This is a genomic window from Roseateles cavernae (genome assembly GCF_040187885.1).
In the GTDB taxonomy this organism is placed as follows: Bacteria; Pseudomonadota; Gammaproteobacteria; order Burkholderiales; family Burkholderiaceae_C; genus Roseateles_E; species Roseateles_E cavernae.
In genome coordinates this window covers 56,953-114,323 of sequence record NZ_JBDPLH010000007.1, presented here as the reverse complement: position 1 = coordinate 114,323, position 57,371 = coordinate 56,953, and the positions used below count along the sequence as shown (strand labels likewise).

Sequence of the window (57,371 nt, the reverse complement as noted above, 5' to 3'; positions counted from 1 at the left end):
GGTTGGCGGGGCTCATTTGCTGACCTTGGCGCGCTTGGGGCTGAGTAGGTTCAATATTGCCGACTTCGATGATTTCGAGGTCCACAATTTCAACCGCCAAGTTGGCGCCACGATGTCGACCTTGGGGCGTCCCAAGGCGCAAGTACTCGCCGAAATGGTCAAGGACATCAATCCCGAGGCCGATGTGCGGGTGTATCCGGCCGGCGTCACGGCCGAGAATATTGGCGAGTTCCTGGCCGATGTCGATGTCTATGTGGATGGCATCGATGTTTTTGCCATCGAGGCACGGCGCAGCCTGTTCCAGCTGTGTCACGAGCGCAAGATCCCGGCGCTGACGGCGGCACCGCTGGGTATGGGTGTTTCCTTGCTGTATTTCAAGCCGGGAGGGCTGAGTTTCGAGAATTACTTCCGGCTCGAAGGGCATACCAAGCAGGAGCAATACGCGCGATTCATCGCCGGGCTGTCCCCGGCCATGCTGCAGCGCTCTTATCTGGTGGTGCCCGAGGCGGTGAATTTCGTCGAGAAGCGCGGGCCGTCGACCATGATGGCCTGCGACCTTTGTGCCGGCATGATGGGGACTTCGGTGTTGAAGGTCTTGCTGGGGCGCGGTGCTCTGCGCGCGGCGCCCTGGTCGCTGCAGTTTGATGGATATCGCCAGAAGCTGAGCTTTGCCTGGCGCCCCCTCGGCAATGCAAATCCGTTGCAGCAATTGCTGCTGAGCTTTATCCGCCCGGTGTTGCGAGGGCGCAGCAAGTAAGCCGGACTGCTGGCGGCGCCCGGCCCGATCGGCTCCTGTGGCGGTCAGTTCGGCGGTGCACGCCCCTACTCGGGGGATAGCCTTGTCGCTGGGGCTGAGGTGCAATCGCGGCCTGTGAACCGGGTGGTCGGTGAGGCAGGTGCCAAGGGTGTCAAATAGTGGGCATCCGCCAAGGCGGCTTGGTCCGTATCCCCAGGTTTGTTTGCCTTACTGCTGTGGCATGATCCATTGCGCTGGGGCCTCGCAGGCATCGGTATTCAGTCCGAACATGTCATGCCCTTGGATGCTGTACGGGTCCACACAAGACCAACTGATTTTTGAGAGGACTTGCCTTGAATACTCGCATTGCTTCCACGTCGCGCGGACTCGGTCTGGCTTTGCTGGTGGCGGCCGGTGGCCTGTTTGCCGGTTGCGCCAGCAACAGCTCCAAGTATCCGGCAGCGCCGATTTCTGCGGCGACCCAGGACTACAGCTACATCGTCGGTGCCGGTGACAATCTCAATATCATTGTCTGGCGCAACCCTGAATTGTCGATGTCGGTGCCGGTGCGTCCCGATGGCAAGATCTCCACGCCGCTGGTGGATGAAATGGTGGCGCAGGGCAAGAATTCGGTGGAAATCGCGCGCGATATCGAAAAGCAACTCGGCCGCTATGTGCGTGATCCGGTGGTGACGGTGATCGTGACAGGTTTTGTCGGCCCGTTCAGCGAACAGATCCGCGTACTCGGCGAGGCTGCGAAGCCGCAATTCCTGGCCTACAAGCAAAAGATGACCCTGCTGGACGTGATGATCGCGGTCGGGGGGTTGACCGACTTTGCTGCCGGCAATCAGGCCACGATTTTGCGCTCATCCGAAGGCAACAAACAGTACTCGGTTCGCTTGACCGACCTGATCAAGCGTGGCGAGGTGTCGGCCAATGTGGAAATGCGGCCCGGCGACATCCTGATCATTCCGCAGAGCCTGTTCTGAAGCCAGACCGGGTTTCGAGCCCCCTGGTGGCCTGAGTTCAGGGGTTTCTTGTCTTTTGCCAGCGTGCCTTGCTTGTCTGCAGGCGAATCTAGATGGATTTATTGATAGCCCAGATCCTTTCCATTGCGCGCAGCATGTGGAAGTACCGCTGGCCCGGCGTCCTGGTGGCCTGGGTGACCGGGGCCGTCTGCGCGACGGTCGTATTCATGATGCCTGATCGCTACCAGGCCAGTGCCCGCATCTATGTGGACACGCAGTCGATTCTGAAGCCGCTGATGTCGGGGCTGGCGGTGCAGCCCAATGTCGAGCAGCAGGTCGTGATGCTCAGTCGTACCTTGATCAGCCGGCCGAATGTCGAGAAGCTGGTTCGCATGGCTGATCTCGACCTGAAGAATCAATCCAAGGCCCAGCAGGAAGCCACGATCGAGACCGTGACCAAGTCGCTGTCGATCGGCAGCACGGCCCGCGACAACCTCTATACCCTGTCTTACAGGGACGAGGACCCCGAGACCGCCAAGCGGGTGGTGCAGTCGCTGGTGTCCATCTTCGTCGAGTCCAGCCTGGGCGCCACCCGCAAGGACACCGCGACCGCCGCGACCTTCATCAACGAGCAGATCAAGAATTACGAGGCCAAGCTTGAAGAGGCCGAAGGACGTCTGAAAGAGTTCCGCTTACGCAATCTGCAGACCATGTCCAGCGACGGCCGCGATTCGGCCTCGCGCCTGACCGAGATGAGCGCCCAACTCGAGCGGGCCAAGCTGGAGTTGCGCGAGGCAGAGAATGCCCGTGATGCGACCAAGCAGCAGATCGATGGCGAGCGCTCGCGCGGCGCCAACACGACGACGCAGAGCCTGCTGCAGGAGTCGGCCCTCAATGTGGCGACGCCGGAAATCGATTCCCGCCTGGAGGTGCAGCGTCGCAATCTGGACTCTCTGCTGCAGCGCTACACGGACCAGCACCCCGACATCATCAGCACGCGCAAGCTGATCGCTGATCTTGAGGAGCAGAAGAAGCTGGAGATGGCGAGTCTGCGCAAGGCGGCGATGGCCGCCCCCCCGGGGATTGGTGCGGGATCGAGCCTGGTGCAGCAAGAGCTTGGTCGCATGCTGGCCACGACCGAGGTTCAGGTCGCCTCCTTGCGTGCCCGTGTCTCCGAGTATTCCAGCCGTTACGGACAGGCGCTGGCCGCGCTGAAGACCGCGCCGCAGTTGGAGGCCGAGGCCGCACAGCTGAACCGCGATTACGCGATTCACAAGAAGAACTATGAGGATTTGGTGTCCAGGCGCGAATCGGCGGCGATGTCCGGTGAACTCGATGTGGCATCGGGTGTCGCGGACTTTCGCTTGATCGACCCACCACGGGCCTCTTCCAAGCCGGTGGCTCCGAATCGCTTGCTGTTGCTCGGCGGTGCCTTGGCTGTGGCGCTGGCGGCCGGCTTGTTCACCGCTTTTGCCGCGAGCCAGCTGCGCCCCGTGTTCCACGATGGCAATCAGCTGCGCCTGCGCACCGAGTTGCCAGTGCTGGGCGTGGTGTCGCGGCTGGCAACCGATGTCGAGCGCCGCAGGGAGCGTATTGACCTGCTTCGCTTCGGTGCCGCGTCGGGTGGTTTGGTGGGTGTTTTTGCCCTCGGTTTGGTGGTCATGGCGCTGCTGATCAGCAGACAGGCGGGTTGAATGAGTAGTCTCATCGAACAGGCGGCGCAGCGCCTAGAGCAACTGCGCAATGCCGGCGTCATGTTGCCCGGCGATACGCTGAACAAGGGTGCCGAGCCCCAGCCTTCGCCGCAGCCGCGTGTCGCGACGAGTCCGGCGGGCGTCGAAGAGTCGACGCATCTGCAGCAGTCCAAGAAGGTTGATCTGGATCTCAATGCCTTGGCCGCACAGGGTCTGCTCACGCCCAACGCGCCCCGCACCCATATCGCCGACCAGTACCGCGTCATCAAGCGACCGCTGATCAAAAATGCGATGGGCAAGGGTGCGACCACGCTGAATCACGCCAATCTGATCATGGTGACCAGCGCCTTGGCCGGCGAGGGCAAGAGCTTCACCTCGCTGAATCTGGCGATGAGCATTGCCGCCGAGATGGACAACACGGTCATGCTGGTCGATGCCGACGTGGCACGCCCCTCGGTCCTGCGCATGCTCGGTCTGCCGCAAGGCCCGGGGCTGCTGGACGTGCTGGAAGACCAGGTCGATATGGCCAGTGTCTTGCTCCGCACCAATGTCGACAAGCTGACCATCTTGCCCAGTGGCACGCCGCATGCGCGGGCGACCGAGCTGCTCGCGAGCGACGCGATGAGTCAGTTGCTTGAGGACATGGCCAAGCGTTACCCGGACCGCATCATCATCTTTGATTCGCCGCCCCTGTTGCTGACCACCGAATCGCGCGTGCTGGCCTCCCATATGGGGCAGATCGTCGTTGTGGTGCATGCCGACAAGACGCCGCAAAGCGCGGTTCAGCAGGCCGTTGCAACCATCGAGTCCTGCCCGGTCAAGATGCTGTTGCTGAACCAGGCGCGCTCCAATGCGGCCGGCAGCTATGGCTACGGGTATGGCTACGGGTATGGCTATGGCTACGGGCACGACAATGCAATTCAGAAGGCTTGAGTCCGGGCTTAGCAAGCGTCGTGCGGCATGCGTGGCCCAATGCGTCTTTGTTCCGGTGCTGTTGCTCGGCGCTCTGCAGGCAACGGCGCAAAGCGCGGCGCCCGCATCCAAGTTGCTGGTGCAGCCTCGCATCAGCCTCTCCAGCACGCTGACGGACAATCTGCGGCTTCGAGATGAGGGCAAGGATGCCGCCCTGATCACGACCATCTCACCCGGCCTCAGTATCAGCAGCGGTACGGGGCGTGTGCGTGGTTCGCTGGACTATTCGCTCAACGGCGTGATCTACACCAAGAGCGAAGCCTCGGGCCAGGTGCAGAACAATCTGGCGGCGAAGCTCAGCGTCGAGGCGATCGACAATTGGTTCTATATCGATGCCCAGGCCAGTGTCGGCCAGCAAGCCGTGTCCGCCTTCGGTACTCAATCCACCGACCCCACACTGCGCAGCGGCAACAGCTCCGAGGTCGCCAGACTCAATGTCTCGCCCTATATCCGGGGCCAGTTGGCGGGCATCGCCGGCTACCAGGTGAGCGCCAATCTGCTGGAGAGCCGAGCCAAGGATTCATTGGCCGGCGATTCCAGCAGTCGCTCACTGTCCATGCAGCTCAATGGTTTGAGTGCGGGCAGTCTGCTGAACTGGTCGGCCTCGTTGAGCGATCAGCTCTCGCAGGCGCGCGGCGGGCGTGAGGTGGAAACCCAGTCCGCGACAGCCACCCTGGTGGTCAGGCCCGATGTCGACTGGAACTTCGGCGTGACCGGCGGTGCCGAGCGTCAGAACTTCGAGAGTCTGGCCAAGCAAAGCAGCACCATCTACGGCGTCAACGCGGGCTGGACACCGACTGTGCGCACCAAGCTGGCGGCGGACTGGACTCACCGCCGCTATGGCAACTCACACAGCCTGACCTTCGAGCACCGCATGGCCCGCTCGGTCTGGCGCCTCACCGACTCCCAGTCGGTGAACACCGGCGGCTTGCAGGGGCAGGCCAATGTGCTGAGCAACTACGAGCTGTTCTACATCCAGTTCTCCTCCATCGAGCCCGATCCCGTGCGGCGTGATCTGCTTGTCCGCAGCTTTCTGCGCAATCTGGGTCTCGATCCGAACGCACTGCCGACCGGTGGCTTTCTGGGCGGTGGGGCCAGCCTGACCCGCAGCCAGGCCTTGTCGCTGTCCGTTCAAGGCGGGCCCAGGACCACGCTGACCATGACATTGAGCCAGACCAAGAGCCGCAATCTCGACCAGGACTCGCCGGCCAATGGCGACCTGTCCCAGACCGGCCTCGTGAATCAGCGCATGATGTCGATGAGCCTGGCTCATCGCCTGACGCCGGATTCCTCGGCCAATGTGCTGTTTTCCCAGCAACGTAGCCGGGGTGCAGCAAGTGGGCAGCAAACCGATATGAAGTCTCTGACCGCCAACTGGAACGGCAAACTTGGCGTGCGCACCACTGTCCAGTTCGGCCTGCGCCACACCCGTTTCGACAGTCCGTCTCAGCCTTACCGCGAGAGTGCGGCAACCGCCACCCTTGTCCAGCAGTTCTAGCCCATGTATGAAGCTTTTTTCGGGCTGAGCAGCAAGCCGTTCCAACTCAGCCCCGACCCCAATTTCTACTTCGGTAGCAAGCAGCACCGGCGCGCCAAGGCCTATCTGGACTATGGCGTGCTGCGCAATGACGGCTTCATCGTCATCACCGGCGAGATCGGTGCCGGCAAGACCACCTTGCTGCGCGGCCTGCTGGACAGCCTGAACCGCAGCAATGTCGTGATCGGCAATCTGGTCACGACCCAGCTCGATGCCGAGGACACCTTGCGCATGGTCGGTGCGGCCTTTGGCGTGCGGGTCAAGGACCTACCCAAGTCCGAGCTGCTGATGACCCTGGAGGCCTTCTTCGTCAATCAGACCAGCCAGGGCAAGCGCTGCCTGCTGATCGTCGACGAGGCGCAGAATCTGACAGCGCGGGCCGTCGAAGAGCTGCGCATGCTGTCCAACTTCCAGTTCGGCAATCAGTCTTTGCTGCAGACCTTCCTGGTCGGCCAGCCCGAGTTCCGCAACATCCTGCAGCGCCCTGAGATGGAGCAGTTCCGCCAGCGTGTCGCGGCCACCTGCCATATCGGACCGCTCGACGAGGATGAGACCCAGCGCTATATCGAGCACCGCCTCAAGTGCGCCGGCAGCAGCGGCAAACCCAGCTTCGAGCTCGACGTCTTCCCGCTGATCTACAAGTCCAGCCAGGGCATACCGCGGCGTATCAACTCGCTGTGCGATCGCCTGTTGCTGCTGGGTTTCATGGGTGGCAAGACCCACCTGCAGGTCGCCGATGTCGACGAGGTGCTGCGCGATCTGGCCCAGGAAAGCGAGACACCGCTGAAGGCCATCCATGGTGTCGCCGCCGGAGCGCCGCTGGATGTGGACCTGAGCCGGCTCAAGCTGGGCGATCTCAGTGGCCTGTCCGGCGAGATCGCGGCGCTGAATCAGGACCAGCAGTCCGAGCGACTGCAGCGCCTGGAGAGCAGCCTGATCAGGCTGGAGCGCATCAATCTGCAGACCCTGGGTCTGCTACAGAAACTGGTGGAGGCGGTGCGCCCCGCCGGCGCAGCCGCGGCAGCGGCCCCCAGCGCACCGACCGCCGTGCCGACCGAGACCAAGCAATGACAGACGCAGTGACACTGGCCCCCGTGATGTGCGTGGTGGGCGCGCGGCCCAACTTCATGAAGATGGCGCCCATCCTGCGCGCGCTGGCCGCTCATCAGCCACCGATTCCGGCCCTGCTGGTGCATACCGGCCAGCATTACGACACCGATATGAGCAAGAAGCTCTTTGTCGACCTGGGCCTGCCGCAGCCGGACCTGAATCTCGAGGTCGGCTCCGGCAGCCACGCGCTGCAGACCGCCGAGGTGATGCGCCGTTTCGAGCCGGCGCTGGATGAGCACAAGCCTTCCTGTGTGCTGGTGGTCGGCGATGTCAATTCGACCCTGGCCTGCACGCTGGTGGCGGTCAAGAAGGGGGTGCCGGTGGCTCATGTCGAGGCCGGCCTGCGCAGCTATGACCGCAAGATGCCCGAGGAGATCAACCGCCTGCTGACCGATCAGGTGGCCGACCGCCTCTACACCACCGAGCGCAGCGCCGCCGACAATCTGGCGCGCGAGGGCATCGCGCTGGAGCGGGTCTGCTTCGCCGGCAATGTGATGATCGACTCGTTGGAGGCCAGCCGGCCGCTGGCGCGCGCGCCGGCGCAGACCCTGCGCGACCATGGCTTGGATCCGGCGCTGGTGTCCGGGGCTTACGGCGTCGTCACGCTGCACCGCCCGTCGAATGTCGATGAGGCCGCGACCCTGAAGCACTTGCTGGGCCTGCTGGCCCAGGTCGCGCAAGACCTGCCCCTGGTGTTTGCGCTGCACCCGCGCACCCGCAGCAATATCGAGCGCTTCGGCCTGCAGTCCATGCTGGATCCGGCCCGCGTGGCCTTGCTGCCGCCCCAGGGCTATCTGGAGATGCTGGGCCTGATGGCCGGCGCCGCCATCGTGTTGACCGACTCCGGCGGCCTGCAGGAAGAGACCACGGCGCTGGGCGTGCCCTGCCTGACCCTGCGCGAGAACACCGAGCGTCCGATCACGGTGGAGCAAGGCACCAACACCCTGATCGGGCTGGACGGCGAGGCCTTGCTGCGTGGCGTGGCCGAAGTGCTGGCCGGCCAGGGCAAGCGCGGCCGTGTGCCCGAATACTGGGACGGCCATGCCGCCGAGCGCATCGCCGCCGATTTGTGGCAATGGCTCAAACCTTGACGAGAGCAGCCCTATGTTGATGCCCAGCCGCCAGCCGCGCAATGCGATGACGATAGACGTGGAAGACTACTTCCAGGTCTCGGCCTTCGCGCCCTACATCGCCCGCAGCGACTGGGACGCGCGCGAATGCCGGGTCGAGCGCAATGTCGAGCGCATCCTGGCCTTGCTGGAGGCCAGCGACACCCATGCCACCTTCTTCACGCTGGGTTGGGTGGCGCAGCGCTATCCGGCGCTGGTGCGTCGCATCGTCGCCGGCGGTCATGAACTGGCCAGCCACGGCTACGGCCACGAGCGTGCCAGCGATCTGAGCCCGCAGGCCTTCCGCAGCGATATCACGCGCGCCAAGGCCCTGCTCGAAGACATCGGCGGCAGCCCGGTGCTGGGCTACCGCGCGCCGAGCTTCTCGATCGGCAAGGGCAATCTCTGGGCCTTCGATGAGTTGCTGGCCGCCGGCTATCGCTACAGCTCCAGCGTCTACCCGATCCAGCACGACCACTACGGCATGCCCGACTCGCCGCGCTTTGCCTATCCGGTGCGCGAGGGCTTGCTGGAGGTGCCGGTGACGACCCTGCGCCTGGGCGGCAAGAACCTGCCCTCCAGCGGTGGTGGCTATTTCCGGCTGCTGCCTTATGCGCTGTCGCGCTGGCTGATAGCCCAGGTCAACCGGGTCGACCAGCAGTCGGCGGTGTTCTATTTCCATCCCTGGGAGATCGATGTTGACCAGCCGCGCGTGGCCGGCATCGACGCCAAGACGCGCTTTCGGCACTACGTCAACATTCCCCGCACCGAGGCCCGCATCGCGCGGCTGCTGCAGGACTTTGCCTGGGGCCGGATGGACGAGATCTTTCTGGGTCAGACCGCGGCGATCCATCGATGAGCGCCGCAGTCACCGTCCGACGCCTGCAGGCGGGCGATGGCCCGGCCGTGTCGGCCTGGGATGCCTTCGTGCTGGCCTGCCCGCAGGCAAGCTTCTTCCACCGCGCCGGCTGGCAGCGCCTGGTCGGCGAGGTCTTCGGCCACCGCTGCTTCTTTCTCTATGCCGAGCGCGACGGCCGTATCGAGGGCGTGCTGCCGCTGGCCCAGGTCAAGAGCCTGCTGTTCGGCCATGCGCTGGTGAGCCTGCCCTTTGGCGTCTATGGCGGCGTGGCCGCCGAGACCGAAGCTGCGGCCCAGGCGCTGGAGGACGAGGCCCAGCGCATTGCCAAGGAACTCGGCGCCGATCATCTGGAGCTGCGCCATGTGCAGCCCCGCCACAGCGACTGGCCGCGCCAGGATCTCTATGTGACATTCCGCAAGGAGATCCTGCCCGAGGAGGAGGCCAATATGCTGGCCATCCCGCGCAAGCAGCGCGCGATGGTGCGCAAAGGCATCAAGAACGGGCTGCAAAGCCATCTCGATGCCGACGCCGGCCGCTTCTTTGCGCTGTATGCCGACAATGTGCACCGCCATGGCACGCCGGCCATGCCCAGGCGCTATTTCGAGGCCTTGCTGCGCGAGTTCGGGAGCGACTGCGAGGTGCTGACGGTCACCGATGCCCAGGGCACCCCCCTCAGTTCGGTGGTGAGCTTTTATTTCCGTGACGAAGTGCTGCCCTACTATGCCGGCGATGCCGAGGCGGCGCGCGAACTGGCCGCCAATGACTTCAAATACTGGGAACTGATGCGGCTGGCCTGTGCACGTGGACTGAAGGTCTTCGACTACGGCCGCAGCAAGCAGGGCACCGGTTCCTACGCCTTCAAGAAGAACTGGGGCTTCGAGCCGACGCCGCTGACCTACGAATACTGCCTCTACAAGCGCGACACCGTGCCTCAGAACAACCCGTCCAACGCCAAGTACCAGCTCCTGATCAAGACCTGGCGCCGCATGCCCTTGGCCTGGGCGAACTGGTTGGGTCCTTTCATCGTTCGCAATCTTGGCTGAGGAGGCGACGATGTCCGTGCTGCACCGGTCGGGATTCGCATGAGCAGCGTGGCTCCGCAGCTGTCCGCCCCATCGCTGCCGCAGGCCTGGCGCTGGGCGCTGCCGCTGTTCGGGCTGCTGCTCCTGCTCGTGCTGCTGCTGTTTCGCGAGACCGGTCTGGCGATGGTGGGCATCTGGCAGCGCTCGGACACATTCGCCCATGCCTTTGTCGTGCCGCCGATTTCGCTGTGGCTGATCTGGCGCCAGCGCGAGGCCCTGGCCCGGCTTGTCCCGCAGCCGAGCTGCTGGTTTGCCATCCCCTTTCTGGCGGCCGCTCTGGCCTGGCTGCTGGGCGATCTGGTCGCGGTCAATGCGCTGACCCAGCTGGCCCTGGTCGCCATGCTGGTGCTCAGCGTGCCCCTGGTGCTGGGTCACCGGGTCGCCTGGCAGATCGCCTTTCCGCTGGCTTTCCTGTTCTTTGCCGTACCGATCGGCGAGTTCATGATGCCCGCGCTGATGGAGGCGACGGCCGACTTCACCGTGGCCGCACTGCGCGCGAGCGGTGTGCCGGTCTACCGCGAAGGCCTGCAATTCGTGATCCCCTCGGGCAACTGGTCGGTGGTCGAGGCCTGCAGCGGCCTGCGCTATCTGATGGCTTCGGGCATGGTGGGCACCTTGTTCGCCTACCTGAACTACAACTCGCTGCGCCGGCGTCTGGTCTTCATTGCCTTCGCCTTTGCCTTGCCGCTGCTGGCGAACTGGCTGCGCGCCTACATCATCGTGATGCTGGGCCATCTGTCCGACAACGCGATCGCCACCGGCGCCGACCATCTGGTCTATGGCTGGGTGTTCTTCGGCATCATCATGCTGGCCATGTTCATGATAGGCGCGCGCTGGGCCGAGCCGCTGGCGTCCGTCGCGCTGCCGACGGTGCCGGCCCGGCCGGGCTCACAAGCCGTCTGGATGGGCGCGCTGCTGGCTCTGCTGATTGCGCTGCTGCCGCTGGCGGCATTGACGCTGCTGCCCGGCGGCAGCGCCGGGCGCGCGCCGGCGCTGACAGCGCCCAAGCTGCAGGCCTGGGCCGAAACCCCAACCGGCCAGACCGGCCTGCCGGACTGGACACCGCTCTACCGCAAGCCGACGGCCGAGCTGCAGGCAGCCTATATCGGGCAGATGCAGCAGCCGGTCGGGCTGCATATCGCCTACTACCGCGGCCAGACCTATGACAGCAAGCTGGTCAGCTCCCTGAATCAGCTGGTGCGATCCGAGGACAAGCAATGGACGCGCATGGGCGACCAGGGCCAGACCTTGAGCCTGGACGGCCAGGACCTGCGGCTGCGCGGCACCGAGCTGCGCTCGGCCGGCACCCGGCTGCTGGTCTGGCAGTTCTACTGGATCGACGGCCGCCTGACGGCCAGTGATGTACGGGCCAAGCTGTATGGCGCCTGGCAGCGCCTGAGCGGGCGCGGCGATGACGCTGCGGCGGTCATCGTCTACACGGTCAAAGACACGGACAATGCGGCATCGGCGCAAGCGCTGCTGCAGAACTTTTTGCAGCAGAACTGGGGCGCCATCGAGGCGCAGCTGCAGCAAGCTAAAAAAGACGCGGCGCGCTGACAGCCGCCGCATAGGCATCTGGGATGAACAAGGAACAAGCGATGAGCTCGACGGTAGCGGTGATCGGCCTGGGTTATGTGGGCCTGCCCCTGGTGGTGGAATTCGGCAAGCATATGCGCACCATCGGTTTCGATATTGCGCAGGCCAAGGTCGAGTCCTGCCAGCGCGGTGTCGATCCTTCGCGCGAACTCAGCGACGAACAGGTGCGCGAGGCCACCCACGCGGTCTACACCGCCGACCCGGCCTTGCTGGCCGAGGCCGACATCATCATCGTCGCCGTGCCGACACCGGTGGACGAAGCCCATATCCCCGACTTCCGCCCGCTGATCGGCTCCAGCACCAGCGTCGGCCGCCATATGAAGAAGGGCGTGACCGTGGTCTATGAGAGCACCGTCTACCCCGGCGCCACCGAGGAGGTCTGCATCCCGGTGCTGGAGCGCGAGTCGGGCCTGAAGTGGAAAGAGGACTTCTTCGTCGGCTACAGCCCCGAGCGCATCAACCCGGGTGACAAGGAACACACGCTGACCAAGATCCTGAAGATCGTCTCCGGCGACACGCCGGCCACGCTGGACAAGGTCGCCAAGCTCTACGAGACCATCATCATCCCGGGCGTGCACCGGGCCTCCAGCATCAAGGCGGCCGAAGCCGCCAAGGTGATCGAGAACACCCAGCGCGACCTGAACATCGCGCTGATGAACGAGCTGGCCATCATCTTCGACAAGCTGGGCATCGACACCAGCGAGGTGCTGGAAGCCGCCGGCACCAAGTGGAACTTCCTGAAGTTCAAGCCGGGCCTGGTCGGCGGCCACTGCATCGGCGTCGACCCCTACTACCTGACGCACAAGGCCGACATGATCGGCTACCACCCCCAGGTCATCCTGGCGGGCCGGCGCATCAACGACAGCATGGGCAAGTTCATCGCCGAGCAGACCATCAAGCACATGATCGCCAGCGGCAGCTATATCAAGGGCGCCCGGGTCAATGTGCTGGGCCTGACCTTCAAGGAGAACTGCGGCGATCTGCGCAACTCCAAGGTGATCGACATCATCAACGAGCTGAAGACCTATGGGGTCGAGGTCTTCGTGACCGACCCGCAGGCCGAGGCCGAGGAGGCGATGCATGAGTATGGCGTGCGCCTGCTGCCCTGGGACGAGCTGCCGCGCGCCGACGCCATCGTCGCGGCGGTCGCGCACAAGGAGTATGCCGCGCTGGGCGTTGACGACCTCGGCAAGAAGCTGGTCAAGAACGGTGCCTTCATCGATGTCAAGGCGGCCTTCGATGCACCGGCCCTGATCGAGGCCGGCTACAAGGTCTGGCGTCTGTGAACGATGAGTGATGATCGCCGCCCGCTGATCCTGCACGTCGTGTATCGCTTCGATACCGGCGGGCTTGAGAACGGGGTGGTGAATCTGATCAACGAGATGGACCCGCGGGCTTACCGCCATGCGGTGCTGGCGCTGACCGAGGTGACCGAGTTCCGGCAACGGGTGCGCCGCAGCGATGTGCAGTTCATCGCGCTGCACAAGCCGCCGGGCCATGGCTTCTGGCTCTACCCCAAGCTCTACCGTCTGCTGCGCGAGCTCAGGCCGGCCGTCGTGCACACCCGCAATCTGGCCGCGCTGGAGGTGGTGGTGCCGGCCTGGGCGGCCGGCGTGCCGGTGCGTGTGCATGGCGAGCATGGCCGCGATGTCGGCGACCTGGACGGCACGCACCGCGGCTACCAGCGGCTGCGCCGTCTCTATGGCCTGTTCGTACACCGCTTCGTCGCGCTGTCGCGCGATCTGGCCGGCTATCTGCATGGCAAGGTCGGCCTGCCCGAAGCGTCGATTCGCCAGATCTACAACGGCGTCGACATCCGGCGCTTCCAGCCGGCCGCGCAGCGCGAGGCGCTGGCCGGCTGCGCCTTCGGCGCGCCCGAGCATTTCATCATCGGCACCGTGGGCCGCATGCAGACCGTCAAGGACCAGACGAATCTGGCCCGCGCCTTTGCGCTGGCCTTGCAGCAGCGCCCCGATCTGCGGCCCCGGCTGCGCCTGGTGATGGCCGGCGAGGGCCCGCTGCGCGAGCAGGTGCTGCAACTGCTGGCCGAGGCCGGCGTGGCCGAGCTGGCCTGGCTGCCCGGCGAGCGCGGTGATGTGGCCGGCTGGATGCGTGCGCTGGACTGCTTTGTCTTGCCCTCGCTGGCCGAAGGCGTTTCCAACACCATTCTGGAAGCGATGGCCTGCGGTCTGCCGGTCATCGCGACCGCGGTGGGCGGCAATGTGGAACTGGTGGAGGAGGGCCGCAGCGGCTTTCTGGTGCCGCCCTCCGACCCCCAGTCCATGGCCGCGCGCATCATCGAGCTGGCCGATGACGGCGAGCGGGCGCGCCGGCTGGGCGCGGCGGGCCGGCGGGCGGTCGAGCAGCGCTTTGCGATGCCGGTGATGGTGGCGGGCTACCAAGGCCTTTACGACGAGCTGCTGGCTGCCCGGGCGCCCGAGCGGATTCAATTGATCAAGAGCTGACGACCATGTGCGGAATCACCGGTATTTTTGACACCCGCAGCGCACGCGAGATCGATCCCGCGCGGCTGCAGCGCATGAACGACTCGCAATGGCATCGCGGCCCCGACGAGGGCTCGCTGCATACCGAGCCGGGTCTGGGCTTCGGTCACCGCCGCCTGTCCATCATCGACATCGCGACCGGCCAGCAGCCCTTGTTCAACGCCGACCGCTCGGTGGTCATCGTCTTCAACGGCGAGATCTACAACTACCAGAGCCTGATGAGCGAGCTGCAGGGCCTGGGCTACCAGTTCCACACCAAGAGCGATACCGAGGTCATCGTCCATGCCTGGGAGGCCTGGGGCGAGGCCTGCGTGCAGCGCCTGCGCGGCATGTTCGCGTTCACGATCTGGGACCGCAACAAGCAGACCCTGTTCATCGCGCGTGACCGCCTGGGCGTCAAGCCCATGTATTACGCGCTGCTGGACGACGGCCATCTGCTGTTCGGCTCCGAGCTGAAGTCGCTGCTGGCCTATGACGATGGCCAGGGCGGCATGAAGCGTGAGCTGGACCCGCTGGCGGTCGAGGAGTATTTCGCGCTGGGCTATGTGGCCGAGCCGCGCTGCATCTTCAAGCAGGCCAGAAAGCTCTCGCCGGGCCACAGCCTGTGCCTGCGCCGGGGCGAGCCGCTGCCCGAGCCCAAGGAGTTCTGGGACGTGCGCTTCACGCTCGACAACCCGATGAGCGTCGAGGACGCCAGCGCCGAGCTGCAGGCGCGGCTCAAGGAGTCGGTGCGGCTGCGCATGATTGCCGAGGTGCCTCTGGGCGCCTTCCTGTCGGGCGGCGTTGATTCCAGCGCGGTGGTCGCGACCATGGCCGGCCTGTCCAACGGCCCGGTCAACACCTGCTCGATCGCCTTCGACGACCCGGCCTTCAACGAATCGGCCTTTGCCCAGATCGTCGCCGACCGCTACCAGACCAACCATCGCGTCGAGACCGTCAAGAGCGACGACTTCGACCTGATCGATCTGCTGGCCCGGCTCTACGACGAGCCCTATGCCGACAGCTCGGCGATCCCAACCTACCGCGTCTGCCAGCTGGCGCGCAAGCATGTGACGGTGGCACTGTCCGGCGATGGCGGCGACGAGAGCTTCGGCGGCTACCGTCGCTACCGCATGCATCTGATGGAGGAGCGCATGCGCGGCGCGCTGCCGGCCGGGCTGCGCCAGCCGCTGTTCGGCATGCTGGGTCGCCTCTATCCGAAGGCCGACTGGGCGCCGCGGGTGTTCCGCGCCAAGACCACTTTCGAAGGCATGGCGCGCAGCTCGGTGGAGGCCTATTTCCATTCGATCTCCATCCTGCGCGGACCAATGCGCGAGCAGCTGTTCAGCCCGCGCTTCAAGACCGAGCTGGCCGGCTACAACGCCGAGGCCGTGTTCGACCGCCATGCTGCCAAAGCCGGCACCGATGATCCGCTGGCCCTGATCCAGTACCTGGATACCAAGACCTATCTGGTCGGCGACATCAATACCAAGGTCGACCGCGCCAGCATGGCCCACTCGCTGGAAGTGCGCGAGCCGCTGATGGACCATGAGCTGGTCGAATGGCTGGCGACCCTGCCGTCCAGCCTGAAGATCCGCGGCCAGGAAGGCAAATACCTGTTCAAGAAGGCGATGGAGCCGCAGCTCAGCGACGACATCCTCTACCGCCCGAAGATGGGCTTTGCCGTGCCGCTGGCGCGCTGGTTCCGCGGCCCCTTGAGAGCCCGAGTGCGCGACGCGGTGCTCGGTGATCGCCTGGCTGCCACCGGTTGGTTCAACCCGGCCTATCTGCGCCATCTGGTCGATGCCCATCAAAGCGGGGCCAGCGACTACAGCGCACCGCTGTGGACCCTGCTGATGTTCGAGGCCTTTTTGCGCCAGGTGGTCGACGGCGGCAACAGCACCTTGAGCCAGCCGGCTGGCGCCAAGCAAGCGGTGGCCCTCACATGAGCCTGCGCGTTCTCCATGTGCTGGACCATTCGCTTCCCCTGCACAGCGGCTACAGCTTCCGCACCGCCTCCATCCTGCGCGAACAGCGGGCGCTGGGCTGGACCACCTTGCACCTGACCACGCCCAAGCAGGGTCATGGCCCGGCGCTGGCCGAGGAGGCCGGCGGCTGGCGTTTTCATCGCACGCCCAGCGAGCCCGGCACCGGCCTGATACGCCAGATGCAGCTGACCGCGAAACGCCTGCGCGAGCTGGTGCTGGCCGAGAAACCGGACCTGATCCACGCGCATTCGCCCCTGCTCAATGCCTTGCCCAGCCTGTGGGTCGGGCGACGCCTGCGGCTGCCGGTGGTCTACGAGATGCGGGCCTCGTGGGAGGACGCCGCGGTCGACCACGGCACGACCACCGAGGGCAGCCTGCGCTACCGGGTTTCGCGCGCGCTGGAGAGCTTTGCGCTGGCGCGTGCCGACCAGGTGACGACGATTTGCGAGGGGCTGCGCCAGGACATCGCAGTGCGCGGCATCCCGAACGAGCGCATCACGGTGATCCCGAACGCGGTCGATGCCGAGGCCTTCCAGTTCGGCGTCGCGCCCGATGCCGCGCTGCGCGAGCGCCTGGGCCTGGGCGGCGCCACGGTGCTGGGTTTCGCCGGCTCCTTCTACGGCTACGAGGGCCTGCATCTGCTGCTGGAGGCAGCGGCCCGGCTGCTGCCGACCACGCCGCAGCTGCGCGTGCTGCTGGTCGGCGGCGGGCCGCAGGAAGAGGCGCTGAAGGCGCAGGTACAGGCCTTGGGCCTGCAGCAGCAGGTGATCTTCACCGGCCGGGTGCCGCATGCCGAGGTGCAGCGTTACTACGAGCTGATCGACATCCTGGCCTATCCCCGCCTGCCGATCCGGCTGACCGAGTTGGTCACGCCGCTGAAGCCGCTGGAGGCGATGGCCCAGGGGCGCATGTTCGTGGCCTCCGATGTCGGCGGCCATCGCGAGCTGGTGCGGCATGGCGAGACCGGCCATCTGTTCAAGGCCGGCAACGTCGATGCGCTGGTCGCCTCGATCAGCGCCTTGCTGGCCGAGCGCGAGCGCTGGCCGCAGATTGCCGCACAGGCCCGGCGCTTTGTCGAGCAGGAGCGCACCTGGGCGCGCAGCGTGGCGCGCTACCAGGAGGTGTATCGCCGGGCTCTGCAGCGCCATGGCCGCACGCTTCCCCAATCCTTCGAGGCCTGAACCCCTATGTGTGGCATTCACGGCATCTACCGTTTCGATGCAGCGCCCGTCAATCCGGCCGAGCTGTCGGCCATGGGGCTCGTCACCCAGCACCGTGGCCCCGACGATGAGGGGCAGCACATCGATGGCCCTTGCGGCATCGCGATGCGCCGGCTCTCCATCATCGACCTCTCCGGCGGCCACCAGCCGCTGTCGAACGCGGACGGCAGCCTCTGGCTGGTCTGCAATGGCGAGATCTACAACTACCGCGAGCTGCGCGCCGAGCTGCAGGCCAAGGGCTTTCATTTCAAGACCGGCTCCGACAGCGAGGTGCTGCTGCATCTCTATGACGCCGAGGGCGACGACTTCGTCCATCGCCTCAACGGCATGTTCGACTTCGCGCTCTGGGACGCGCGCCGGCAGCGCCTGCTGATCGGCCGCGATCGCATCGGCGTCAAGCCGCTGTATGTGATGCAGGACGGCCAGCGCCTGGCCTTCGCGACCGAAGCCAAGGCCCTGCTGGCCCTGCCGGGCGCCAGCGCCGAACTCGACCGCTCGGTGCTGGCCAGCTATCTGCAGCTCGGCTATGTGGCCGCGCCGGGCAGCATCTTCAAGGGCATCCGCAAGCTGCCGCCGGCGACGCTGCTGGCGGTCGAGCGCGGCCAGGTGCGCGAATGGCGCTACTGGCGGCTCGCGCCGGGCGTGCGCCATGATCTGGATGAGCGGGGCTGGATCGACCGGGTGCGCAGCGAGCTGGACCGTTCGGTACGCATGCAGATGGTCAGCGATGTGCCGATCGGCGCCTTCCTGTCCGGCGGTGTCGACTCCAGCGCGGTGGTCGGCTATATGGCCCGGCACTCCAGCGAGCCGATCCGCACCTATGCGATCGGCTTCGAGGGCGGCGAGGCCGAGGCGCTCTACAACGAGCTGCCCTATGCGCGCCAGGTGGCTCAGCTGTTCGGCACGCAGCACAAGGAAATCCTGGTCAAGCCCGATGTCGTCGGCCTGCTGCCGCAGCTGCTGTGGCATATGGACGAGCCGCTGGCCGACACCGCCTTCATCACCACCTATCTGGTCTCGCAGTTCGCGCGCCAGGACGTCAAGGTGATTCTGTCCGGCGTTGGCGGCGATGAGCTGTTCGGTGGCTACCGCCGCTATCTGGGCGGCCACTATGCACAGCGCTACCAGGCGCTGCCGGGCTGGATGCGCGGCCTGATCGGCTCCGCTGCCGCGCGGCTGCCGGCGGACCGCCATTCCGGCCTGCTGAACACGCTGCGCCTGGCCAAGGGCTTCATCGCCTCGGCCGATATGGGCGCCGATGCCCGCTATCAGAGCTATCTGCAGGTGCTGCAGCCGCAGCTGATCGCCGGCCTGCTGCTGGACGGCGGCGCCGGCCAGGACCCGCTGGCCCGCGCCTTCGAGACCGCCGGCCATGCCGACGAGCTCAACCGCATGCTGGCCGTCGATGCCGAGACCCAGCTGCCCGACGATCTGCTGCTGCTGACCGACAAGATGAGCATGGCGGTCTCGCTGGAATGTCGTGTGCCGCTGCTCGATCATGAGTTGCTGGAGCTGGCGGCCTCGATGCCGGCGGCCATCAAGGTCAGGAACGGCCGCCTCAAGCATGTGCTGAAGCAGGCGCTCGACGGCATGCTGCCGCCCGAGATCCTGGACCGCAAGAAGCGCGGCTTCGGCACGCCGATGGGCGCCTGGCTCAAGCGCGAGCTGGCGCCGCTGCTGCGCCGGCTGCTCAGCCCCGAGCTCATCCGTGCGCGCGGCCTGTTCGCGCCCGGCGTCGTGGCCGCGCTGATGGCCGACCACGAGGCCAACCGCATCGACGGCACCGACTCGCTGCTGGCGCTGATGAATCTGGAGATCTGGAGCCGCATCTATCTGGACCGGCGCGACCCGGCCGATGTGGCCCTGGAACTGAAGTCCTATCTCGCATGAACATTCTCTATCTCTGTCACCGCTTCCCGTTCCCGCCCAAGCGCGGCGGCAAGATCCGGCCCTTCAATATGATCCGCCACCTCAGCGCGGCCGGCCACCGGGTGACCGTGTGCTCGCTGGTGCGGGCCGAGGACGAGGGCGTCGAAGGGCAGGGCATCGCGCCGTACTGCGAGGCCTTCGAGATGGCGCGGGTGCATAACCCGGTGCAGTTCCTGCGGATGATCGTGCGCCTGCCGCTGACGACGCCGTCGTCGATGGGCTACTTCTACTCGCCGGCGCTGCGCGCGCGCGTCGACGCACTGCTGGCCAGCCGCCGCTGGGATCTGATCTTCGTGCACTGCTCGTCGGTGGCCCAGTATGTCGAGCATGTGCAGGACATTCCGAAGATCCTGGATTTCGGCGATATGGACTCGCAGAAATGGCTGGAGTACGCGAACTACAAGCCGTTTCCGCTCTCGCTCGGCTACCGGCTCGAGGGCTACAAGATGCTGGCGGCCGAGAAGCGCCTGGCGCGGCGTTTCGACATCTGCACCGCGACCACCCGTGCCGAGTGGCAGACGCTGGACGGCTACGGCACCGGCGCGGCCACCGACTGGTTCCCCAATGGCGTCGATGCCGAGTTCTTCTCGCCCGGCGAGCAGGCCTACGATGCCGACACGGTCAGCTTCATCGGCCGCATGGACTACTACCCGAACCAGGAGTGCATGGCGCGCTTCTGCGCCGAGGTCTGGCCCTTGCTGCGGGCGCAGCGGCCGGCCATGAAACTGCTGATCATCGGCGCCGACCCTTCGCCGCAGATGCGTCAGCTCGGCGAGCTGCCGGGCGTCACGGTGACCGGCTCGGTGCCCGATGTGCGGCCTTATGTTCGGCAGTCGGCGGTGATGGTGGCGCCCCTGGCGATTGCGCGCGGCACGCAGAACAAGATTCTCGAGGCGATGGCGATGGGCGTGCCGGTGGTCACCAGCAGCTGCGCGGCCGGCGGCGTGGATGCCGAGGACGGTGCCCATCTGCTGGTGGCCGACACGCCGCAGCAGATCGTCGCGGCCATCCTGCGCGTGACCGGTGATGCGCAGGAGCGCGAGCGCCTGGCCCGGGCCGGGCGTGAACGCATGCTCAGCCACCATGCGTGGCCGCGTTCGATGCAGCGGCTCGATGGCATCATTGCCCGGCTCGTCGACCCATCCGTAACGAAACCCAATACAAAGCAAGAGGCAGGTGTGGCATGAAGATCAGTATTTTTGGGCTCGGCTATGTCGGCGCGGTGTCGCTGGCCTGTCTGTCGCGCGACGGCCATGAGGTGATCGGCGTCGATATCGAACAGGCCAAGCTGGAGCTGATCCGCGCTGGCAAGACGCCGGTGGTGGAGGAGGGCATGGTCGAGCTGATGGCCAACGTCGCGAGCAGCGGCAAGGTCAGCGTCACGGTCGATGCGAAGCAGGCCGTGCTGGCCAGCGAGATCTCGCTGATCTGCGTCGGCACGCCGTCGGCGCCCAATGGCAGCCAGGACCAGGGCGCGGTGCTGCGCCTGGCCGAGCAGATCGGCCAGGCCCTGGCCGAGAAGAGCGAGCCGCATGTGGTGGTGTTCCGCTCGACCCTGGTGCCTGGCACCGTCGAAGACGTGCTTCGCCCCATCATCGAGCGGGTCTCGGGCAAGCGCGACGGTGTCGATTTCCATCTGTGTTTCCAGCCCGAGTTCCTGCGCGAGGGCAGCTCGATCCGCGACTACGACAAGCCGCCGTTCACCATCATCGGTGCCAATCACGACTATCCCATCGAGCGCCTGCAGGCCTTGTTCGGCCATCTGCCCTGCAAGTTCATCAAGACCTCGGTGCGCTCGGCCGAGATGATGAAGTACAGCTGCAACAACTTCCATGCGCTGAAGATCACCTTCGCCAACGAGACCGCCCGGCTGTGCGATGCGCTGGGTGTCGACCCCTTCGAGGTGATGGACCTGGTCTGCCAGGACACGCAGCTGAACATCTCGCGCGCCTATCTGCGCCCGGGTTTCGCCTTCGGCGGCTCCTGCCTGCCCAAGGATCTGCGCGCCACCACCTACCTGGCCAAGACCCACGATCTCGAGCTGCCGATGCTGGCCGGCATCCTGCCGTCCAACCGCCAGCATCTGGACCAGGCGCTCAACAAGCTGCTGGCCCAGGGCAAGCGCAAGGTCGGCTTCATCGGCCTGTCCTTCAAGACCGGCACCGACGATCTGCGCGAAAGCCCGCTGGTGACCCTGGCCGAGCAGCTGATCGGCAAGGGCATGCAGCTCTCGGTCTACGATCCCGAGGTGCATCTGGCCAGCCTGCTGGGCGCCAACCGCAGCTTTGTGCAGAAGCACCTGCCGCATATCGGCGAGATGCTGAAGGCCGACCTGGCCGAAGTGGTGCAGGACTCCGAACTCCTGGTCATGGGCCTGTCCGGCGCCGAGATCGCGAGCGCCGTCGCCGAACTGGCCGGTCCGCAGCACTATGTGCTGGACCTGGTGAAGGTGCCCAATCCCGGCGCCTTCAAGGCCAGGCTGGAAGGGCTCAGCTGGTGAATCAGCGGCCGCCGGCGTCGGGCTGGCGCTGGTGTCGGCGCCTGAGTCTGCTGGCCTTGCTGGCCGGTCTGGGCCTGATCGCGCCCTATCTGGGCAGCGCCACCGAGCTGGTGCGCCTGCGCAACGCCTGGCTGCTGAACACGCAGTTCGACCCGCTGCAGCCCTGGACGCCGGCGGCCGTGCCGCCGGCCTTTCTGAGCGAAAAGGCCGCGCCAGCGCCGGAGATGGTGAGGCTCGTCGAATCGCTGGGCCTGGCCACGGCCCCCGACGACTGGGCGCGCGCGCGCCTGATCAGCCAGCATCTGCTGGGCAGCAGCCCCAGGCTCAATGGCGGGGCCATCCAGTCGGATCTGCAGACCACCTACCGCCGCATCGTCGAGCAGGGCGACGGCTATTGCGCCGATTTCGTCCAGACCTTCGAGGCGCTGTCCCATGCGGCCGGCCTGTTCAGCCGCTCCTGGGCCTTCTCTTTCGATGGCTATGGCGGCCACGGCCATGTGTTCGCCGAGATCTGGAACCGCCAGGCCGGCCGCTGGCAGCTGCTGGACGTCTTTAACAACTACTACTTCAGCCTCGGTGATGGCGGGGCGCCGCTGGCTGCACTGGAGTTCCGTGCGGCACTGCTGCGCCGCGACCCCGCATTGCGTCTGCACGCCCTGCATGCTCCAGCGCGGCCGGGTTTCGTCATCGAAGCCAAGGCCTGGGACTACTTCCAGCGTGGCGCCGGCCAGTGGTATCTGTGGCTGGGCAACAATGGGCTGAGTCATGACCGGCAGCCGCTGGTTCATGCGCTGGGCCGGGTCTCCGTGCATGCCGAGCAGGTGGCGGCGATCGCGCTGGGCCTGCAGCCGCAGCTCGCGATCGCGACCGCCGGCAGCCCGCCGGAACCGATGGCCCGCCTGCGCCAGCTGCAGCAAGGCCTGCTGCTGCTGGCCTGGCTGATGCCGGCGGCGTTGCTGCTGTTCCTTGTCAGCCATAGTCGCCTGCGCCAACTGGGCAGTGGGCGAGTCCGGGCGCTGGCCACTGGCGCGCCGACAGGCCCCATCCTGATCGTCGGGCCGCTGCCACCACCGGCCGGCGGCATGGCCAACCAGTGCGAGCAGCTGCTGCGCCTGCTGCGCGCCGAAGGCCTGGACGTGCGGCTGCTGCGCACCAATGCGCCCTACCGACCGGCCTTCGCCGGCAAGCTGCCGGTCGTGCGGGCCCTGGTGCGCCTGCTGCCCTATCTGCTGCAGGCGCGCCGCGAGCTGCGCGAAGCAGCGGTGGTCCACATCCTGGCCAATTCCGGCTGGGCCTGGCATCTGTTCGTGCTGCCGGTGGCCCGCATGGCGCGCCGCCGTGGCGTGCCCTTCATCATCAATTACCGCGGCGGCCTGGCCGACGAGTTCTTCAGCCAGGGGCCGGCCCATGTGCGCCGGCTGCTGGGTCAGGCGACGCTGCGGGTCACGCCCTCGGCCTTTTTGCAGCGCGTCTTTGCCAAGCATGGGCTGACGGCCGAGATCATCCCGAACATCGTCGACCTGTCGCGCTTCGAGGCGCGGCCGCTGCGCGATGTCGGCTCGGCGCCGCGTCTGCTGGTGGCACGCAATCTCGAGCCCATCTACGACAACGCCACCGCGATCCGCGCCTTTGCCCGGGTGCGTGAACACTACCCGCTCGCCACCCTGGTGGTCGCCGGCGAAGGGCCGCAACGTGCGGAACTGCTGGGGCTGGCGGCTCAGCTGGGGCTGGGTGAATCGGTCGAGTTTGTCGGCCGGGTCGACAATGCCGGCATGCCGCGCTGGTATGCGCAGGCCGATTGCGCCCTGAATGCGAGTACCGTCGACAATATGCCGATCTCGATCCTGGAGGCCTTTGCCAGCGGTGTTCCGATGGTCAGCACCAGCGCCGGCGGCATTCCCGATCTGCTGGACGACGGCCAGACCGGCTTGCTGGTGCCGATCGGCGACCACCGGCGCATGGCCGACAGCGTGCTGCGCCTGCTGGCCGACCGCGAGCTGGCACAGCGGCTGCGTGCGGCGGCCCTGTTGCAGGCGCAGCGCTACGCCTGGCCGCAGGTCCGACCGCTGTGGCTGGATGCCTACCGGCGCGCCATCAATTCGCGAGAAACGACATCTTGAGTAGCCTCTACACCGCCCTGTGCTCACACCTGCTGTTCCCGCTGCATGAGGCGGTCAAGGGCCATGCCAGCGTCGCCGTGCGAAAACGCCTGGAGCGCAGCCAGTGGCTGAGCCCGGCCGCACTGGCGGACGAGCAACTGAGCCGGCTGCGCGCTTTCCTGAGCGAGGTTGGCGGCCGCGTTCCCTACTATCGGTCGTTGTTCGAGGCGCAGGGCTTCGATCCGCAAGGCCTGAGCTCGGTGGCCGAGCTGGCCCGCCTGCCGCTGCTGGACAAGACCCTGATACGCCGCCATACCGAGGCGCTGAAGGCCGATGGCCACGGCCCGCTGACGCGCTACAACACCGGCGGCTCTTCCGGCGAACCGCTGATCTTCTTCATGGGCAAGGCGCGCAAAAGCCATGATGTCGGCGCCAAGTGGCGGGCCACCCGCTGGTGGGGCGTGGACATCGGCGACCCCGAGCTGGTGGTCTGGGGCAGCCCGGTCGAGCTCGGTGCCCAGGACCGGGTGCGGCAGCTGCGTGACGCGGTGATGCGCAGCAGCCTGCTGCCGGCTTTCGAGATGTCCGAGGCCAATCTGGACCGTTTCGTCTCCGAGATCGTCAGCAAGCGGCCGGCGATGCTGTTCGGCTATCCGTCCAGCCTGTCCCTGATCGCCGCCCATGCCGGCAAGCGCGGCATCGCGCTCGATGGCCTGGGCATCAAGGTCGTGTTCGTGACCTCCGAGCGCCTCTACGACGACCAGCGCCAGAACCTGGAACGGGCTTTTGCCTGTCCGGTGGCCAATGGCTACGGTGCCCGCGACGCGGGCTTCATCGCCCATCAATGCCCCAGCGGCAAGCTGCATATCAGCGCCGAGGACATCGTCGTCGAGATCGTCCGCGCCGATGGCACGCCGGCCGCCGCCGGCGAGCTCGGCGAGATCGTCGTCACCCATATGGCCACGACGGACTTCCCTTTCATCCGCTACCGTACCGGCGACGTCGGCCGCCTGGGCCAGCAGGCCTGCGCCTGCGGTCGTGGCCTGCCGGTGCTGGAGGAGGTGCAAGGCCGCACGACCGACTTCGTCTATGCTAAGGACGGCACCGTGATGCATGGCCTGGCGCTGATCTATGTGCTGCGCGATCTGCCGAGCGTGCAGCGCTTTCGCATCGAGCAGCTGAGCCTGGACGAGACCGTGGTGCAAGTGGTGCCAGGCGCCGGCTTTGACCAGGGTCTGATCGCGCAGATCCAGCAGGCCTTCCAGCGTCGCCTCGGCGCCGAGGTGCGGGTGCGGGTCGATTGTGTGGACGAGATTGCCGCCGAGGCCTCGGGCAAGTTCCGCTATGTGCTCAGCCGTGTCAAGCCGGATGAGCTGCTCAAAGGGGCCGCCCATGCGTGACCTTGCCCTGGTGGGCCTCTTCCTGGCCATCCTGCCCTATGCCTTCCGTCACACCTGGGCCGGTGTGCTGCTGTGGACCTGGGTCAGCATCATGAACCCGCACAAGCTGGCCTTCGGCTTTGCCCACACCATGCCTTTCGCCGCGATGGCCGCGATCGCCACCCTGGTCTCGGTGATGGTGAATCGCGACAAGCTGAAGCTGGACTTCACGCCGCCGATCAAGGTGCTGTGCGTGTTCATCTTCTGGATGTGCCTGACCACGGCCTTCTCGGTGCACTTCGACCCCTCGCTGGACTATCTGAAGAAGGTGCTGAAGATCCAGCTGATGACCTTGATTGCTGCCGCCGCGCTGCGCGAGCGCAAGCACATCGAGCTGTTCATCTGGGTCAATGCGATGTCGGTCGGCTTCTACGGTTTCAAGGGGGGGCTGTTCACGATACGCAGCGGTGGCGCCGAGCGGGTCTGGGGCCCGCCGGGCGGTTTCATCGAAGGCAATAACGAGCTGGCGCTGGCCCTGGTGATGACCATCCCGCTGATCAACTATCTGCGCATGGTGGCGACCGACAAGCGCATCCGGACCGGCCTGCTGGTGCTGATCGGCCTGTGTGCGATCTCGGCGCTGGGCAGCCAGTCGCGGGGTGCCTTGCTGGCCATCTCGGCCATGGGGCTGGTGCTTTGGACTCGCTCGGACAAGAAGTTCGCGATGGCCGCCGTGCTGCTGGTGGCCGGCGTGCTCTTGCTGAGCCTGATGCCGGAGTCCTGGTGGGAGCGCATGCAGACCATCCAGACCTATGAGGAGGACGGCTCGGCGATGGGCCGTATCAATGCCTGGTGGTTTGCCTTCCATCTCGCCAATGACCGCCCGCTCGGCGCCGGCTTCGCGACCTCGACGCCCTGGCTGTACAGCATCTATGCCCCCAATCCGAACATCGTGCTGGTGGCCCACAGCATCTACTTCTCGGTGCTGGGCGAGCATGGCTGGGGCGGGTTGCTGCTGTTCCTGCTGCTGTGGATCGTGCTCTGGCGCATGGCCTCGGCCATCCGCAAGGAAGCCAAGAATGAGCCGGAACTCAGCTGGCTTTACCATCTGGCCGGCATGTGTCAGGTCTCCATCATTGGCTATGCGGTCGGCGGCGCCTTCCTGAGCCTGGCCTATTTCGATTTGCCGTACAACATCCTCGTGATCCTGTCGACGAGCTATGTCTGGATGAAGGCCAAGCGCTGGCAGACCGACAAGCAGGGCGCCTTTGGCGCCGGCGCGCCGGTCAGCCAGATCCGCACTGCAGCGATGAAGAGGGCCCAGCTTTGGTAATGAAAACCGCGTTCACGATGCTGTCGCCGCCCGGCGCGCGGGCACGGCTGTCCATCCTGATCTTCCATCGGGTGCTGCCGGCGCAGGATCCGATCTTTCCGGGCGAGGTCGACGCGCCGCGCTTCGATGAGATCTGCTCCTGGCTGAAGGGCTGGGCCGAGGTGCTGCCGCTGGACGAGGCCGCCGCCCGCTTGGCCAGCGGCAGCCTGCCGGCGCGGGCCTGCGCAATCACCTTCGACGATGGTTACGAGGACAACCGCTCGGTGGCCCTGCCGATTCTGCAAAAGCATGGGCTGAGCGCCACCTTCTTCATTGCCACCGGTTTCCTGGGCAGCGGACGGATGTGGAATGACCGCGTGATCGAGGCCATCCGGCGCGCCCCGGATGGCTTGCTGGACTGCGGCGAGCTGCTGGGTCAGGACGGCGCCAGCTTTGCGCTGGCCGGACCGGACAGCCGCCGCGCAGCGATCGAGGCCATCCTGGCCGCGATCAAGTACCGTCCGATCGACGAGCGCCTCGCGCTGGCCTGCGAACTCGAGCGCAGGATAGGCGTGCCCGAGTCGCTGCGCCTGATGATGGACGATGCCCAGGTCCGCGAGCTGCGTCAGGCCGGCATGCAGATCGGCGCCCATACCTGCTCGCATCCCATATTGGCGACGCTGGACAGGTCCCAGGCCCGCCGCGAGATCGGTGACAGCAAGCACTATCTGGAGGATCTGCTGCGCGAGCCGGTGTCGCTGTTTGCCTACCCCAATGGCAAACCGGGCCGCGACTATTCGCCCGAGAGTGTCGATATCGTCAAAGAGCTGGGTTTCGAGACGGCCGTCAGCACCGCCTGGGGCGCTGCCTCGGGCCGCAGCGATCGTCATCAGCTGCCGCGCTTCTCGCCCTGGGACCGCACGCGCCTGCGCTGGCGTGCCCGCCTGCTCGGCAATCTGCGGCAGGGCTGAACATGGCTGGCTCACTCCGCTGGGTCGCGGCGCGATGCCTGGTCTTGCTGGTCGGCCTGGCATCGGCGCTGAGCGTGCGCGCGATGCCGGAGGGCTTCGAGCTCGGCGATGCGTCGGTCGGCCCGACCTGTGCCCATTACCTCGGCATGGGACCTATGGCCTGGCGCCAGCGCGGCGGCGACTGGATCGATGCCCAGGGACATCCGCGCGGCCAGCGTCCGTTCTCGACCATGGTCGTGGCGCGCGGCCGGGGCCGTCCCTTTGTCGAGATGGATCTGAGCCCGCTGTTGCGGGCCTGGCAGGCGCAGCCGCGCCTGCCCCATATCGTTGTGCTGCGCGCGGTCGGCAAGTCCGCCACCGGCAGCGATGTGATCGATTTCCACAGCCGCGAGTCGAGCGATATCACCGCCCGGCCGCTGCTCAAGCTGACGCTCAGGGACGGCCGCCGTCTGCGCCTGATGCCGGCGGCGGACACCTTCCTCGACTGCAGCTCGCTGAGCAGCCTGGGGCGTCGCGCCGAGCTCAAGACCGGTGGTGACCGCAGTGTGCTGCTGCGCTTCGAGCTGCCCAAGAACCTGGCCGAGGTCGAATCGGCCGCGCTCTTGCTGAGCAGCGACAAGCAGTATGGCGCCTTGGCCCAGACCATCGGCAGCTTCGCGCTGAAACCCGCCTTTACCGAGGCCCATGAACCCCGGCAAGGCCTGGCGGCCGCAGCCCCGGCCGACCGCGGGCTGGAGGGGCATCCCGATGTCTTGTTCACCGCCGGCTTCGAGGAGTCGGCCTGGATGGCGCGCTTCGGCGAGCTGGCCTTGCGCGGCGATGCCGAGAGCATTGATGCCGACAAGGCGGGCGGCTTCGTGCCCCTCGCCGGGCGCGCACTGAAGGTGACGATGCGCCGCGGCAAGAACCTGGGTCTGGATCTGCGCTACCGCTTTGCGCGCCACGGCCAGGCGGAGCCGCAGGAACTCTACTTCCGCTACTACCTGCGCTTCGCCAGAGACTGGAACCCCAGTGGCGACGGCGGCAAGCTGCCCGGCATCGCCGGCACCTACGGCAAGGCGGGCTGGGGCATGCGCAAGCCCGATGGTTTCAATGGCTGGTCGGTGCGCGGTGGCTTCGCGCGCCGGCCCGGCGACGATCCTACGGTGTCAGGGCTGACCAGCTTGATGTCCTATATCTACCATGTCGACCAAAGCGATAGTTCGGGTGCCATGTACGGATGGGGTGAAGGGCAGTCGGGTGTGCTCAGCAATGAGCGTTGGTACTGTGTCGAGCAGTACGTCAAGCTCAATGATCCAGGGCAGCACAACGGCATCGTGCGCGCCTGGGTTGATGGTAGTCAGGTGCTGGAGCAGGGCGGGCTGCGCTTTCGCGACACTGACAAGCTCGCCATTGAGGAGGTTTGGCTGGATGTGTATCACGGCGGTGTGACGCTGGCTCCACATGATCTGACCCTCTACATCGACAACGTCGTGATCGCGCGCCGCTACATCGGACCTATGGTGGTAGTGCCCCGCTGATGTGCTTGCATACCCAGGGTACGAAACCGAGGTATGTGCGCCGGCCAGCAGAGTAGTCAGTCAAACCCGGAAATGGGGGCGGTGGGCGCGCAGCCACTGCTCCAGCATCATCAGGATCCAGACCATCTCGCCGTAGTAGCCGGGATGGGCGGGCAGTTGCTGGTCGAGCAGCTGTTTGATGTAGTCGGCGCGCACGATGCCGCGGCCGGCCAAGCCCTGCAGCGAATCCTCGGCCAGCGCTCGCAGCGCCGGCGTGCGGGTGGTCCAGACGCCGAACGGCAGGCCGAAACCCTGCTTGCGTTTGCTGATGATCTCGTCGGGCAGGAAGCCGCGCAGCGCCTCCTTGAAGAACCAGCGCAGTTGCTGGCCCTTGAGCTTGTAGTCGACCGGCAGGCGCAAGGACAGCGACAGCAGGGCATCGTCAAGCATCGGGAAGCCCACCGAGACGCCGCCCAGCGCGGTTGCGGCCCGCACCTTGGGCAGATCGCTTTCGGCCAGCGTGTAGCGCCAGTCAAAGGCCAGCTCGCGGTTCAGCGGGCTGCAATCGGCGGGCTCGCGCCAGGTCGCCTGCTGGTGGCGCAGCGGCGCGCCCAGATCGATGCGAGAGAGGATCTCGGGCGACAGCACCTGGGCCGGGCCGACCCGGGTGATCAGGTTGTAGAGCTGCAAGCGGTCGGGCATCGGGGTCGCGGCCTGCTCCACATAGCTGGCGCCCTTGCGCAGCAGCGGCAGCTTGCCCAGCGGCGTCTTCAGCAGCAGCGGCTCCAGCAGGCCGCGCTGCAGCGGGCCGGGCACCTGCTGGTAGAGATCGAAGAGGCGCTGCTTGGCATAGCGGGAGTTACCGCCGTAGAGCTCATCACCGCCGTCGCCGGCCAGCAGTCGGCTCACGCCGTCCTGCCGGGCCATCTTGGCGCAGTAGTAGGCCGGCAGCACCGAAGAGTTGCCGAAGGGCTGGTCCAGATGGGCCGCCATCTCGGGGATGCCACGCACCAGATCGTCCGGTGTCACGTAGTACTCGTGGTGGCGGGTGCCGAAATGGCGGGCGGCGAGCCGCGCGTAGGCCATCTCGTCATAGCCCTCGGCATCGAAGCCGATCGAGTAGCTGTCTGCGCCATTGCCGGTTTCGCGCGCGATCATGCCGGCGACGGTGGAGCTGTCGGTGCCGCCGCTGAGGAAGCAGGCCGGCTTGCTGCCGTCAAGCTGGCGCCGCACACCCTCTTGCAGATGACTCAGGAACGTCTGCTTCAGGGCCGCGAAGTCGGCCGGCCCCTGCTCATCGAAGCGCGGCGTCCAGTAGGGCTTGACGCTGATACGGCCCTGGCTGAACCACAGGTAGTGGGCCGGCGGCAGTCGCAGCACGTTCTTGAAGATGGTGCCGGGCGAGGGGATGCAGTGGAAATACAGATAGTTGTAGATCGCCTGCACATCGATATCGTCGCCGGGCTGGGCCAGGTCCTTGGCGGCCGGGCCGACCAGCAACTGGCCATCGACCAGCGCATAGCAGAGTGTGTGCGTCGCGAACTTGTCGGTGGCCAGGAATACATCGCCATCCGCCGTGCTCAGCGCGACCGCGAAATCGCCATCCACCTGCTGCAGCGCGGCCTCGGGACCTTTCTTCAGTGCTTGACGCCAGGCCTCGGCCGCTCCGGCACTCTGGGCCAGCGCGGCCAGATCGCGATCCCGAAACTGCGGGCGACCCTGGAGGATCTGGATGGGCTCGTTCTTCACTCTCGTATGCATAGGGTCGTGGTGCTAGGGTCTGAGTGTCGGCGCTTGGCCGGTGGCGGACCACAGGGTTGATGCCGGGAGGGCGGCTGGCTCGCCAGTTTTCGTGGTGCGCAGCGCATCGTCAATGGTGCGAGCCCAGAGCCCGGCCGCCTGGACCAGCCCCGCTTGCGAGAAATGGCAGGGCCCGAAGCGGGTTGCCGCCGCGTCGAGCTGATCGGTATCGGGGCCGGCCAGCAGGTCGGCGTGCCGGCGCTGCAGGTCGGTGATGGCCGCGCGCACCGGCTCGCTGCGCCGACCGCCGCACAGGGTCGAGCGGGCCAGCAGCATGGGCGCTGCGATGCCCTGCTTGCGCAGGCTCAGGCGCAGGCGCTCGAAACTCTGCTGGTACTCGGCCTGAGCCGTGCCTTTGCGCGTATCGGCCTCGCCCTGCTGCCACAGCACCAGATCGGGCTGCCAGCCGGCCGCATTCAGCGTCTGCAGACGTTGCTGCAGATGCCGGCCCAGCGGACCCTTGGCATCGCTCCAGTCGGCGATGCTGCTGGCGTCGACCGCGATGACGGCCAGGCTCAGTCGGTGCTGCCGGCCGAGCGCCTGCAGCGCATCGGGCAGGTGCGACCAGATGCTGCCACCCGAGCCGCTGCCGCCGGGCAAGGGGTCGGTGGCCTGCACACAACCTTGCGGGGTCCAGAGGTCCAGAGCTGGGCGGCCGTCGTTCTCGGCAGGCGCGCCATGGTTGGCGGCATTCGATTGGCCCAGGATCAGCAGGCGCAGCGCCGCCTGGTCGGGGCCTGCGCATCGCGGCAGCGCAGCGGCCCGCGCGAAGTCGGGCAGGCGTTGCGCCAGGCGACGCTCCTCGGTGTCGCCCAGATGCAGGCCACTGACCTGCCAGGCCGCCGCCAGCCCGAGCCCTGCAATCACCGAGGTTGCCAGCAGTCGCCCGCGGCTCATGTCGGCACGGCGGTGGTTTGCCGCTGGCGATAGCGGCTGCGGATGAGTGCCATCGCGGGCTTCTCGATGCAGCGGGTGATCGCCCAGGCCAGCAGCAGGGACAGAGCGACCACGATCACGATCGAGACGTTCGGATCAAGGCCCTGGGCCTTCAGCTTCAGCATCACGGCCCAGCCGATGTTCTCGTGCACCAGGTACAGCGTGTAGGAGATCTCGCCCAGCCAGGTCAGCACGGCGGTGCGCAGCAGCGGCAGGCGCCTGCTGGCGGCCAGATAGAGCAGGACGGTCAGCGCGGCGGCCAGCGCGCCCAAGAAGGGCGACTCGGTGATGGCCAGGGTCAGCACCGCAGCGGCGATCAGTGCCAGATCGAGGCCTCGCGTGCTGCTGTCATGGCTGAGCCGGTAGACCATGATGCCGCAAGCGAACCAGGCGATGAAGGGCAGTATCAGCAGCTGAGACAGGGTCCAGGGCAGGTCGACGCCGAAGGCCTGCGCGGCAAGGAAATAGACCAGGCGCAGCGTCAGCGCGGCGGCCAGCAGCAGATGGATGCGCACCAGCAGTCCAAGCCGGAAAGCCAGCAGCGACCAGGCATAGAACAGCAGTTCGACCAGCAGGGTCCAGTAGACGCCATCGACATTGGGCACCTTGAACAGGCCATGGAACATCAGCAGGTTCAGCAGCGCATCGCCCCAGCCCACCGTCTTGCCGGGCAGGCCCAGCCAGGCGGTGACGCCAAAGGTCAGCGCGACCGCGAACCAGTAGGCCGGGTAGAGGCGGCTGAAGCGCGAGACGATGAAATCGGCCGGTTCCCTTGTGCGCGCCAGTGTCATGAAGATCACGAAGCCGCTGATCATGAAGAACAGATTGACACCGTAGTGTCCCCAGGGCAGGGCAAAAGCGGGCGCGCTGGCGTGCCCGTAGAGCTCGTCGAACTTGCTCGTGAAATGAAACAGCACGACCATCAGCGCGGCGATGCCGCGCAGTGCGTCGATCTCTTGCAATCGGTTCGATGGGGGTTGCCGGGTGGTCACTTTGCTTGATGTTGCTTATCTGATGTGTTGCGCCCAGTTCATCTGCCTGGCCAGCAAGCGCGATCCCTCATGGGAGAGGTGACCCGAGTCACGGTAAATCATCGTACCGTCGATCTGTGTCTTGCAGCTTTGCGCGCCGCAGAGGAAGCGGTCGAACCGTATGACCTCAAGCCCGCCGCGCTCGACAGCATCCAGCAGCTCGATCACGGCCGCGCGCTTGTCGCGGTAGATGTCCAGCGGCACCTCGCATCCCTCGTAGCCGCCCAGTGCGATGCGCCCGCTCAAGCGCCGTTCCAGGCAGGCGCCGATATTGAAGTCGGCGCTGGGGGGCGGGGCGATCAGCACGACCTTCTTGCCAGCGGCCCGCAGTTCGGCGGCGGTTGCAAGCAGCGCCTTGGCGGCTTGACTCAGAGCTGGTTGCTCGGCGGTGACGCCGGTTTCGCCCGCCACCAGATTGATCCATTTCGTGCCATCGGTGTACTGCGACAAGGGACTGGACAGGACGACGGTCTTGATCGACTCGGTGCTTCGAATGGCGTCGAGGACCGCCCGGTTGAACTCCATGCATTGCAGGGCCCATTCGCGGTCATAGACGGGACCTGGTCTGGGGTTCAGAAGACGCTGCGGTCCGATATCGAGCAAGGGGCCGCAGTTGGAACGGGTCGCTTGCGCCACGCCTCCCAGCTCCGGCAAGGCCAGCAGACCTGGCAGCAGATGCATCGCGTAGGAGTCTCCCCACACCAGAACCTTGGGCTTGGGTGCGCTGCTGCATTCTGGCTTGGCGACATAGGGCGTGTTCTGGTCGCAGGCGGCATCGAGGCCGAAATTGACCTTGCGTATCTGCTGGAAGTCGACCGAGGATCGCGTCGCGTACAAACTCAGCGGAGCGATCAGCACCAGCAGCAGCGAGACCGCCGCCGTCTTCGCCAGCGCACCCGCCGTCCAGCGCAGCTGCGCGCGCCGCAGCGGTTCCTCGACGAAGCGGTACATCGGATAGGCCGCCGCGAACGCCAGCAGCAGGGCCGTGAGCCGCAGCGACAGCGCCAGGGCGCCATCCGGGCCGACCCAGGCATTCTTGATCAGGGCCACGATGGGCCAGTGGACCAGGTAGAGCGAGTAGGACATATCGCCGATGCGCGCGAAACCCCGGGTCAGGCGCAGCTGTTCCAGGCCGGCGTGGCGCCTCAGTATCACCAGCAGGGTCGCCAGACAGATCACGAATGCGGCCGGGCCCGGATGGCTGGCCTGCACGGGATAGAAAGGCAGGACCAGCAGGGTCAGCAGCGCGGGATAGAACAACAGGCGCAGCGGCGGCGCAGTGGCGAGGCGCTCGGGCTGGGCATGGCCGATGACCAGCAGGGCCGCTATCGATCCGATCAGCAACTCCCAGGCGCGCGTGGGCAGCAGATAGAAGGTCGCGACCGGCTTGTATTCGGTGCCGAGCACGCACAGCCCCAGGCTGATCAGCAGCGCGGCCAGCACGGCCGGTTTCCACCAGGACCGGCGCAGCAGCAGCAGTGCGGCAGGCAGCAGCATGTAGTACTGCTCCTCCAGCGACAGCGACCACATATGCAGCAGCGGCTTGAGGTCGCTCGCGCCTTCGAAGTAGCCGGTCTGCTGCCACAGCACCATATTGGCGGTGAAACTGACCGAGCCCAGCACCTGCAGCGCGAAGTCATGCAGCTCCTGGCGATTCAGGAACCAGGGGGCCAGCAAGGCGGTGAGCAGGATGGTCAGATAGGCAGCCGGCAGCAGACGCTTGGCGCGCCGCAGGTAGAAGTCCGCCAGCCGGAAGTCACCGCGCTGAATGCCCGCAGCGACCAGGGTCGTGATCAGATAGCCGGAGATCACGAAGAAGATGTCGACACCCAGATAGCCGGCCTCCACGCCACCGATCTGGACGTGGTAGAGCAGCACCACCAGCACGGCCAAGCCGCGCAAGGCCTGGATATCGTTGCGTAAGCCCTGCATGGCGATCAGAGACCTTCGGTCTCCAGAATGGTTTGCAGATGGCTTCGGAAGCTGGCGAAGGTATGGTTCTTCATCATCTCTTCGCGACCGAGCCGGCCCTTCTCCAGTCTTTGCTGCGGGTCGGCGACGAGTTTCCGGATCTGCTCATCGAAGCGGCTCAGCGCTTCCTCGTCCAGCCCCTCGCCGCGCACCTCGCCGGTGAAGTAGCCGAAATTCGTCACCTCGAAATCGGGGTCGTGGCAGGACACCACACACTTGCCATAGGAGAAAGCCTCGAGGAAGCTGACGGGCTCGGCCTCGTGCACGCTGGTGTTCAGCACGCCCCAGCAGCTGCGCAGCAGCCTGTCCTTGGCCGGGCCGTCGACATGGCCGAGCAGCTTCAGGTTCGGCAGGTGCTGGTAGCGCTCGATCCAGGGGGTCATCAGCTCGACGTTATGGGCCTGACCGGCGATCAGGAAGTCGATGTCCGGATGGCGTTTGGCCAGCTCGAACGCGATCCAGGGGCGCTTGACCGCGTCGAGACGACCGAGATAGAGCAGGCTGGGCTTGTCCGAGAACTCGATGCTGTCGACCTCCGGGATCTCGATCGGATTGGGCAGCCAGTAGGCGGATACCGGTTTCATCGCATAGGTGCGCTCGGCACGCGGCAGCAGGGTCCGTGCCGTGGTGGCGAAAACGATCTTGCGTGGCAGCAGTTGCTGGAGCTCGAACAGCCGCTTGATGGACACGCTCTTTTCCCGTGCGCGTGCAATCAGCTGCTCGGCCGATTGCAGGCCCTGGAAGTGCATCTCATCGGCGACCTCGGCGATCTTCTCCCACTCTTCCCGGTCGCGCGGATCATGGATCCAGATGATCAACGGCGTTGTGTTCAGCCCGTAGCTCGGGACGGCATAGCTGGGATACCAGTCGATCGAGATCAGCACACGCGGACTCAGGCCCGCGATCAGGTCGGCATAGGCATCGAGGGTCGCGATGGCCGGCCGGGATTCATCGGGGCGCAGCACGACGCTGGTCTGGTGATAGGTTCGCACCTCGGGCAGGCTGACCAGATCGGAGACCTTGGGGTAGGCCAGCACGACCCGGGTGTCATCTTTGGCCTCGCCGTTGTAGTGGTCGGCGATATTCTTGACCGTCTTGCCAAAGCCGCCAAAGCCGCGCAGATCGGGATGGAAGAACTCCTCGCAGAGGAAGACAAGCTGCTGTGCTGGCTGGCTGGAGCCGGCTTGTCGCTGGCGGCGCGACTGTGCCCAGTCGCGCATCGCCTGTTCCTTCTGCCGGTCCCAGCGCCAGTTCTTCAGTCTCGTGATCAGTTGCCGCATGTGGGAAGTGCTTTCATATATGGCCTTGATGCCCCGGGGGACATAAGAGAAAGTTAATGCGATGAGTTCTGTTGGCTCCAGATGCCGATGAGCTGCTGCGTGCATTGGCGGCGATCAAAGCCGGCCAGCACGGTCGCCCGCCCGCCGAGCCGCAGGCGCTGCGCCATGGCCGGGTCGGCCTGCAGCGCCGCTATGGCCTCGGCCAGGCCTGTGACATCCCCGGACTCGACGAGCAGACCACTGACGCCATGCTCGATCAGCTCGGGGATGCCGGTGATACGGCTGGCAATGCTGACCGTGCCCATGGCCATCGCCTCGATGCAGGCGACCGGCAGCCCCTCGGCCCGGGAGGGCAGCACGAACACATCGGCGCGCTGGTGCAACTGCCTGACCACCTGCTCGGGCTGCACGCCGTGAAAGCTGACGCAGTCGGCCAGGCCCAGCTCGGCAGCCAGTGCCTTGAGCGCCTGTTCCAGCTCGCCGCCGCCGACGATGTCCAGATGCAGCCGCAGCCCTTGCTGGCGCAGCCGGGCCAGCGCCTGCAGCAGCAGGTCCTGCCCCTTCTCGGGCGCCAGCCGGCCCACATTGAGCAGCCGCAAGGGCACACCGGCGGCCGGCGCCGAGCGTGCCAGAAAGGCGAAGCGCTCGACGTCGATGCCGCAATGCACGACGCTGATCTTCGCTTCCGGCAGCCCATAGCACTGCAGCATATGGCGGCGGTTGTACTCGCTGATGGTCACGACGGCGTCGGCCTGACGGTAGAGCTCGCTGGCGCCCTCGCGTCCAAGCGGCTCCTCGCGAAGGTCGTAGCCGTGGGTGGTGACGCCGAAGGGAATACCGCTCCAGGCCGAGATGCAGGCCGCGTACTGGAAGTTCACATCGGCGAAATGCGCGTGCAGGAAGTCGACGCCCTGCTGCCGGCACCACCAGGCGGGGCCGAGCGATTGGAAGTAGCACCAGCGGCTCGGGTGGCGCAGCGCCTTGCTCAGGGTACGCAGGGTTCGGATTGGAGCCACGCCCATCCAGCGGACCAGGTTCGCGATGATGGCTGCGGGTTGGGCCGTCCGGATCCGCAGGCGCAAGGCCTTGTCGAGCAGGGTCTGGGCCGCAGGATGCAGGACCGTCGCATTGCCGCTCTGCAGATGGAGGATGCAGGGACGCACACCGGCGTCCAGCAAAGACGCGGCTTCCTCGGCGATGAAGGTTTCGCTGGGCTCGGGGAAGGAACGTATCAGGTAGGCGACGGTCTTGAGCATGGCGGATGTCCGGACTCGGCTCAGGCGGGCTTGCGCTGCCAGCGGGTCTGCGCGAAGCGGGCAATTTCCCGGTAGGCCGGATGGCCGGCGAGGCGGGCCACGACAAACCAGACCAGCACGGCGGCCACACCGACCAGCACCAGGCTGGTGAAGCCATTGAGCCGGTAGGCCTGGCAGAGCTCGCGAACCAGCGCCTGCGCGCCGATGCAGGGCAGCGCGACGAGCGCGCTCTTGCTGCTGGCACCGAAGAGCTGGCCGACACGGCAGCCGAGCACGCGGGGCAGCTGGTGCGCATAGATCGCCAGCGCGACCAGGCTGCTGATGCCGAAGGCGGCGGCCATCGCATTCAGCCCCCACTGGCTGGCGCTCAGGATGGCCAGCAGATGTATCGGGGCATAGGCCATCGTGATCAGCAGGCGGCGCTTGACATGCCCGGTCGCCGCCAGCAGGCTGGGGCCCATCGCGGTCAGGTAGTTGGGCATCACGGACAGCGCCAGCGCACTGGCGATCGGCGCGGCGGCCAGCCACTGCGAACCGAACAGCACCAGAATGATCTCGCTGGACATCAGCGCGACATAGCCGAAGAAGGGCCAGGCGATCACGGTCAGCATTGAGGTGCCGATCGCGTAGCGGGCCGGCAGATCGTTGCCGCCGCGATGGTCGTTGGCGAAGGCCGGGGTCGTCACCCGCAGCACGGCGGCCGTGAAGTTCGAGTAGAACAGCTCGATCAGCCCGAAGGCCCGGCTGAACAGGCCGACGGCGGTGAAGCCGAACTGCTTGCCGATGATGAACTCGTGGGCGTTGCGGGTCAGGGTCTCGATGACCCGTGAGCTGACGAACATCGAGCCGTAGCTCAGCACCTGGCGCGTGCCGCGCAGGCTGGGCAGCATCAGCGAATCGCGGGGCCGCATATAACTCAGCATCAGGGTCTGCACCAGGATGCTGATGACCGGCGCCCAGGCCAGGCTCATATAGCCGTGGCCGGCATAAGCCAGGCCCACGGCCGCCGCCGACTGCACCGTGTTGCTGACGGTCTGCACCACGAAGATCTTGCGGAAGGCCATCTCGCGGCTCAGCAGCGCGAAAGCGGGCGAGGCGAAGGGCAGGATCAGGAAGTTCAGCGACAGGACCGCCAGCACCTGGCCGACGCCGGGCTCCTTGAAATAGTCCGCGACAAAGCCCCGGCTCAGGAAGACGCTCGCGCCTATGCCCCAGCCGATCAGGATGGCCACGCCAAAGGCCGCGCGCAACTTGCTGCGGTCCAGCTCCTTCTCCTGGATCAGGTACTCGCTGACGCCGAAGTCGCGCAGGATGCCGGCGACGGCGGTGACCGCCGCGCACAGCGAGAAGATGCCGACCTGGGCCGGCGTCAACAGCCGGGCCAGCAGCATCGTGCTGACGATGGTGACGCCCAGGCTGGTGTAGCGCTCGGCAAACGACCACAGCAAGGCCCCGCGTACGGTCAGGCTCATGCCTTGGTGCCTGTGAGTTTGGAGCCGAGCACCTGGGCCAGATGACTCAGCATGCGCAGGCTCGGCGGGTTCTCGCGGAAGAACAGCCGCACCGTGTGCCAATGCACCGGCTTGCGATGGCGCAGGCGGTGCACCACATCCTGCAGCATGCCGCTCTGCAGCTCGGCCAGGCGCTGCCGCAGGCTGCGCTTGGTGTCCTCGGTGCGCGCATGCTGCTCCAGCACCTTGCGACGAAAACGCGCCTCGTCGACGATGCGCATCGCCAGGCCGTCGGTGCCCCAGCCGCTGCCGTACCACATATTGATGCCCTGGCCGCAGCGCACCTCGGGCGCGGTCGAGTAGACGAAGCGCGCGCCGTGGCGTATCAGGTCCATCCAGTACAGATAGTCGCCGCCGCCATGGCGGTGCGCCAGCGGAAAGCGCGCCTGCCCCAGCGCGTCGACCCGTATCACCAGCGAAGGCATGAAGATGATGTTGGCCGTGGCGATCTGGTGGACCATATCGCCCTGGTAGGCGCGCAGGCTGGGGTCGCCCGCGACACTGGGGTGGTCCTCATGGCGGACGCGCTTGGCCTTGTCGAACTCGTTGGTCGAGTCGCCGAGATGAAACAGATTGGCGAAATAGGCGCTGTAGCCGGCGTCCAGGGCCTTCACGGCCCGGGCCAGGTGCTCGCCTATCCATTCGTCATCGGAGTCCAGGTAGGCGACCAGATCGGTGCCGGGCTCCAGTGCCGCCAGCGCGGTGTTGCGGGCCTCGTTGGGGCCGGCATTGGCCTGCTGCAGCACGGTGATGCGCAGGCTCTCCGCCGGCGGATGCTCGCGCAGCTCCTGCTCGGCCGGGCAGGGCGAGCCGTCATCGACAACCAGCACATACAGGCGCTCCGACGGGTAGGCCTGTGCGGCGATCGAGGCCAGCGAGCGGGCGAGGACGCCGGTCTTGCGCTGGAAGAACGGAATGATGACAGCGATCTTGGGGTGGGCCATCGGTTTCACTCCTTGTGGGCCGTCGGGGCATCGGCCGCCGCCGGTTGCCGGCGCGCCGCGACGCGCTGCCTGTGGCGGGCCAGCTGGGCATGCACGGTGCCGATCAGCGGCCAGCGGTAGCAGGTGGCGTGGTAGATGGGCCGCGCCTTGTCGGTCCAGCGGGTATGCCACTCCATGACCTTGCCGTAGAACTCGATGCGCCGGTGGCGGGCTTGCTCGAACAGCTGCTGGAACTGCTCCTGGCGCATCAGCGTTGACGGCGAGACGGTCCGGTAGCTTTCGTCATAGGCCGTCTTCAGGATCACGATGACGGCCCCGCTCTCGATGCACAGATCCATGGACACGACCTTGTCGCCGAATCGATAGCGGTAGATGCGGCCGCGCCCCTGTGCGCAGAAGTTCTCTAGCATCTTGCGGTAGAAGCGGCCCTGGGCATTGTCGGGATGGATGGCCGTGCCGTCGGCCGCCTTCCAGCCCGCACTCTCCAGCGCACCGTAGTCGGCGATGGCCTGGGCCACATCCGCCGGTTCTTCGAGACACTCCAGCCTGGTTTCCAAGCCCTCGGTGGCCAGCTTGTTGCGCTGCTTCTTGCTGTTCTGGCGCAGGTTCTTGCCCCGCGACTCCCAGTAGGCCTCGAAGCTGCCGTCGACATCGACCCAGGCGGTCTCGATATAGTCTTGCGTCCTCAGGCTGGCGCTGTCGGTGGGGCGGTGCAGCAGCATGGAGTCAAGCTGTGTCAGCCCGAGGCTCAGCGCCAATCCGGGAAGCGCTTCGAGCAGGTTCTTCGCCTGTTGCTCCAAAGACTGGTCGGTGACGGACGACATCCAGCAGCCAAGTGGCAGTTGCGAGGGCTGAAAGGTCTCCCAGCGTCCGAAGTTGAAGCGGCGCACGATCGCACCGGCCCGCAGCGCCTTGCCATCGTCGTCCGCTTGCAGCGCGAGCAGCAGTTCCTGTCCGGCGCCGAACTCTTCCAGCAAGGGAAGCAAAAAGGTCGACTCGAGAAAGACCGCGTGCCCGAGCGACTGCCTCAGTTGATCCCAGCGGGCGGCATGCCTCGGGAAGTCGGTGATCGGGTGAAGAGTCCAGCTCATGGCTTTGATGGGTTCGAGTTGAGGCTGCGGGGCGAATCCGCAGCGGCGGTTACTTCGTTCAGCAGTCCGGCCAGGGCTGCGGTCCGCGCCTCGCGCGAGGCCGCACCGATCAGGCGGTCATTGACCACGGGCGAAGCGCCGTTGTTCAGCTCCGCAAGCAGGGCCAGCAAGGCCTCGGCAATCCGCTCCGCAGGGGCTTCCAGCGCGCAGACCGGACCCATCGCGGCGGCACGCAGAAGGCCGGCCGTGTCGCCCTGAGGGTCGGTCAATCCCAGGATCGCTTTGCGCGCACGCAGGTATTCATAGACCTTGGCCGGCACCTGATCATTGCAATCGGCCGACTGCAGGGCGAGCAAGGCGTCGGCGGCCAGCATCTCCGTCAGCGCTTCGATATAGGGCAGCGGCGGCAGGATCTCGACCATGAAGCCCAAGCCATGACGCTCGGCCAGATCGGCCAGCCAACGATCATGAACCGGGGCCCGAAAGCGCAGCCGCAGCGTCTGCGGCCGGATGGCACCAGCGCTCAGCAGGCGCTGCAGCGCCTCGAACAGCCCGCTTGGATTGCGCCATTCGGGGTAGACGATACCGCTGTGCAGCAGGGTCAGGCTGCCGGGGTTCAATGCCGCGCCGTGTGGCTGCTCAGCGGCCCGCCGGAAGGCGTCTTCGTCATAGCCGTTCTCGATCACCCGGATGCGCTCAGCCTGCACCGGGTAGCGCTGCCGGTACAGGTGGGCTGCACCGGGCGTTGAGAAGACCGCCCGGCTCGCCCGGGAGAACACTTTCTTCTCGACGCTCAGATAGCTTTGCCAGGTCCTGGCATCGGCTGGATAGCCCTCATGGGCCATCGGGTCGCGGAAGTCGGCCACCCAGGGCAGGCCGCTCAGGCGCGCCAGGCTGTGGCCCAGCAGATGGGCGCTCGCAATCGGATAGGTGCTCCAGATCGCTGCGGGCCGGTGGCGCCTGATCATGGCCAGGCCGGCGGGCACCGCGCCGAGCAGCCAGCTCAGCCAGCGATCCGGCCGCGCCAGCCAGCCCGGGTAGCGCCCGGCAATGGCCAGGTGGCGGCTGGCATCCAGCGCAAAGGCCCGCACCACCTCGAGATCGGCCGGGAGTTCGGCGAGCAGATCGGCGCCGGTCTGTTCATAGGCCCGGGTGTTGACGCTCAGCACGGCGGGCTGCCAACCATGGCTGGGCAATTGCTGGGCAAAGCGCAGGCTGCGCTGTATGCCGCTGCTGCCCGCCAGCGGCGGGAAGTGATAGGCGATCATCAGCAAGCGCTTCATCACGCCGGCTTGTCCGTGGCGTACAACGCGATCACGGCGGCGGCGATGGCCCTGACCTCGTCATCGCTGAGGTCCTGATGACAGGCCAGTTGCAGCACATGATGGGCCCAGGTCGGTCCGACATCGGCGTCGATCGCCGGCAGGCCCGGCCACAGGCGGTCCCAGCGCGACACCGGGATGCCCATCTGGCGCAGCTTGGCATAGCCGGGGTCGGGATGATCGACCCAGAGCGGAAACACATAGGGGGCGGCACCGTCGGGCAGCTCGGTGTGCAGCGGTCGCAGGCCTTGATGGCCGCCGAGCAGGCGTATCAGATGCGCGAAGTGATGGCGGCGGCGCTCGACGATGCGTGCCCTCGGGGTGCTGCGGGACACCCAGGCCGAGGCCCAGGTCAGCGCGCGATGCGAGAGCAGCGGGTCCAGCGTGAAACCGTCCGCTGCCGGCGCACCCTCGCTGGTGGGTGTCGGGCTCGGGAGCGGCGCCTTGCTCCGGCGTTTCGCCAGGTGCCGCAGGGAGAATATGCCCAGCAGCAATGAATTCAGCCCGGTCAGGCGGCCGTGACTGGCCGCCACATGGACGATGTCGGCGGCGGCCTTGATCTGCTGCAGCAGCGAGGGCTGCTGCAGCGCCAGCTGGCGGTCGTTGCTGATATTGACCTGCAGGCAGCCGCCTTCGGGCACGGGCAGGAACTTGGTCAGGCTGCCGATGGCGATATCACCCCAGCGGCCGACGGGCCGGCTGCCGCTGACGCCGAACAGCGCATGGGCGCAGTCTTCGATCAGCGCGATCCCGTGCTGATCGCACCAGCGACGCAAGTCCTGCATCGGCTGGGGCAGGCCAAAGTAATGGGCCGCGAGCAGAGCCCGAACGCCCTCCAGCGGCTGGCGTTCCAGCCATTCGATCTGTGCGCCCCCGTGGGCGCCGATCGGGTAGAAAACCGGCTCGACGTTCAGCGCCACGACCGGGGCGATCATCGTCGGGCAGTGGTAGGTCGGCACCAGCACCTTGTCGCCCGGCTTCAGGCCCAGCAATTCGACGGCCAGCAGGATAGAGGCGCGGCCGCTGATGCTCAGCCGCAGTCCTGGCTGCTCAAGCAGGCAGGGCAGCGGAGCGCGCCACTGGCCCGAGAACGACTGCCAGCTCAGCACCGGCAGACGCGGGATGGGGCGGGTCGGCGCTTCGGTCGAGGCGGGCGAACTCAGCATGCCGGGCGCAGAAAGACTCATTGCCCCGCTCCGCTGGCCGCTGGCGCGCTGGCGGCGGCAGCGCCGGCCGGGTCGCGCCACTGACCGGCCGCGGTCAGGCGGTCCTTCAGCTCGGTGCGCAGCATGCCCAGTTCGCTCGCACGGTGGGCTTGCGCCAGCGCCCGGTCGAAGATCTGCATATCGGCATAGATCATGCCGATGTTGTAGTGGCTGAAGGGATTGTCCTTGGCCAGTTGCGTGGCGCTTTCGAGCTGCTTGATGGCATCGTCGCGACGGCCCTTGCTGCCGAGGTAGTTGGCGTACAGCATGCGGACGATGCCGTCGTCGGCTTGGAACCGGATCGCGCGCTCGAACCAGCAATCGACGCTGTAGCGCGCCCCTCTGGGCTGGTCGACCTTCTGCTTGTCGGCCAGGCGCGTCATGGCGAGCAGCGCGCGATGATGATTGGGAAAAGCGCGCAGCGTGTAGTCCAGCTCGGGTCCCACCTCGCTCTTACGCCCTTGTCCTCCATGCACCAAGGCTTCCATCTCGGGCCGGAAATGTGCGCTCTCGACCAGGAATAGCGGATTGGTCGTGCTCCTTTTCGCGTCCGGATTGCCCGCTTCCTTCCTGTAGTCATGCGGGCCGAAGGCATTGGCCAGATCGCCGCACAGCGTGGCGGTTTGAGCCCCCGCAGCCAGGCTGATGCTGGCGCCGCACAACACAGTCAGCAGCGGCAGGGCGAAGCGTCGATATCCGTTCATGATGGCCTTTTCCTCGCGTGCTCTGTCAGGGCATGGCTGCGCAGCCAGTCGAGGCAGATCTGCTCGAGCTGCCGGCGCTGCGCGTCCTCCGAGAAGGTGTGGTCGGCCAGAGGCAGATCCTCTCGGGTGATGTTCGGGCCGTTCAGCACACCCGCCCAGGCGGGCGCTGTGGCGGCCGTGTCGATGAATTCCTTGGCCGTCAGGTCCTGTCCGCTGAGCAGCAGCAGTACCGGGCCATCAAAGGCTTTCCAGGCCTGGGCCATGGCCTTGGGGAAGGGCAGCTGTTCCTGCCCGTCGGTCGCGGCCGGCGCCGCACTGGCCTGGCGCAGATTGGCGAGCAGGCCGCGCACGGCCTCGGTCGCGACGCCGCCACGCAGCAGCTTCAACCAGAAGCTGCGCTGCATCAGCCGTTCGCGGTAGTAGTGCTTCACCCGCGCCCGGGCCAGGGTTTCGACCGAGCGCACCCAGGGGTTGACCAGGCAGAGCCCGTGCACATCGGCCTGCGCTGCGCGTGAGCGCAGGTACAAGAGACTGGCCGAGGCGCCGTCGCACAGCCCCCACAGCACGATGCGCTGCACGGCCGGCGAATGGCTGCGCAAGGCCGCGATCGCGGCGCCGATATCGGCCTCGACCGCCTCGAAATCCCGCGCCGCGCCGGCGCTGTCACCCATGCCCCGGTAATCGAAACGCAGACAGACATGACCCTCGGCGGCCAGGGCGCGCGCCAGCAACACGAACTGGCGGTGGCTGCCGGCCCGGTATTGCGGGCCGCCAACGACGATGAGCACTCCGATGCCGGAGCTCGCCATGGACGCTGCCGGGCTGCTGACAATGCCCAGCAGCGCGTCGCCAGCGCAGCTGAAATGCAGGGCTTGCTCGCGCACGCTCATGGCGATGTCGCGGTGGCTTGCGGCAGCGCTGGCCCGAGCATCGCGGTACCGGCCTCGATCAGCTGCGGGGCGATCTCGATCTCGCTGGTCTGCCAGAACGCCGGGCCGAGCACGCAGCGCGCGTCGACCCGATAGCCGGCTTGCTGCCAGCGCGCCAGGGTCTGCGTCGCGACCGGCGTCAGCTCGGCACCGGGCTGGCTGCTGAGCTCCAGCCAGGTCAGGCGGGGCGCGCCTTCGCACGAGGCCGGTGGCAGCATCGTTGCCGCCTCCAGGCCCTGGGCCAGCGCGGCGGACAGCCGGTAGCCGGCGATCTCCACCGTTTCGCCGGCGGCCAGCGACTGGCGCAGCGCCGCCATCAAGCCCTTGTTGTCGCCGTCCATCAGCCCGGCGGCCAGTTTGAGGCGCAGAAACTGCTGCAGCAGCACCTTGCCGCTTGCCGGTGCCTGCACCAGCAGCAGATCGGCCGGCTCGCTCAGGCGACGAGCCAGCTCCACCGCGAGCAGGCTACCGGCCCGCAGGCCCCACAGGCACAGCGGTGCCTCAGCCCGGCGGCGCAGCCATTCGATGCCGGCCAAGCCATCATCGATCCAGGCCTGCCAACTGGCGTCCCCGAAATCGCCCGAACTGTCTCCGCAGCCCAGCAGGTCGATCTGCAGCACATCAAAACCGGCGGCGGCAAAGGCCCGGGCCTGCAGCGCGCTCATCCGCCGCGTCTTGTTCAGCTCTTCGGCGAAGGGGTGCAGATGCAGGATCTGCCCGCGCGCACGGCCGCCCTGGGCCGGGTGGTAGATGCAAAAGCGCTGGCCGCCGTCTGGGGGGCGATCGATGTAGAAGGCTTGCATCTTGGCGAGGGCTGCGGACGCGGCGCCGGCGCTCAGCTCGCCAGCTTGCCCGCGACGAAATCCGCCAGCGAGCCCACGCTGGCAAAGGTGGCGCCGTCGATCTCATCGTCGTCGACCGTGAGGCCCAGCTGCTCTTCGAGCGCGGTGATCAGGCTGACCACGGCCATCGAGTCCAGCTCCGGGATGGCGCCGAGCAGGGCGGTGTCGCGGTCAAAGCCGGCGCTGCGGCCGTTCAGGCTCAGGACCTCGTCAAGAATGCGCAGAACTTGCTTTTCGGCGTCCATGTTTTTTCTGTAATTTTCCGAGGGCGAAGCTGCCCACAACAGCGGCGCATCTTAACTGGGCGCCCGCGCCGATCTGTGGTCGGCGGCCCCCTTATCCTGAGGGGCACGCCCGCAATATGTCACGCAGGTTTCGCGTACGCTCCACGGGGCCGCGACGGTGCAGCCTGTAGGATGCCTGCCTGGCTGCGCCGAACATCTGCAAAAGCGGTGTGTCCCCTATTTCAATGAGTTCCATGACAGCTGAACATGTGGATTTTTCTGGCGACAGCGTGCTTTTGCATGAGTTGCCGCTGCGCAGTGCACTGCGCTCGCCCGCAGCGCCGGCCCTGAGCCTGGCGGAACGCCAGCTCTCATACGGCGAGCTGGCGCAGCAGATCCAGGCGCTGGCCGCTGGCTTGCGGGCCCTGGGCCTGCAGCGCGGCGAGCGGGTCGCGATCTATCTGGAAAAGCGTTTCGAGACCGTGATCGCCAGCTTTGGCGCCCCGGCCGCCGGCGGTGTGTTCGTGCCGCTGAACCCGCTGCTCAAGCCCGAGCAGGTCGGCTTCATCCTGCGCGACTGTGAGGTGCGGGTGCTGATCACCTCGCCGGAGCGCCATGCGCTGCTGCGCGAGACCCTGCCGGATTGCCCGGGGCTGCGCCATGTGGTGCTGACCGAGGCGCCCGCTGCTGCGGACGGCGCCGGCCTGCCGCTGCACCGCTTCGCCGATCTGTTGGACGCGCCGCCGCAGGCCGGCCACCGCGTGATCGACGGCGATATGGCCGCTATCCTCTACACCTCGGGCTCCACCGGCCGGCCCAAGGGCGTGGTGCTGTCGCACCGCAATATGGTGACCGGCGCCAAGAGCGTGGCGGCCTATCTGGAGAACCGGCCCGAGGACAGCCTGCTGGCCGCGCTGCCGCTGTCCTTCGATGCCGGTTTCAGCCAGCTGACCACCGCCTTCCATGTCGGCGCCCGCGTCGTGTTGCTGAACTATCTGCTGCCGCGTGATGTGCTGAAGGCCATGGAGCGCGAGCGCATCACCGGGTTGACCGCCGTGCCGCCGCTCTATATCCAGCTGTCCCAGCTGGAATGGCCGGCCGCGATCGGCCAGCAGCTGCGCTATTTCGCCAATACCGGCGGCCGCATGCCCCGCGAGACCCTGCAACTGCTGCGCCAGCGCGTGCCGCAGGCCAAGCCCTTCCTGATGTATGGCCTGACCGAGGCCTTCCGCTCGACCTATCTGCCGCCCGATCAGGTCGATCTGCGGCCCGACTCGATCGGCAAGGCGATTCCGAACGCCGAGATCCTGGTGCTGCGTGAGGATGGCAGCGAATGCGCGGCCGAGGAGCCGGGCGAGCTGGTGCATCGTGGTGCGCTGGTGGGGCTGGGTTACTGGAACGATGCCGAGAAGACGGCCGAGCGCTACAAGCCGCTGCCGGTCGGTGCCGGTGCCCGCGAGGCCGGACTGCAGCTGCCCGAGTTCGCGGTGTTCTCGGGCGACACCGTGCGCCGCGATGCCGAGGGCTATCTGTACTTCATCGGCCGGCGCGACGAGATGATGAAGACCTCGGGCTACCGGGTCAGCCCGACCGAGGTCGAGGAGGTGCTGTATGCGACCCAGCTGGTCGGCGAGTGCGTGGCCTTCGGCGTCGACCATGCGACGCTGGGCCAGGCCATCCAGGTGATCGCGACGCCGCCCGCCGGCAGCGCGGCGCTGGACCTGGCCGCGCTGCAGGCCGAGTGCCGCAAACGCATGCCGGCCTATATGGTGCCGGCCGGCATCGAGGCCCAGGCCGGGCCGCTGCCGCGCAACCCGAACGGCAAGATCGACCGCAAGCTGCTGTCCACCGCCTGGGTGGAGAAGAATCTATGAGCGACAGTCCCGTGAAGAAGCCGCCGCAGCATGCGGCGATGAGCCAGTTCCCGCTGCAGGACGGCGAGTTGATCGTCGGTGGCAAGCGGCTCTCGCTGCTGGCCGAGCAGGTCGGCCAGACGCCGTTCTATGCCTATGACCGGCGCCTGCTGCGTGAGCGCGTCGCGAGTCTGCGCGCCGCGCTGCCGGCCGGCATCAAGCTGCACTATGCGATGAAGGCCAACCCGATGCCGGCGGTCGTCGCACTGATGGCGGGCCTGGTCGATGGCATCGACGTGGCCTCGGCGGGCGAGCTGAAGGTGGCGCTGGACGCCGGCGCCGACCCGGCCGAGATCAGCTTTGCCGGGCCGGCCAAGCGTGACATCGAGTTGCGCCAGGCGGTGGCCGCCGGTGTGCTGGTCAATGTGGAGAGCCTGCGCGAGTTGCCGGTGCTGGCGGCGGTGGCGGCCGAGCTGGGCCTGCCGGCGCGGGTGGCGATACGCGTGAACCCCGATTTCGAGCTGAAGGGCTCGGGCATGAAGATGAGCGGCGGCCCCAAGCAGTTCGGCATCGATGCCGAACTGGTGCCGGCGGCGCTGGCCGAGGTCGGGCGCCTGGGTCTGGCGTTTGAGGGCTTCCACCTGTTCGCCGGTTCGCAGAACCTCAAGCCCGAGGCCATCTGCGAGGCGCAGCAGAAATGCTACGAGCTGGCGCTGCGCCTGGCGGCCGATGCGCCCGGCCCGGTCAGGTTCCTGAACCTCGGTGGCGGCTTCGGCATCCCTTATTTCCCGGGCGAGCAGGCGCTGGATCTGGCGCCCATCGGCGCCAATCTGCAGGCCATTGCCGAGCGCGCGGCACGCGAGATGCCGCAGGCGGAACTGGTGATCGAGCTGGGCCGCTATCTGGTCGGCGAGGCGGGGGTCTATGTGGCGCGCATCGTCGACCGCAAGGTCTCGCGCGGCCAGGTCTATCTGCTCTGCGACGGCGGCCTGCACCACCATCTGTCGGCCTCGGGCAATTTCGGCCAGGTGATACGCAAGAACTATCCGGCGATGATCAGCCAGACACGCGCCGAGGCTGCCGTCGAGAGCGCCTCGGTGGTGGGGCCGCTGTGCACGCCGCTGGATCTGCTGGCTGACAAGATGGAGCTGGCGGCGGCCCAGCCGGGCGATCTGGCCGTCGTGTTCCAGTCGGGCGCCTATGGCGCCAGCGCCAGCCCGCAGGGATTCCTGGGGCATCCGGCGGTGGTCGAGGTGCTGGTCGGCTGATCGCGGCTCAGTGCGCCAGCTCGTACAAGGCCGAGCCGTCGCCCTGATCGCGGACCAGGCGCACGGCCGGCGTGCGCGGCAGGTGCTGGATGCCGCTGGCGCTTGAGCTGAAGCGCAGCCGGACGCCCGGCACCGGCAGGATGCGCCAGTTGCCGTCGGCCGTGGGGTTGAAGCGCTTGACCGTGCTCAGGTACTGAGCCAGGGCCTCGCGGTTCTCGTCGGGCGCATCGATCACGATGCGCTCGGCGCTCAGGCCCGGGAAACCGCCGCCGCCGTTGGCACGGTAGTTGTTCGTGACGACCAGGAACTCGGCGGCCGCTTCAACGGGCTGGCCCTGGTAGCGCAGATTGACGATGCGGTGGCCCTGGGCCGGGCTGCGCTTGCCCTCGACATCGTAGCGGGCCGGCTGGCTGACATCGATCTCGTAGCTGACGCCCTCTACCGTGTCGAAGTTGTAGGAGCGAAAGCCCGGCTCGATCAGCGCCTGCTCGGCCGGCCCCTTGGGGTCGATCTGCCGGAACTGGCCGGCTGACATCTCCAGCCATTCGCGCAGCTCGGCGCCCGTGATCTTCACCGCCTTGATGGTGTTGGGGTAGACATAGAGATCGGCCACATGCTTGATCGCGACCGGGCCGGCCGGGATGTCGGTGTAATTGCTCCAGCCCTGGCGCCCGCCGGCCTTGAAGGGCGCGGCGGCCGAGAGCAGCGGCAGCTTTTCATAGGCCGTGCCGCGCACCGCGCGCGCCACATAGGCCAGCTGGGCCTGGGCGACGACCTGGACCGAGGGGTCGTCGGCCACCTGGGCGAAGTAGCTGTGGATGGGCGCCTCGGTGATGGCCACCTGGCTGCGCACATAGTCCAGCGTCTGCTGGTGTTCGACGGCAATCGTCTGCGCCACCAGCGGATCGGCCTCGACCAGCGCACGCCGGCTGCTGCGCTGGTAGATCGCGCGGATCTCGGCGCGGCTGTCGACCACCTTCCAGGCGCCGCTGCTGTTGTCCAGCTTCAGATCGATCACGCCCAGATGATCGCCCCAGCGGCCCGGCATCACGCTGGGCACGCCGTGGATGCTGCCGCGCACCAGATCCACGCCGGGGTAGCCGGCGAAGGTAGGGCTGGGGAACTCGGCATGGGCATGGCCCAGTAGCAAGGTGTCAACACCTGGCACCCGGGCCAGTTGGGCGGCCACGTTCTCGGCGAACTCGGGCTGCTCGGTCTTCTCGAAGCCGCTGTGCGCGATCGCCACCACCAACTCGGCGCCGGCCGCGCGCATCTCGGGCAGATAGCGCCGGGCCGCCTCGATGATGTCCAGCGCCTGGACCCGGCCTTCCAGATGCTGGCGGTCCCACTGCATGATCTGCGGCGGCACAAAGCCGATCACGCCGATCTTCAGCGCATGGCTCTGACCGGCCTCGTCGACGAGCGTGCGCTGCAGAATCACATAGGGCGTGAAGGCCGGCTTGCCGCTGCCGGCCTCGACTACATTGGCGCTGACATAGGGGAATTGCGCGCCGGCGATGGCCTGGCGCAGGAAGGGCAGACCGTAGTTGAACTCGTGGTTGCCGATATTGGCGGCGTCCACCTTCAGCAGGTTCAGCACCTTGTAGGCCGGGTGCACGGCGTCCTTGGCCAGCGGCCTGACCCGCGCCACCACATCGCCCAGCGGATTGCCCTGCAGCAGATCGCCGTTGTCGAACAGCAGGCTGTTCCTGGCCTCGGCCCGTGCCGCCTTGATCAGGCTGACGGTCTTGGCCAGGCCGTATTCATCGGTGCTCTTGTCCTGGTAGTAGTCGTAGTTCAGCAGATTCATGTGCACATCGCTGGTCTGCAGGATGCGCAGCTTCAGCTCGGCGGCTTGGGCGCTGCCGGCCAGGGACAGCAGGACCAGGAGGAGGGCACGGGTCGGATTCATCGGCATGGGCGAGGGCAGGGAAGCCGGCATGCTAGCAGGCCGGTCTTGACGCATCAGGGCAGAAACAGCTCGAACACCGCGCCGCCGTCCGCATGGTTGCGCAGCACGCTGCGGCCGCTGCGGCCCTTGTTGCGATGGGCCTTGGCGACCTCGTCGCAGACCAGGCGGCCCAGGCCCGTCGAGTTGTGGGCCGGCGTGGCCTGCAGGCCGGGGCCGTCATCGCGCACCGAAAAGCACAGCTGGCCGTCCTCGACCCGCAGGCCCAGCACGATGCGGCTGTGTGCGAAGCGCAGCGCGTTGTAGAGCGCCGAGTCGAGCGCCAGCCGCACCAGATGCTGGTCGAAGAACCAGAAGGCCGGCACCGCAGCGGCGATCTCCAGCTGCAGCTGCAGCCCGCCGTGTATCAGCATCTGGGCCTCGGCATGCATGTCCTGCAGCATCGCCTCGGGAATCTCCTCGGCCGCGGCGGCGCGCAGGCCGCCGGCCTCGCTGGCCTGCTGAGCGGTCAGGAATTCGACCAGCTTGCGGGTCAGCACATGGGCCTGCTCATGGGCCTGGCGCGCATGCTGATGGGCCTGGGCCGGCAGATCCAGCCGGCCGAGCTTGGTCAGTTCGTCGCTGAGGATGGCCAGGCGGTTCTTCAGGTCGTGCAGCACCGCGGCGTTGAGGTAGCGATCCAGCATGGCTCAGGCGGCGCCGGCGCGCTCGCGATAGAACTTGCGGGCCGCCGCGACGCGGTCGTGATTCGGATGGCTGTGCTCCAGCCGGGCCAGCAACTCGGCGGCGCGCGCGCGGTGCGGCTCGCGTGCATCCGCGCTCTCGCGCCCCATCGCGATCAGGTGCAGGCTGCACAGCTCGATCAGCACATTGAAGTTCTGCGGCGACAGCGCCAGCGCCTGCTCGCCGAGCGCCAGTGCCCGTGCCACATCGCCGCTGCGCTTGGCCTGTTGCAGCGCGTTCATCGCCTCCGTCATCTCGCGGCCGACCTGCTCGATCAGGGCCCGGCACTCGGCCTCGGCCGGCGTGCCCTCGGCAGCACGCAGCGCACTGGCCAGCAGCAGGGGGCGGTCGCTGTGGTTGCGTGCCAGCTCGGTGATCAGCTGCTGGCCCAGCGCGGTCTCGCCGGTGGCCAGCGCACTCTTCGCAATCAGCAGCTTGTGCTGCTCGTCCAGCGGCGTCTTGGCCATGCGCTGCTCGACCTCCTGCATCAGCGCGGTCGCGGCGGCCGCATTGCCCAGGCGCTGCTGGGCCTGGGCGCTGAGCGCCTTGGCCAGCAGACCGGCGTCCGGCGCGTCGGCGAACTTCTTCGCCAGCTCGCCGGCCAGGCTCAGCGCGCGCAGGGCGTCACCCTTGTCCAGCAGGGCCTGGGTCAGCAGCAGCTGGGCCTGCGGCGTCGGTTGAACCGCGTGCTTGTTCTTTGCGGCGGCCTGCTCCAACGCCTTCAACGCGGTCTCGGTCTCGCCGGCACCCAGGGCCAGGCTGCCCAGGCGCAGCTTGCGCTTGGCGTTCGGCACCAGATCGGCGACGGTCTGGGCGATGCCCATCGCCGCCTGTGCGTCGCCCTGGTCTTCGGCCATTTCCAGCAGCACGTCATAGGCGCTGGCATAGGAGGGCTGATCGCGTGTCAGCTGTTCCAGCGCGGCGCGGGCTTGCTCGGTCTTGCCCTGCGCACGCAGGGCCTGGGCCTGACCCAGCTGGGCCCAGGACAGCTCGGAGTTCAGCTGCAGCGCCTGCGCATAGCAGGCACGGGCGTCCTCGAAGCGGGCCAGCCGCATCAAGGCCTGAGCCTTCTGCTTCAGGCCTTCGACGCTGAGTGCATCGCCGCGCCGGATGAAGCCTTCGGCGGCCTCCAGCACCTGCTCCCATTGCTGGGCCTCGACCGCCAGCAGCAGGGGCGCCAGCGTCTGCTTGCGGGTCGACAGCGCCTCGATATAGCGCGACAGCAGCTGGTCGGTGAAGGGCTTGACGATATAGCCATCGGGCATGAAATCGCCGGCCGCCAGGATGTCGGTGCGCAGGGCGTTGGCGGTGATGTAGATCCACGGTGCGACCGGGCTCAGCAGCTTGGCGCCGCGCGCGGCCTCCAGCAGCTGCTGGCCGTCCGGGCCTTCGCCGAGGTTGTAGTCGCTGAGCACCAGGTCGATGCCTTCGCCACGCATGGCCTTCAGGGCCTCGGCCGCATTGCCGGCCATCAGCACCGTGCGTATGCCCAGTCGGTACAGCGACTCGCGGATGATCTGGCGCATCTGCTGCTGGTCGTCGACCACCAGCACCTTGTAGGCCGAGGTCGGTTTGGGCTGAGCTGCACTCATGGCATCACTCCGGCGCGGTGGGCGTCATCGCATCGACTGTAAGTGAAAGCGCAGGCGCTTCATGCGACTTTGTACCGCGCCGGCCACAAAGACAGCGGCCCGCCGACTTCGCGTCGGCGGGCCGCTGATCGGTCAAGCCCGATTCAGACTCAGGCCGTCACGCCCTTGGCCGTCTCCGCGTACTCTTCGATCTGGTCGAAGTTCATGTACTTGTAGATCTTGCTGCCGTCGGCATTGATCACGCCCATGTCCGCGTGGTACTCGGCCACGGTCGGGATGCGGCCTAGCTTGGAGGCGATCGCGGCCAGCTCGGCCGAGGCCAGGTAGACGTTGCTGTTCTTGCCCAAACGGTTGGGGAAGTTGCGCGTGGAGGTGGACACCACGGTGGCGCCTTCCTTGACCTGGGCCTGATTGCCCATGCACAGCGAGCAGCCCGGCATTTCCATGCGCGCACCGGCCGTGCCGAAGGTGCCGTAATGGCCTTCCTTGGTCAGCTCCTGGGCGTCCATCTTGGTCGGCGGGGCGACCCACAGCTTGACCGGGATGTCGCGCTTGCCTTCCAGCAGCTTGGAGGCGGCACGGAAGTGGCCGATGTTCGTCATGCAGGAGCCGATGAAGACCTCGTCGATCTTGGTGCCGGCCACATCGCTGAGGAACTTGGCATCGTCCGGATCATTCGGGCAGCACAGGATGGGCTCCTTGATGTCGGCCAGGTCGATCTCGATGACGTGGGCGTACTCGGCGTCGGCGTCGGCCTTCATCAGCTTGGGGTCGGCCAGCCAGGCTTCGACGGCCTGGATGCGGCGCTGCAGGGTGCGGGCGTCGGCGTAGCCGTCGGCGATCATGTTCTTCATCAGCACGATATTGCTGGTGAGGTATTCCTTGATCGGCTCGGGGTTCAGGTGCACGGTGCAGCCGGCGGCGCTGCGCTCGGCCGAGGCGTCGCTCAGCTCGAAGGCTTGCTCCACCTTCAGGTCAGGCAGGCCTTCGATCTCCAGGATGCGACCCGAGAAGGCGTTGATCTTGCCGGCCTTGGCGACGGTCAGCAGGCCTTGCTTGATGGCATACAGCGGGATCGCATGGACCAGGTCGCGCAGCGTGATGCCGGGCTGCATCTGGCCCTTGAAGCGCACCAGCACCGACTCGGGCATGTCCAGCGGCATCACGCCGGTGGCGGCACCGAAGGCCACCAGGCCGGAGCCGGCCGGGAAGGAAATGCCGATCGGGAAGCGGGTGTGGCTGTCGCCGCCGGTGCCGACGGTGTCGGGCAGCAGCAGGCGGTTCAGCCAGCTGTGGATCACGCCGTCGCCGGGGCGCAGCGAGACGCCGCCGCGGTTGCTGATGAAGGCGGGCAGCTCGCGGTGGGTCTTGACGTCGACCGGCTTCGGATAGGCGGCGGTGTGGCAGAAGCTCTGCATCACCAGATCGGCCGAGAAGCCCAGGCAGGCCAGGTCCTTCAGCTCGTCGCGGGTCATCGGGCCGGTGGTGTCCTGCGAGCCGACCGTGGTCATCTTGGGCTCGCAATAGGTGCCGGGGCGCACGCCCTGGCCTTCCGGCAGACCGACGGCGCGGCCGACCATCTTCTGTGCCAGCGTGAAGCCGGCCTGGGTGGCGGCCGGAGGCTGGGGCAGGCGGAAGCTGGTGGAGGCGGGCAGGCCCAGGAACTCGCGAGCCTTGGCGGTCAGCGAGCGGCCGATGATCAGATTGATACGGCCGCCGGCGCGAACCTCGTCGAACAGCACATCGCTCTTGAGCTGGAACTCGACCGCGACCTTGCCGTCCTTCTCGATCTTGCCCTCATAGGGGTAGATGTCGATCACATCGCCCATCTCGAAGGCCGAGACATCGACCTCGATCGGCAGTGCGCCGGAGTCTTCCTGCGTGTTGAAGAAGATAGGCGCGATCTTGCCGCCCAGCGTGACGCCGCCGAAGCGCTTGTTCGGCACGAAGGGGATGTCCTGGCCGGTGGCCCAGATCACGCTGTTGGTGGCGCTCTTGCGCGAGGAGCCGGTGCCGACCACATCGCCGACATAGGCCACCAGATGGCCCTTGCTCTTCAGCTCCTCGATGAATTTCATCGGGCCGCGCTTGCCGTCTTCCTCGGGCACGAAGGCCGCGCCGGGACGGGTGTTCTTCAGCATCGCCAGATAGTGCAGCGGGATGTCCGGGCGGCTCCAGGCATCGGGGGCCGGCGACAGATCGTCGGTATTGGTCTCGCCGGGCACCTTGAACACGGTCACGGTGATTTTCTTGGCGACTTCGGGGCGCGAGGTGAACCACTCGGCCTCGGCCCAGCTCTGCATCACGGCCTTGGCCTGCGCATTGCCGGCCTTGGCCTTCTCGGCGACATCGTTGAAGAAGTCGAACATCAGCAGGGTCTTCTTCAGGCCGGCGGCGGCGACCTCGGCCACGGCGGCATCGTCCAGCAGCTCGATCAGCGGATGGACGTTGTAGCCGCCCACCATGGTGCCCAGCAGCTCGGTGGCCTTGGCCTTGGAAATCAGTCCCACAGTCAGGTCGCCATGGGCCACGGCGGCCAGGAAGCTGGCCTTGACCTTGGCGGCGTCATCGACGCCCGGGGGCACGCGGTGCGTCAGCAGGTCCAGCAGGAACTCGCCTTCCCCGGTCGGGGGCGTCTTGATCAGCTCGATCAGCTCGGCCACCTGCTTGGCGTCCAAAGGCAGGGGCGGGATGCCCAGCGCGGCGCGCTCGGCGGTGTGTTGGCGATAGGCTTGCAACATGGCTACTCCTGGGGGGCTAGGTGGGGTCAGCGGGCGGGTCAACGTTGGGGAACGATGAGCCTCAGGCCCTTGTAGTAATCGCGGAAGAATCCTTCGTCGCGGGTGATCAGGGCTTGGCACTGCAGCAGGGCATGGGCGCCGATCAGGAAATCGGCCACCACGCGCTCGCGCTTGCCGCCACGATCGCGGTAGCGGCGCTGCATATGGCCGGCGCGCACGGCGGCGGCCTGCTGGATGGGCTCGAAGCGGATGCCGAACTCGTTGAGCGCATCCATCACCGTCTCGCGCGTATCGAGCAGGGTCTGGACCTCGGCCACGACCGCTTCGCTGATGACGACCTCGCCCTCGCTCAAGGCCTTGGCCAACACCAGCGAGGAGGCCTCGCCGTACTCGGCATCGCCGGTCAGCACGTCGACCAGCACGGAGGAGTCGACGGCGATCATGTCTCGTCCTCGCTGGGCGCGGGATAGGGGTCGCCCGGGGCGCGGCCACGCAGCGCGCGCATCGCATCATTGGTGCTGGTGAAGCCTTCGGCCAGCTTGAAACGCCCGCGCAGCTTGGCCAGCGCGTCATCGACGTTCTTGCTCAGGATGATGCGGCCGCCGTCAAGTTCGACCTTGAGCGTGGTGCCCTTGCTCAGGCCCAGCGCATCACGCACCGCCTTGGGCAGGGTGATCTGGCCGCGTTCGGCAACGGTGGCTTCCATGGCAGGGCTCCGGAGTGGGCGCCAGTATGGCGAGGAAAGTATGCATTGATTCTACATACTTTGACCTCGCCCGGGAATACCCGCGCGCCGATCAGAGCCTGCTGGGCCGGCTTCAGCTGCCGCGCTTGGCGGGGCTGGGCGCGATGCCCAGGCTGCTGGCGTCGGCTTCGACCTCCAGGCCGGAGGCTGCGGCCGATGCGGCAGCGGCGGCACGGGCGATCTTCGCGGCCTCGATCGCGGCGCGGTGCTCGGGATGCAGGCACTCGTCGACCAGGCGGCGGCCCACATGGGTGTCCATCAGCATGGACTTGTTGGCGATCTGGATCATCAGGGTGCGGCCGGTCACGTCCTCCAGGCGCAGCGCGCCGGTCGAGGACAGCACCGGCTTCATCGTGAAGGTGTCCTTTTGCCACATCACGTCCAGATAGCCAGGCTTGATATTGCGGGTGATGCTGACCGATTGCTTGAACTCGCAGTCATAGGTGCCCAG

General features: G+C 66.8%; 46 protein-coding genes (2 of these 46 only partly in view). 24 read left to right on the top strand and 22 right to left on the bottom strand.

The window, feature by feature from the left end:
- From ABGI63_RS18265 to ABGI63_RS18160, 22 genes are all read left to right on the top strand, one after another.
- A protein-coding gene (locus tag ABGI63_RS18265) for a ThiF family adenylyltransferase (RefSeq protein WP_349743797.1) crosses the window boundary here: on the top strand, positions 1 to 757 show its 3' portion. The gene continues 179 nt to the left of window position 1, outside the view; 757 of the gene's 936 nt are visible here — the last part of the coding sequence; the start codon falls outside the window, past its left edge; the stop codon is at positions 755 to 757.
- Between the two features lie 332 nt (positions 758 to 1,089).
- Complete coding sequence (locus ABGI63_RS18260; RefSeq protein ID WP_432767438.1) at positions 1,090 to 1,725, top strand: XrtA/PEP-CTERM system exopolysaccharide export protein; 636 nt, start codon at positions 1,090 to 1,092, stop codon at positions 1,723 to 1,725.
- A 92-nt stretch (positions 1,726 to 1,817) separates the two neighbouring features.
- Positions 1,818 to 3,398 (top strand): XrtA system polysaccharide chain length determinant, encoded by a 1,581-nt coding sequence (locus ABGI63_RS18255; RefSeq protein WP_349743795.1) that lies wholly within the window; start codon positions 1,818 to 1,820, stop codon positions 3,396 to 3,398.
- Positions 3,399 to 4,331 (top strand): XrtA-associated tyrosine autokinase, encoded by a 933-nt coding sequence (locus ABGI63_RS18250; protein ID WP_349743794.1) that lies wholly within the window; start codon positions 3,399 to 3,401, stop codon positions 4,329 to 4,331.
- Positions 4,294 to 5,868, top strand: a complete 1,575-nt coding sequence (locus ABGI63_RS18245) for a TIGR03016 family PEP-CTERM system-associated outer membrane protein (protein ID WP_349743793.1) — start codon at positions 4,294 to 4,296, stop codon at positions 5,866 to 5,868. The genes ABGI63_RS18250 and ABGI63_RS18245 overlap by 38 nt, the downstream gene beginning before the upstream one ends.
- Positions 5,869 to 5,871: 3 nt before the next feature.
- A complete protein-coding gene (locus ABGI63_RS18240; protein ID WP_349743792.1) occupies positions 5,872 to 6,978 on the top strand; it encodes an XrtA/PEP-CTERM system-associated ATPase in 1,107 nt (368 codons plus the stop codon).
- Complete coding sequence (wecB, locus tag ABGI63_RS18235) at positions 6,975 to 8,108, top strand: non-hydrolyzing UDP-N-acetylglucosamine 2-epimerase (RefSeq protein ID WP_349743791.1); 1,134 nt, start codon at positions 6,975 to 6,977, stop codon at positions 8,106 to 8,108. Before ABGI63_RS18240 ends, wecB begins: the two co-directional genes overlap by 4 nt.
- 19 nt (positions 8,109 to 8,127) lie before the next feature.
- Entirely contained in the window at positions 8,128 to 8,985 is an 858-nt protein-coding gene (locus tag ABGI63_RS18230; RefSeq protein WP_432767441.1) for an XrtA system polysaccharide deacetylase, read from the top strand.
- Positions 8,982 to 10,028 carry a FemAB family XrtA/PEP-CTERM system-associated protein gene (locus tag ABGI63_RS18225; RefSeq protein ID WP_349743788.1) on the top strand — a complete coding sequence of 349 codons (1,047 nt, stop codon included), beginning with the start codon at positions 8,982 to 8,984 and terminating at the stop codon, positions 10,026 to 10,028. The genes ABGI63_RS18230 and ABGI63_RS18225 overlap by 4 nt, the downstream gene beginning before the upstream one ends.
- Before the next feature lie 39 nt (positions 10,029 to 10,067).
- The gene (xrtA, locus tag ABGI63_RS18220; RefSeq protein ID WP_349743787.1) at positions 10,068 to 11,624 is read left to right on the top strand and encodes an exosortase A; all 1,557 of its coding nucleotides are present in this window, start codon (positions 10,068 to 10,070) and stop codon (positions 11,622 to 11,624) included.
- A 41-nt stretch (positions 11,625 to 11,665) separates the two neighbouring features.
- Positions 11,666 to 12,949, top strand: a complete 1,284-nt coding sequence (locus ABGI63_RS18215; protein WP_137940689.1) for a nucleotide sugar dehydrogenase — start codon at positions 11,666 to 11,668, stop codon at positions 12,947 to 12,949.
- Between the two features lie 3 nt (positions 12,950 to 12,952).
- Entirely contained in the window at positions 12,953 to 14,128 is a 1,176-nt protein-coding gene (locus ABGI63_RS18210; RefSeq protein WP_349743785.1) for a TIGR03088 family PEP-CTERM/XrtA system glycosyltransferase, read from the top strand.
- A 5-nt stretch (positions 14,129 to 14,133) separates the two neighbouring features.
- Positions 14,134 to 16,095 (top strand): XrtA/PEP-CTERM system amidotransferase, encoded by a 1,962-nt coding sequence (locus ABGI63_RS18205; protein WP_349743784.1) that lies wholly within the window; start codon positions 14,134 to 14,136, stop codon positions 16,093 to 16,095.
- The gene (locus tag ABGI63_RS18200) at positions 16,092 to 17,315 is read left to right on the top strand and encodes a TIGR04063 family PEP-CTERM/XrtA system glycosyltransferase (protein ID WP_349743783.1); all 1,224 of its coding nucleotides are present in this window, start codon (positions 16,092 to 16,094) and stop codon (positions 17,313 to 17,315) included. Before ABGI63_RS18205 ends, ABGI63_RS18200 begins: the two co-directional genes overlap by 4 nt.
- A gap of 6 nt (positions 17,316 to 17,321) precedes the next feature.
- Positions 17,322 to 19,244 (top strand): asparagine synthase (glutamine-hydrolyzing), encoded by a 1,923-nt coding sequence (gene asnB / locus ABGI63_RS18195; protein ID WP_349743782.1) that lies wholly within the window; start codon positions 17,322 to 17,324, stop codon positions 19,242 to 19,244.
- Positions 19,241 to 20,470: a TIGR03087 family PEP-CTERM/XrtA system glycosyltransferase gene (locus tag ABGI63_RS18190; protein ID WP_349743781.1), complete on the top strand. Its 1,230-nt coding sequence runs from the start codon at positions 19,241 to 19,243 to the stop codon at positions 20,468 to 20,470. The genes asnB and ABGI63_RS18190 overlap by 4 nt, the downstream gene beginning before the upstream one ends.
- On the top strand, positions 20,467 to 21,783 hold the full coding sequence (locus ABGI63_RS18185) for a nucleotide sugar dehydrogenase (protein WP_349743780.1): 1,317 nt from the start codon (positions 20,467 to 20,469) through the stop codon (positions 21,781 to 21,783). Before ABGI63_RS18190 ends, ABGI63_RS18185 begins: the two co-directional genes overlap by 4 nt.
- A complete protein-coding gene (locus tag ABGI63_RS18180; protein ID WP_349743779.1) occupies positions 21,780 to 23,903 on the top strand; it encodes a glycosyltransferase family 4 protein in 2,124 nt (707 codons plus the stop codon). Before ABGI63_RS18185 ends, ABGI63_RS18180 begins: the two co-directional genes overlap by 4 nt.
- Entirely contained in the window at positions 23,900 to 25,282 is a 1,383-nt protein-coding gene (locus ABGI63_RS18175) for a phenylacetate--CoA ligase family protein (RefSeq protein ID WP_349743777.1), read from the top strand. Before ABGI63_RS18180 ends, ABGI63_RS18175 begins: the two co-directional genes overlap by 4 nt.
- A complete protein-coding gene (locus ABGI63_RS18170) occupies positions 25,275 to 26,594 on the top strand; it encodes a putative O-glycosylation ligase, exosortase A system-associated (protein WP_349743776.1) in 1,320 nt (439 codons plus the stop codon). The genes ABGI63_RS18175 and ABGI63_RS18170 overlap by 8 nt, the downstream gene beginning before the upstream one ends.
- The gene (locus ABGI63_RS18165; protein WP_349743775.1) at positions 26,594 to 27,544 is read left to right on the top strand and encodes a polysaccharide deacetylase family protein; all 951 of its coding nucleotides are present in this window, start codon (positions 26,594 to 26,596) and stop codon (positions 27,542 to 27,544) included. The genes ABGI63_RS18170 and ABGI63_RS18165 overlap by 1 nt, the downstream gene beginning before the upstream one ends.
- A 2-nt stretch (positions 27,545 to 27,546) precedes the next feature.
- On the top strand, positions 27,547 to 29,064 hold the full coding sequence (locus ABGI63_RS18160; protein ID WP_349743774.1) for a polysaccharide lyase: 1,518 nt from the start codon (positions 27,547 to 27,549) through the stop codon (positions 29,062 to 29,064).
- A gap of 60 nt (positions 29,065 to 29,124) precedes the next feature.
- Here the strand turns inward: ABGI63_RS18160 and ABGI63_RS18155 are convergent, their stop codons facing one another.
- The 15 genes from ABGI63_RS18155 to ABGI63_RS18085 are packed head-to-tail and all read right to left on the bottom strand — an operon-like array spanning position 29,125 to position 46,110.
- On the bottom strand, positions 29,125 to 30,792 hold the full coding sequence (locus ABGI63_RS18155; RefSeq protein ID WP_349743773.1) for an asparagine synthetase B family protein: 1,668 nt from the start codon (positions 30,790 to 30,792) through the stop codon (positions 29,125 to 29,127).
- 24 nt (positions 30,793 to 30,816) lie between these two features.
- Complete coding sequence (locus ABGI63_RS18150; protein ID WP_349743772.1) at positions 30,817 to 31,740, bottom strand: sialate O-acetylesterase; 924 nt, start codon at positions 31,738 to 31,740, stop codon at positions 30,817 to 30,819.
- The gene (locus ABGI63_RS18145) at positions 31,737 to 32,741 is read right to left on the bottom strand and encodes an acyltransferase family protein (RefSeq protein ID WP_349743771.1); all 1,005 of its coding nucleotides are present in this window, start codon (positions 32,739 to 32,741) and stop codon (positions 31,737 to 31,739) included. The genes ABGI63_RS18150 and ABGI63_RS18145 overlap by 4 nt, the downstream gene beginning before the upstream one ends.
- A 45-nt stretch (positions 32,742 to 32,786) precedes the next feature.
- On the bottom strand, positions 32,787 to 34,742 hold the full coding sequence (locus ABGI63_RS18140; RefSeq protein ID WP_349743770.1) for an acyltransferase family protein: 1,956 nt from the start codon (positions 34,740 to 34,742) through the stop codon (positions 32,787 to 32,789).
- A gap of 5 nt (positions 34,743 to 34,747) precedes the next feature.
- Positions 34,748 to 36,061, bottom strand: a complete 1,314-nt coding sequence (locus ABGI63_RS18135; RefSeq protein WP_349743769.1) for a glycosyltransferase family 4 protein — start codon at positions 36,059 to 36,061, stop codon at positions 34,748 to 34,750.
- 53 nt (positions 36,062 to 36,114) lie between these two features.
- Positions 36,115 to 37,317 carry a glycosyltransferase family 4 protein gene (locus ABGI63_RS18130; protein WP_349743768.1) on the bottom strand — a complete coding sequence of 401 codons (1,203 nt, stop codon included), beginning with the start codon at positions 37,315 to 37,317 and terminating at the stop codon, positions 36,115 to 36,117.
- A 20-nt stretch (positions 37,318 to 37,337) separates the two neighbouring features.
- The gene (locus tag ABGI63_RS18125) at positions 37,338 to 38,789 is read right to left on the bottom strand and encodes a lipopolysaccharide biosynthesis protein (protein ID WP_349743767.1); all 1,452 of its coding nucleotides are present in this window, start codon (positions 38,787 to 38,789) and stop codon (positions 37,338 to 37,340) included.
- Entirely contained in the window at positions 38,786 to 39,772 is a 987-nt protein-coding gene (locus ABGI63_RS18120) for a glycosyltransferase family A protein (protein WP_349743766.1), read from the bottom strand. The genes ABGI63_RS18125 and ABGI63_RS18120 overlap by 4 nt, the downstream gene beginning before the upstream one ends.
- Before the next feature lie 5 nt (positions 39,773 to 39,777).
- Positions 39,778 to 40,863 carry a GNAT family N-acetyltransferase gene (locus tag ABGI63_RS18115; protein ID WP_349743764.1) on the bottom strand — a complete coding sequence of 362 codons (1,086 nt, stop codon included), beginning with the start codon at positions 40,861 to 40,863 and terminating at the stop codon, positions 39,778 to 39,780.
- Positions 40,860 to 42,146 carry a glycosyltransferase gene (locus ABGI63_RS18110; RefSeq protein WP_349743763.1) on the bottom strand — a complete coding sequence of 429 codons (1,287 nt, stop codon included), beginning with the start codon at positions 42,144 to 42,146 and terminating at the stop codon, positions 40,860 to 40,862. Before ABGI63_RS18110 ends, ABGI63_RS18115 begins: the two co-directional genes overlap by 4 nt.
- Complete coding sequence (locus ABGI63_RS18105; RefSeq protein WP_349743762.1) at positions 42,146 to 43,372, bottom strand: DegT/DnrJ/EryC1/StrS family aminotransferase; 1,227 nt, start codon at positions 43,370 to 43,372, stop codon at positions 42,146 to 42,148. The genes ABGI63_RS18110 and ABGI63_RS18105 overlap by 1 nt, the downstream gene beginning before the upstream one ends.
- Positions 43,369 to 44,094 (bottom strand): tetratricopeptide repeat protein, encoded by a 726-nt coding sequence (locus ABGI63_RS18100; protein ID WP_349743761.1) that lies wholly within the window; start codon positions 44,092 to 44,094, stop codon positions 43,369 to 43,371. Before ABGI63_RS18100 ends, ABGI63_RS18105 begins: the two co-directional genes overlap by 4 nt.
- Positions 44,091 to 44,984: a hydrolase 1, exosortase A system-associated gene (locus ABGI63_RS18095; RefSeq protein ID WP_349743760.1), complete on the bottom strand. Its 894-nt coding sequence runs from the start codon at positions 44,982 to 44,984 to the stop codon at positions 44,091 to 44,093. Before ABGI63_RS18095 ends, ABGI63_RS18100 begins: the two co-directional genes overlap by 4 nt.
- Positions 44,981 to 45,826 (bottom strand): hydrolase 2, exosortase A system-associated, encoded by an 846-nt coding sequence (locus ABGI63_RS18090; protein WP_349743759.1) that lies wholly within the window; start codon positions 45,824 to 45,826, stop codon positions 44,981 to 44,983. The genes ABGI63_RS18095 and ABGI63_RS18090 overlap by 4 nt, the downstream gene beginning before the upstream one ends.
- 32 nt (positions 45,827 to 45,858) lie before the next feature.
- Positions 45,859 to 46,110, bottom strand: a complete 252-nt coding sequence (locus ABGI63_RS18085; protein ID WP_137940664.1) for an acyl carrier protein — start codon at positions 46,108 to 46,110, stop codon at positions 45,859 to 45,861.
- Positions 46,111 to 46,343: 233 nt separating this feature from the next.
- On the opposite strand from ABGI63_RS18085, the gene ABGI63_RS18080 reads away from it, so the two are divergent.
- Complete coding sequence (locus tag ABGI63_RS18080) at positions 46,344 to 47,963, top strand: acyl-CoA ligase (AMP-forming), exosortase A system-associated (RefSeq protein ID WP_349743758.1); 1,620 nt, start codon at positions 46,344 to 46,346, stop codon at positions 47,961 to 47,963.
- A complete protein-coding gene (locus tag ABGI63_RS18075) occupies positions 47,960 to 49,210 on the top strand; it encodes a pyridoxal-dependent decarboxylase, exosortase A system-associated (protein ID WP_349743757.1) in 1,251 nt (416 codons plus the stop codon). The genes ABGI63_RS18080 and ABGI63_RS18075 overlap by 4 nt, the downstream gene beginning before the upstream one ends.
- A gap of 7 nt (positions 49,211 to 49,217) precedes the next feature.
- Here ABGI63_RS18075 and ABGI63_RS18070 read toward each other — a convergent pair whose 3' ends face one another.
- The 7 genes from ABGI63_RS18070 to ABGI63_RS18040 all read right to left on the bottom strand — a co-directional run.
- Positions 49,218 to 51,122, bottom strand: coding sequence for a bifunctional 2',3'-cyclic-nucleotide 2'-phosphodiesterase/3'-nucleotidase (locus tag ABGI63_RS18070; protein ID WP_349743756.1), 1,905 nt, complete (start codon positions 51,120 to 51,122; stop codon positions 49,218 to 49,220).
- Between the two features lie 53 nt (positions 51,123 to 51,175).
- Positions 51,176 to 51,805 carry a sensor histidine kinase gene (locus tag ABGI63_RS18065; protein ID WP_349743755.1) on the bottom strand — a complete coding sequence of 210 codons (630 nt, stop codon included), beginning with the start codon at positions 51,803 to 51,805 and terminating at the stop codon, positions 51,176 to 51,178.
- Positions 51,806 to 51,808: 3 nt separating this feature from the next.
- Positions 51,809 to 53,434: a response regulator gene (locus ABGI63_RS18060; protein WP_349743753.1), complete on the bottom strand. Its 1,626-nt coding sequence runs from the start codon at positions 53,432 to 53,434 to the stop codon at positions 51,809 to 51,811.
- Positions 53,435 to 53,583: 149 nt separating this feature from the next.
- Positions 53,584 to 56,175: a bifunctional aconitate hydratase 2/2-methylisocitrate dehydratase gene (gene acnB, locus ABGI63_RS18055; protein ID WP_349743752.1), complete on the bottom strand. Its 2,592-nt coding sequence runs from the start codon at positions 56,173 to 56,175 to the stop codon at positions 53,584 to 53,586.
- A gap of 38 nt (positions 56,176 to 56,213) precedes the next feature.
- The gene (locus tag ABGI63_RS18050) at positions 56,214 to 56,618 is read right to left on the bottom strand and encodes a type II toxin-antitoxin system VapC family toxin (RefSeq protein WP_262973020.1); all 405 of its coding nucleotides are present in this window, start codon (positions 56,616 to 56,618) and stop codon (positions 56,214 to 56,216) included.
- A complete protein-coding gene (locus tag ABGI63_RS18045) occupies positions 56,615 to 56,881 on the bottom strand; it encodes an AbrB/MazE/SpoVT family DNA-binding domain-containing protein (protein ID WP_137940657.1) in 267 nt (88 codons plus the stop codon). Before ABGI63_RS18045 ends, ABGI63_RS18050 begins: the two co-directional genes overlap by 4 nt.
- Positions 56,882 to 56,993: 112 nt before the next feature.
- A protein-coding gene (locus tag ABGI63_RS18040) for a hypothetical protein (RefSeq protein ID WP_349743751.1) crosses the window boundary here: on the bottom strand, positions 56,994 to 57,371 show its 3' portion. The gene runs 219 nt beyond the window's last position; only the last 378 of its 597 coding nucleotides appear in the window; the start codon falls outside the window, past its right edge; it ends in the stop codon at positions 56,994 to 56,996.

What these genes read in the sequence shown, in the direction of transcription:
- ABGI63_RS18135 (WP_349743769.1), bottom strand. Translation starts at nt 36,061, where the DNA reads ATGCGGCAACTGATCACGAGACTGAAGAACTGGCGCTGGGACCGGCAG.
- ABGI63_RS18205 (WP_349743784.1), top strand. Translation starts at nt 14,134, where the DNA reads ATGTGCGGAATCACCGGTATTTTTGACACCCGCAGCGCACGCGAGATC.
- ABGI63_RS18210 (WP_349743785.1), top strand. Translation starts at nt 12,953, where the DNA reads ATGAGTGATGATCGCCGCCCGCTGATCCTGCACGTCGTGTATCGCTTC.
- ABGI63_RS18225 (WP_349743788.1), top strand. Translation starts at nt 8,982, where the DNA reads ATGAGCGCCGCAGTCACCGTCCGACGCCTGCAGGCGGGCGATGGCCCG.
- ABGI63_RS18140 (WP_349743770.1), bottom strand. Translation starts at nt 34,742, where the DNA reads ATGCAGGGCTTACGCAACGATATCCAGGCCTTGCGCGGCTTGGCCGTG.
- ABGI63_RS18095 (WP_349743760.1), bottom strand. Translation starts at nt 44,984, where the DNA reads ATGAGCGTGCGCGAGCAAGCCCTGCATTTCAGCTGCGCTGGCGACGCG.
- ABGI63_RS18190 (WP_349743781.1), top strand. Translation starts at nt 19,241, where the DNA reads ATGAACATTCTCTATCTCTGTCACCGCTTCCCGTTCCCGCCCAAGCGC.
- ABGI63_RS18230 (WP_432767441.1), top strand. Translation starts at nt 8,128, where the DNA reads ATGCCCAGCCGCCAGCCGCGCAATGCGATGACGATAGACGTGGAAGAC.
- ABGI63_RS18115 (WP_349743764.1), bottom strand. Translation starts at nt 40,863, where the DNA reads ATGAGCTGGACTCTTCACCCGATCACCGACTTCCCGAGGCATGCCGCC.
- ABGI63_RS18150 (WP_349743772.1), bottom strand. Translation starts at nt 31,740, where the DNA reads ATGAGCCGCGGGCGACTGCTGGCAACCTCGGTGATTGCAGGGCTCGGG.
- ABGI63_RS18065 (WP_349743755.1), bottom strand. Translation starts at nt 51,805, where the DNA reads ATGCTGGATCGCTACCTCAACGCCGCGGTGCTGCACGACCTGAAGAAC.
- ABGI63_RS18215 (WP_137940689.1), top strand. Translation starts at nt 11,666, where the DNA reads ATGAGCTCGACGGTAGCGGTGATCGGCCTGGGTTATGTGGGCCTGCCC.
- ABGI63_RS18060 (WP_349743753.1), bottom strand. Translation starts at nt 53,434, where the DNA reads ATGAGTGCAGCTCAGCCCAAACCGACCTCGGCCTACAAGGTGCTGGTG.
- xrtA (WP_349743787.1), top strand. Translation starts at nt 10,068, where the DNA reads ATGAGCAGCGTGGCTCCGCAGCTGTCCGCCCCATCGCTGCCGCAGGCC.
- ABGI63_RS18130 (WP_349743768.1), bottom strand. Translation starts at nt 37,317, where the DNA reads ATGCTCAAGACCGTCGCCTACCTGATACGTTCCTTCCCCGAGCCCAGC.
- ABGI63_RS18050 (WP_262973020.1), bottom strand. Translation starts at nt 56,618, where the DNA reads ATGATCGCCGTCGACTCCTCCGTGCTGGTCGACGTGCTGACCGGCGAT.
- ABGI63_RS18120 (WP_349743766.1), bottom strand. Translation starts at nt 39,772, where the DNA reads ATGGCCCACCCCAAGATCGCTGTCATCATTCCGTTCTTCCAGCGCAAG.
- ABGI63_RS18245 (WP_349743793.1), top strand. Translation starts at nt 4,294, where the DNA reads ATGGCTACGGGCACGACAATGCAATTCAGAAGGCTTGAGTCCGGGCTT.
- ABGI63_RS18110 (WP_349743763.1), bottom strand. Translation starts at nt 42,146, where the DNA reads ATGAAGCGCTTGCTGATGATCGCCTATCACTTCCCGCCGCTGGCGGGC.
- ABGI63_RS18200 (WP_349743783.1), top strand. Translation starts at nt 16,092, where the DNA reads ATGAGCCTGCGCGTTCTCCATGTGCTGGACCATTCGCTTCCCCTGCAC.
- ABGI63_RS18090 (WP_349743759.1), bottom strand. Translation starts at nt 45,826, where the DNA reads ATGCAAGCCTTCTACATCGATCGCCCCCCAGACGGCGGCCAGCGCTTT.
- ABGI63_RS18045 (WP_137940657.1), bottom strand. Translation starts at nt 56,881, where the DNA reads ATGGAAGCCACCGTTGCCGAACGCGGCCAGATCACCCTGCCCAAGGCG.
- ABGI63_RS18070 (WP_349743756.1), bottom strand. Translation starts at nt 51,122, where the DNA reads ATGAATCCGACCCGTGCCCTCCTCCTGGTCCTGCTGTCCCTGGCCGGC.
- ABGI63_RS18085 (WP_137940664.1), bottom strand. Translation starts at nt 46,110, where the DNA reads ATGGACGCCGAAAAGCAAGTTCTGCGCATTCTTGACGAGGTCCTGAGC.
- wecB (WP_349743791.1), top strand. Translation starts at nt 6,975, where the DNA reads ATGACAGACGCAGTGACACTGGCCCCCGTGATGTGCGTGGTGGGCGCG.
- ABGI63_RS18160 (WP_349743774.1), top strand. Translation starts at nt 27,547, where the DNA reads ATGGCTGGCTCACTCCGCTGGGTCGCGGCGCGATGCCTGGTCTTGCTG.
- ABGI63_RS18105 (WP_349743762.1), bottom strand. Translation starts at nt 43,372, where the DNA reads ATGAGTCTTTCTGCGCCCGGCATGCTGAGTTCGCCCGCCTCGACCGAA.
- asnB (WP_349743782.1), top strand. Translation starts at nt 17,322, where the DNA reads ATGTGTGGCATTCACGGCATCTACCGTTTCGATGCAGCGCCCGTCAAT.
- ABGI63_RS18100 (WP_349743761.1), bottom strand. Translation starts at nt 44,094, where the DNA reads ATGAACGGATATCGACGCTTCGCCCTGCCGCTGCTGACTGTGTTGTGC.
- acnB (WP_349743752.1), bottom strand. Translation starts at nt 56,175, where the DNA reads ATGTTGCAAGCCTATCGCCAACACACCGCCGAGCGCGCCGCGCTGGGC.
- ABGI63_RS18165 (WP_349743775.1), top strand. Translation starts at nt 26,594, where the DNA reads ATGAAAACCGCGTTCACGATGCTGTCGCCGCCCGGCGCGCGGGCACGG.
- ABGI63_RS18185 (WP_349743780.1), top strand. Translation starts at nt 20,467, where the DNA reads ATGAAGATCAGTATTTTTGGGCTCGGCTATGTCGGCGCGGTGTCGCTG.
- ABGI63_RS18125 (WP_349743767.1), bottom strand. Translation starts at nt 38,789, where the DNA reads ATGAGCCTGACCGTACGCGGGGCCTTGCTGTGGTCGTTTGCCGAGCGC.
- ABGI63_RS18170 (WP_349743776.1), top strand. Translation starts at nt 25,275, where the DNA reads ATGCGTGACCTTGCCCTGGTGGGCCTCTTCCTGGCCATCCTGCCCTAT.
- ABGI63_RS18080 (WP_349743758.1), top strand. Translation starts at nt 46,344, where the DNA reads ATGACAGCTGAACATGTGGATTTTTCTGGCGACAGCGTGCTTTTGCAT.
- ABGI63_RS18240 (WP_349743792.1), top strand. Translation starts at nt 5,872, where the DNA reads ATGTATGAAGCTTTTTTCGGGCTGAGCAGCAAGCCGTTCCAACTCAGC.
- ABGI63_RS18250 (WP_349743794.1), top strand. Translation starts at nt 3,399, where the DNA reads ATGAGTAGTCTCATCGAACAGGCGGCGCAGCGCCTAGAGCAACTGCGC.
- ABGI63_RS18255 (WP_349743795.1), top strand. Translation starts at nt 1,818, where the DNA reads ATGGATTTATTGATAGCCCAGATCCTTTCCATTGCGCGCAGCATGTGG.
- ABGI63_RS18075 (WP_349743757.1), top strand. Translation starts at nt 47,960, where the DNA reads ATGAGCGACAGTCCCGTGAAGAAGCCGCCGCAGCATGCGGCGATGAGC.